Source organism: Vibrio sp. SALL6 (assembly GCF_002002385.1).
Classification (GTDB): domain Bacteria; phylum Pseudomonadota; class Gammaproteobacteria; order Enterobacterales; family Vibrionaceae; genus Vibrio; species Vibrio parahaemolyticus.
The window spans coordinates 1-49,893 of sequence record NZ_MQVK01000037.1 but is presented as its reverse complement, the minus strand read 5'-3'; the positions used below and the strand labels follow the sequence as shown (position 1 = coordinate 49,893).

The 49,893-nt window shown below is 46.6% G+C and carries 47 protein-coding genes and 4 tRNA genes; 39 read left to right on the top strand and 12 right to left on the bottom strand.

Annotation, left to right across the window (positions count from 1 at the left end):
• The first annotated feature begins 66 nt into the window (after positions 1–66).
• From BIW15_RS21485 to BIW15_RS21470, 4 genes are all read left to right on the top strand, one after another.
• Positions 67–142 (top strand) — tRNA-Gly (locus tag BIW15_RS21485).
• A gap of 35 nt (positions 143–177) precedes the next feature.
• A tRNA-Met gene (locus BIW15_RS21480) sits at positions 178–254 on the top strand.
• Between the two features lie 18 nt (positions 255–272).
• Positions 273–348 (top strand) — tRNA-Gly (locus tag BIW15_RS21475).
• A gap of 56 nt (positions 349–404) precedes the next feature.
• A tRNA-Met gene (locus BIW15_RS21470) sits at positions 405–481 on the top strand.
• Between the two features lie 620 nt (positions 482–1,101).
• Here BIW15_RS21470 and queG read toward each other — a convergent pair.
• Complete coding sequence (gene queG / locus BIW15_RS21465) at positions 1,102–2,229, bottom strand: tRNA epoxyqueuosine(34) reductase QueG (protein ID WP_025555124.1); 1,128 nt, start codon at positions 2,227–2,229, stop codon at positions 1,102–1,104.
• A 364-nt stretch (positions 2,230–2,593) separates the two neighbouring features.
• Between queG and tsaE the strand changes: the two genes are divergently transcribed.
• The 8 genes from tsaE (at position 2,594) to hflC (ending at position 11,744) form a co-directional block, all read left to right on the top strand.
• Positions 2,594–3,058, top strand: a complete 465-nt coding sequence (gene tsaE, locus BIW15_RS21460; RefSeq protein ID WP_005457080.1) for a tRNA (adenosine(37)-N6)-threonylcarbamoyltransferase complex ATPase subunit type 1 TsaE — start codon at positions 2,594–2,596, stop codon at positions 3,056–3,058.
• Positions 3,052–4,767, top strand: coding sequence for an N-acetylmuramoyl-L-alanine amidase (locus tag BIW15_RS21455; protein ID WP_077281589.1), 1,716 nt, complete (start codon positions 3,052–3,054; stop codon positions 4,765–4,767). The genes tsaE and BIW15_RS21455 overlap by 7 nt, the downstream gene beginning before the upstream one ends.
• A gap of 22 nt (positions 4,768–4,789) precedes the next feature.
• Positions 4,790–6,799: a DNA mismatch repair endonuclease MutL gene (gene mutL, locus BIW15_RS21450; RefSeq protein WP_077281588.1), complete on the top strand. Its 2,010-nt coding sequence runs from the start codon at positions 4,790–4,792 to the stop codon at positions 6,797–6,799.
• Positions 6,796–7,728, top strand: a complete 933-nt coding sequence (gene miaA, locus BIW15_RS21445; RefSeq protein ID WP_020839781.1) for a tRNA (adenosine(37)-N6)-dimethylallyltransferase MiaA — start codon at positions 6,796–6,798, stop codon at positions 7,726–7,728. Before mutL ends, miaA begins: the two co-directional genes overlap by 4 nt.
• A gap of 193 nt (positions 7,729–7,921) precedes the next feature.
• Positions 7,922–8,185: an RNA chaperone Hfq gene (gene hfq / locus BIW15_RS21440; protein ID WP_005438329.1), complete on the top strand. Its 264-nt coding sequence runs from the start codon at positions 7,922–7,924 to the stop codon at positions 8,183–8,185.
• 38 nt (positions 8,186–8,223) lie between these two features.
• A complete protein-coding gene (gene hflX, locus BIW15_RS21435) occupies positions 8,224–9,513 on the top strand; it encodes a ribosome rescue GTPase HflX (RefSeq protein WP_043854094.1) in 1,290 nt (429 codons plus the stop codon).
• Positions 9,514–9,558: 45 nt separating this feature from the next.
• The gene (hflK, locus tag BIW15_RS21430) at positions 9,559–10,761 is read left to right on the top strand and encodes an FtsH protease activity modulator HflK (protein ID WP_005460667.1); all 1,203 of its coding nucleotides are present in this window, start codon (positions 9,559–9,561) and stop codon (positions 10,759–10,761) included.
• A 2-nt stretch (positions 10,762–10,763) separates the two neighbouring features.
• Complete coding sequence (gene hflC / locus BIW15_RS21425; protein WP_005460668.1) at positions 10,764–11,744, top strand: protease modulator HflC; 981 nt, start codon at positions 10,764–10,766, stop codon at positions 11,742–11,744.
• Positions 11,745–11,828: 84 nt separating this feature from the next.
• Here hflC and BIW15_RS21420 read toward each other — a convergent pair whose 3' ends face one another.
• The gene (locus BIW15_RS21420) at positions 11,829–12,014 is read right to left on the bottom strand and encodes a DUF2065 domain-containing protein (protein ID WP_005480030.1); all 186 of its coding nucleotides are present in this window, start codon (positions 12,012–12,014) and stop codon (positions 11,829–11,831) included.
• Between the two features lie 173 nt (positions 12,015–12,187).
• Between BIW15_RS21420 and BIW15_RS21415 the strand changes: the two genes are divergently transcribed.
• The gene (locus tag BIW15_RS21415) at positions 12,188–13,504 is read left to right on the top strand and encodes an adenylosuccinate synthase (RefSeq protein WP_005460670.1); all 1,317 of its coding nucleotides are present in this window, start codon (positions 12,188–12,190) and stop codon (positions 13,502–13,504) included.
• A gap of 229 nt (positions 13,505–13,733) precedes the next feature.
• Positions 13,734–14,369, top strand: a complete 636-nt coding sequence (locus BIW15_RS21410; RefSeq protein WP_005496512.1) for a tetratricopeptide repeat protein — start codon at positions 13,734–13,736, stop codon at positions 14,367–14,369.
• 82 nt (positions 14,370–14,451) lie between these two features.
• Here the strand turns inward: BIW15_RS21410 and hmpA are convergent, their stop codons facing one another.
• Positions 14,452–15,636, bottom strand: a complete 1,185-nt coding sequence (hmpA, locus tag BIW15_RS21405; RefSeq protein WP_077281587.1) for an NO-inducible flavohemoprotein — start codon at positions 15,634–15,636, stop codon at positions 14,452–14,454.
• A 158-nt stretch (positions 15,637–15,794) separates the two neighbouring features.
• Here hmpA and nsrR point away from each other — a divergent pair, with 158 nt between their 5' ends.
• The 5 genes from nsrR to trpS all read left to right on the top strand — a co-directional run bounded on the left by nsrR (position 15,795) and on the right by trpS (position 21,570).
• Positions 15,795–16,220, top strand: a complete 426-nt coding sequence (gene nsrR, locus BIW15_RS21400; RefSeq protein WP_031846720.1) for a nitric oxide-sensing transcriptional repressor NsrR — start codon at positions 15,795–15,797, stop codon at positions 16,218–16,220.
• Between the two features lie 115 nt (positions 16,221–16,335).
• A complete protein-coding gene (rnr, locus tag BIW15_RS21395) occupies positions 16,336–18,843 on the top strand; it encodes a ribonuclease R (RefSeq protein WP_005480076.1) in 2,508 nt (835 codons plus the stop codon).
• A gap of 62 nt (positions 18,844–18,905) precedes the next feature.
• A complete protein-coding gene (rlmB, locus tag BIW15_RS21390; protein WP_005455666.1) occupies positions 18,906–19,649 on the top strand; it encodes a 23S rRNA (guanosine(2251)-2'-O)-methyltransferase RlmB in 744 nt (247 codons plus the stop codon).
• A gap of 102 nt (positions 19,650–19,751) precedes the next feature.
• Positions 19,752–20,438: a phosphoglycolate phosphatase gene (locus BIW15_RS21385; protein WP_077281586.1), complete on the top strand. Its 687-nt coding sequence runs from the start codon at positions 19,752–19,754 to the stop codon at positions 20,436–20,438.
• 115 nt (positions 20,439–20,553) lie between these two features.
• On the top strand, positions 20,554–21,570 hold the full coding sequence (gene trpS, locus BIW15_RS21380) for a tryptophan--tRNA ligase (RefSeq protein WP_005468382.1): 1,017 nt from the start codon (positions 20,554–20,556) through the stop codon (positions 21,568–21,570).
• Positions 21,571–21,634: 64 nt separating this feature from the next.
• Here trpS and BIW15_RS21375 read toward each other — a convergent pair whose 3' ends face one another.
• On the bottom strand, positions 21,635–22,009 hold the full coding sequence (locus BIW15_RS21375; protein ID WP_179115323.1) for a hypothetical protein: 375 nt from the start codon (positions 22,007–22,009) through the stop codon (positions 21,635–21,637).
• 536 nt (positions 22,010–22,545) lie between these two features.
• On the opposite strand from BIW15_RS21375, the gene BIW15_RS21370 reads away from it, so the two are divergent.
• The 6 genes from BIW15_RS21370 (at position 22,546) to BIW15_RS21345 (ending at position 31,487) form a co-directional block, all read left to right on the top strand.
• Positions 22,546–25,500, top strand: a complete 2,955-nt coding sequence (locus BIW15_RS21370; RefSeq protein WP_077281584.1) for an ExeM/NucH family extracellular endonuclease — start codon at positions 22,546–22,548, stop codon at positions 25,498–25,500.
• Between the two features lie 177 nt (positions 25,501–25,677).
• Positions 25,678–26,265 carry an aminodeoxychorismate/anthranilate synthase component II gene (locus tag BIW15_RS21365; protein WP_005458124.1) on the top strand — a complete coding sequence of 196 codons (588 nt, stop codon included), beginning with the start codon at positions 25,678–25,680 and terminating at the stop codon, positions 26,263–26,265.
• A gap of 361 nt (positions 26,266–26,626) precedes the next feature.
• Positions 26,627–27,838, top strand: a complete 1,212-nt coding sequence (locus BIW15_RS21360) for an aspartate aminotransferase family protein (RefSeq protein WP_005458126.1) — start codon at positions 26,627–26,629, stop codon at positions 27,836–27,838.
• Positions 27,839–27,947: 109 nt separating this feature from the next.
• Positions 27,948–28,967: an arginine N-succinyltransferase gene (astA, locus tag BIW15_RS21355; protein ID WP_005458129.1), complete on the top strand. Its 1,020-nt coding sequence runs from the start codon at positions 27,948–27,950 to the stop codon at positions 28,965–28,967.
• 28 nt (positions 28,968–28,995) lie between these two features.
• Positions 28,996–30,453 (top strand): succinylglutamate-semialdehyde dehydrogenase, encoded by a 1,458-nt coding sequence (gene astD / locus BIW15_RS21350; RefSeq protein WP_025528082.1) that lies wholly within the window; start codon positions 28,996–28,998, stop codon positions 30,451–30,453.
• A gap of 242 nt (positions 30,454–30,695) precedes the next feature.
• Entirely contained in the window at positions 30,696–31,487 is a 792-nt protein-coding gene (locus tag BIW15_RS21345; RefSeq protein ID WP_025501810.1) for a DUF1338 domain-containing protein, read from the top strand.
• Positions 31,488–31,643: 156 nt separating this feature from the next.
• On the opposite strand, the gene crp is transcribed toward BIW15_RS21345, so the two are convergent.
• The 6 genes from crp to BIW15_RS21315 all read right to left on the bottom strand — a co-directional run bounded on the left by crp (position 31,644) and on the right by BIW15_RS21315 (position 37,256).
• Positions 31,644–32,276: a cAMP-activated global transcriptional regulator CRP gene (gene crp / locus BIW15_RS21340; protein WP_005381432.1), complete on the bottom strand. Its 633-nt coding sequence runs from the start codon at positions 32,274–32,276 to the stop codon at positions 31,644–31,646.
• Between the two features lie 240 nt (positions 32,277–32,516).
• Positions 32,517–33,386, bottom strand: a complete 870-nt coding sequence (locus BIW15_RS21335) for a phosphoribulokinase (protein WP_077281583.1) — start codon at positions 33,384–33,386, stop codon at positions 32,517–32,519.
• Positions 33,387–33,511: 125 nt separating this feature from the next.
• Positions 33,512–33,724, bottom strand: a complete 213-nt coding sequence (locus tag BIW15_RS21330) for a YheU family protein (RefSeq protein WP_005458136.1) — start codon at positions 33,722–33,724, stop codon at positions 33,512–33,514.
• Positions 33,725–33,757: 33 nt separating this feature from the next.
• Positions 33,758–34,765, bottom strand: coding sequence for a hydrolase (locus BIW15_RS21325; RefSeq protein WP_077281582.1), 1,008 nt, complete (start codon positions 34,763–34,765; stop codon positions 33,758–33,760).
• An 86-nt stretch (positions 34,766–34,851) separates the two neighbouring features.
• The gene (locus BIW15_RS21320) at positions 34,852–35,340 is read right to left on the bottom strand and encodes a TIGR02444 family protein (RefSeq protein WP_077281581.1); all 489 of its coding nucleotides are present in this window, start codon (positions 35,338–35,340) and stop codon (positions 34,852–34,854) included.
• The gene (locus BIW15_RS21315; RefSeq protein WP_077281580.1) at positions 35,337–37,256 is read right to left on the bottom strand and encodes an ABC transporter ATP-binding protein; all 1,920 of its coding nucleotides are present in this window, start codon (positions 37,254–37,256) and stop codon (positions 35,337–35,339) included. Before BIW15_RS21315 ends, BIW15_RS21320 begins: the two co-directional genes overlap by 4 nt.
• Positions 37,257–37,423: 167 nt before the next feature.
• On the opposite strand from BIW15_RS21315, the gene kefG reads away from it, so the two are divergent.
• The 5 genes from kefG to BIW15_RS21285 all read left to right on the top strand — a co-directional run bounded on the left by kefG (position 37,424) and on the right by BIW15_RS21285 (position 41,774).
• Positions 37,424–38,017, top strand: a complete 594-nt coding sequence (kefG, locus tag BIW15_RS21310) for a glutathione-regulated potassium-efflux system ancillary protein KefG (RefSeq protein WP_005480062.1) — start codon at positions 37,424–37,426, stop codon at positions 38,015–38,017.
• Positions 38,001–39,797, top strand: coding sequence for a glutathione-regulated potassium-efflux system protein KefB (gene kefB, locus BIW15_RS21305; protein ID WP_005464769.1), 1,797 nt, complete (start codon positions 38,001–38,003; stop codon positions 39,795–39,797). The genes kefG and kefB overlap by 17 nt, the downstream gene beginning before the upstream one ends.
• Positions 39,798–39,830: 33 nt before the next feature.
• Complete coding sequence (locus BIW15_RS21300) at positions 39,831–40,031, top strand: YheV family putative zinc ribbon protein (RefSeq protein WP_005464767.1); 201 nt, start codon at positions 39,831–39,833, stop codon at positions 40,029–40,031.
• A gap of 88 nt (positions 40,032–40,119) precedes the next feature.
• Positions 40,120–40,701 (top strand): peptidylprolyl isomerase, encoded by a 582-nt coding sequence (slyD, locus tag BIW15_RS21295; protein ID WP_005485547.1) that lies wholly within the window; start codon positions 40,120–40,122, stop codon positions 40,699–40,701.
• Positions 40,702–40,832: 131 nt separating this feature from the next.
• A complete protein-coding gene (locus tag BIW15_RS21285) occupies positions 40,833–41,774 on the top strand; it encodes an isoaspartyl peptidase/L-asparaginase family protein (RefSeq protein WP_030000697.1) in 942 nt (313 codons plus the stop codon).
• A gap of 87 nt (positions 41,775–41,861) precedes the next feature.
• Here the strand turns inward: BIW15_RS21285 and BIW15_RS21280 are convergent, their stop codons facing one another.
• Entirely contained in the window at positions 41,862–42,089 is a 228-nt protein-coding gene (locus BIW15_RS21280; protein ID WP_005458294.1) for a SlyX family protein, read from the bottom strand.
• Positions 42,086–43,072, bottom strand: a complete 987-nt coding sequence (locus BIW15_RS21275; protein WP_021453043.1) for a WD40 repeat domain-containing protein — start codon at positions 43,070–43,072, stop codon at positions 42,086–42,088. The genes BIW15_RS21280 and BIW15_RS21275 overlap by 4 nt, the downstream gene beginning before the upstream one ends.
• A 128-nt stretch (positions 43,073–43,200) precedes the next feature.
• Here BIW15_RS21275 and fkpA point away from each other — a divergent pair, with 128 nt between their 5' ends.
• The 9 genes from fkpA to BIW15_RS21230 form a co-directional block, all read left to right on the top strand.
• Entirely contained in the window at positions 43,201–43,983 is a 783-nt protein-coding gene (gene fkpA, locus BIW15_RS21270; protein WP_005458290.1) for an FKBP-type peptidyl-prolyl cis-trans isomerase, read from the top strand.
• Between the two features lie 143 nt (positions 43,984–44,126).
• Positions 44,127–44,843, top strand: coding sequence for a transcriptional regulator (locus BIW15_RS21265; protein ID WP_005438378.1), 717 nt, complete (start codon positions 44,127–44,129; stop codon positions 44,841–44,843).
• 2 nt (positions 44,844–44,845) lie between these two features.
• Positions 44,846–45,241, top strand: coding sequence for a sulfurtransferase complex subunit TusD (gene tusD / locus BIW15_RS21260; RefSeq protein ID WP_005458288.1), 396 nt, complete (start codon positions 44,846–44,848; stop codon positions 45,239–45,241).
• Positions 45,238–45,594, top strand: coding sequence for a sulfurtransferase complex subunit TusC (gene tusC / locus BIW15_RS21255; protein ID WP_025624924.1), 357 nt, complete (start codon positions 45,238–45,240; stop codon positions 45,592–45,594). Before tusD ends, tusC begins: the two co-directional genes overlap by 4 nt.
• Before the next feature lie 7 nt (positions 45,595–45,601).
• Entirely contained in the window at positions 45,602–45,877 is a 276-nt protein-coding gene (gene tusB / locus BIW15_RS21250) for a sulfurtransferase complex subunit TusB (RefSeq protein WP_005481146.1), read from the top strand.
• 178 nt (positions 45,878–46,055) lie between these two features.
• Positions 46,056–46,430 (top strand): 30S ribosomal protein S12, encoded by a 375-nt coding sequence (gene rpsL, locus BIW15_RS21245; RefSeq protein WP_004399892.1) that lies wholly within the window; start codon positions 46,056–46,058, stop codon positions 46,428–46,430.
• A 101-nt stretch (positions 46,431–46,531) separates the two neighbouring features.
• Positions 46,532–47,002 (top strand): 30S ribosomal protein S7, encoded by a 471-nt coding sequence (gene rpsG, locus BIW15_RS21240; protein ID WP_005488949.1) that lies wholly within the window; start codon positions 46,532–46,534, stop codon positions 47,000–47,002.
• A 138-nt stretch (positions 47,003–47,140) separates the two neighbouring features.
• The gene (gene fusA / locus BIW15_RS21235; protein ID WP_005496543.1) at positions 47,141–49,240 is read left to right on the top strand and encodes an elongation factor G; all 2,100 of its coding nucleotides are present in this window, start codon (positions 47,141–47,143) and stop codon (positions 49,238–49,240) included.
• 153 nt (positions 49,241–49,393) lie between these two features.
• Positions 49,394–49,893 (top strand): GTP-binding protein (locus BIW15_RS21230; protein WP_025796244.1); only part of this gene is annotated, 500 nt, incomplete at its 3' end.

Below are 49,893 nucleotides of genomic sequence, written 5' to 3'. Positions count from 1 at the left end.
CTCGTGTGTCGCTCCACTTTTCTTTAAGTGAAAAGTAAAGCCTTCATTGTGCTTAACAGTGACATTGCGACACTAGCTCAGTTGGTAGAGCGCAACCTTGCCAAGGTTGAGGTCACGAGTTCGAACCTCGTGTGTCGCTCCAAATTTATATTATTGCACTACGCGATAATACATGGACGCGGGATGGAGCAGCTTGGTAGCTCGTCGGGCTCATAACCCGAAGGTCGTCGGTTCAAATCCGGCTCCCGCAACCAATTCTTTTAAGAGAATGTGCGACACTAGCTCAGTTGGTAGAGCGCAACCTTGCCAAGGTTGAGGTCACGAGTTCGAACCTCGTGTGTCGCTCCACTTTCTCTAATGAAAAAGCAAAGTTCTCATCGTACTTAACGGTGACGTAATACGGACGCGGGGTGGAGCAGCTTGGTAGCTCGTCGGGCTCATAACCCGAAGGTCGTCGGTTCAAATCCGGCCCCCGCAACCAATTTCAGACGATAGTTACAGTTTGAGTGGTTGGTATTTTCTAGCTCTCAGATCGTCACGGATGCGCCGCCCAGTTCACTTTGGCTTTCGCTCCATTCCATCGCTCTTTTCATAATGCTGCGAAGCATGAATCCCCTAAAAGCATATCTTAATCCGCATCAAATGATGTCGGACGGTTTCGTTTGTGTTTAAAACACGATATGAATCGGCTGGCGTAATCATTTCATGATGTTCGGAGCGTTTTACCTATGTTAATTAACAGAGTTATCCACATATAACGTTCTGTGGATAAGTTGGTTGATAAAGTGTTTTTAGCTTGAGGATTTTGATGGGTAAAGAAAGATCTTTTCTTTTTTAGGAAGTCTTGGTTGCTGGTGATTTGGCCTTAACTTATTGTTATTTAAGGTTAAATGTATTATTTCATCGGATCGAATACGTTAAAATACGATCATAACCTTGTCTTTTTTTGATCCTAGTCATTTACTCAGGTTGTGTTTAACTTTTTTTTGCAACCCATTTTTAATCAAATCTAGAATTTTTTTCCACATTACAGAATTGAGAACAGGGTCATGTATTGAGCATGCAAAAAGTGTTTTCAATCTCTTGCATATAGGCTACGCACTAGGCATCTCTAGGTAAGCCTTTCTCAACAATTCTAATTAAACGCTTTTTCTTCGTCTCAATCGGTTCTGCATCTACAGAAGGGATATGGTTGAGCTGCTGGGTAAGTGCCCATTCGATGTGCTCATCCAGTAATTTACTTTCACCAAGTCGCGCATTGAGTGCGTCTATCACCCGTTGGCTGTATTCTGCATTACCAAGTGCGACAGATATATTACGTAGCCATTGTTCGTGACCGATACGACGGATAGCAGAACCTTCCATATTTTTTAAGAACGTCGCCTCGTCCCATTGGAATAATTCAACTAAGTCTGGATTGTGAAAGCTTTCCCGGCGATGGAAATCTTCTTGTTCGGTTACGTCTGCATAGCGGTTCCATGGGCAGACGAGTTGGCAGTCATCACAGCCGTAGATGCGGTTACCCATCGGTCTGCGGAATTCTTCAGGGATGACACCATCAAACTCTATCGTGAGATAAGAGATACAGCGTCTCGCATCGACAACTTTATCTTCTACAATGGCTTGAGTCGGGCATGACGTAATACACGCTCGGCATTTTTCGCATTGGTCGACACTTGGAGTATCGACTGGTAAAGGTAGGTCAATCAGCAGTTCACCAAGGAAGAACCAAGAACCACACTCTTTATCTAAGATCAGTGAGTGTTTACCTGTCCAACCCAATCCGGCCTTTTGGGCTAAAGGGCGCTCAAGTATTGGCGCAGAGTCGACAAAAGGGCGATAACCAAACTGACCCACTTCTTCTTCTATGAGCTTACCCAACTTGTTGAGCTGCTTTCTGACCAGCTTATGGTAATCACGCCCTAGCGCATAGCGGCTAATATAAGCGTGATTTTTATTCGCGAGATTTGAAGCAAATTGCGCTTCTGGCGGTAGGTAGTCCATCCGGACGCTGATAACGCGAACGGTTCCCGGTAATAACTCATTGGGTCTGGCGCGCATCATTCCGTGACGAGCCATCCAATCCATTGAGCCGTGATAGCCAGCATCTAGCCATTTTTGTAGTGCGGCTTCATGTTCACTAAGATCAACGTCGCAGATGCCTACTTTTTGAAAGCCGAGCTCTTTTCCCCAAACTTTGATTTGTTGTGCGAGTTGTTCGTAGTTCATGTTTTATCACCGAGATAAAGGGGGCGGGATCTTAACGGATCTATTCTATTGGTGCTACCGTAAAGTTGAGGTTAGTACTCGGAAATTCGTTTCTCAAAGTTCAGGCTGAATGGCCGTTGGCGCGTTTTTATCAGCAAAATCATTATGCATGTATCACGGAACCTTTTGCTATATGCGGCGTTCTTATAACTGTGAGTTAAACTCTTTTCGATCAAAGTTAATACTCGGTAAATAAGTTACAGTTTTTGGCTACTTTTTTCGCACATATGACATTTGAAAGCTTGTCTCTCAAAACCAACACGGTTTACTATTCCTGTTCTTTTGATTTTTATATAGTCAACGATCATTAGTTAGAGAAGCATCAATGAGCACGAAACAATTTACTTTAAAAGATGAGCAAGAAACGGTAGCACTGGGCACCGAGCTGGCTCAACTTTGTTCTCAACAAACCACTATTTATCTGCATGGTGATTTAGGTGCAGGTAAAACAACCTTCAGTCGTGGTTTTGTCCGTGCTCTTGGGCATCAAGGAAACGTGAAAAGTCCGACTTATACGCTTGTCGAACCTTACCAATTAGATAAGTGGCAGGTTTACCACTTTGATCTTTACCGATTGGCAGATCCTGAAGAATTGGAATTCATGGGGATCCGAGATTACTTCACAGATGATGCGATCTGCTTGGTTGAATGGCCTGAAAAAGGGCAAGGATTGCTGCCACAACCAGATTTAGATGTAGAAATTCGTTATCAAGGTGAGCAACGCGTCGCTGAGATAACGGCGAACAATGATTACGGTGTGCAGTTACTCAGTCGATTGGAGCTATGTTGAGTCTTTCAAATTTTAGAGCAGTGGCGACGTTTGTCGCCACTTTTCTCCTTATCATCCCCAATTTAGCATTTGCTAACGTCGTTAAAAGTTTCCGAGTGTGGCCTTCCCCAGATGAGACTCGTGTTGTCATCGATTTAGGCTCGGAAGCGGACTATTCCTATTTTTCTCTATCAGGGCCGGACCGTCTTGTGGTGGATATGAAAGACACCACCATGCAAGCTAAATTGCCAGTGACCGTTTCTGATAGCCCAGTGCTTAAATTGGTGCGTAAAAGCTCGCCTCCAGAGAAAGGCACCTATCGCCTTGTTTTTGAATTAAAGAAAAACGTTCAGGCAGAGTTATTCAAACTCAGTCCAACGCCGGGCGGCCAATATGGGCATCGTTTGGTGATTGACCTGCCACACGGTAAGAAAACCGCGACAACAGCAGCGAAACCAAGCAAACCGGCGACAACCAGCAAAGACATGAGTACCGTACAGCGTGCTCAAGAAGTATTGATCGTGATCGATCCTGGTCATGGTGGTGAAGACCCTGGCTCAATTGGTCCATCTCGTCGCAAGTATGAAAAAGACGCGGTACTGAGCATTTCTCGTAAGCTTGCAGCGCAACTTGATGCGACGCCGGGAATCAAAACGCGCATGACGCGTACCGGTGACTACTTTGTTAACTTAAACCGCCGTGTTGCATTTGCCCGCGAAAATGACGCGCACCTGTTAATCTCAGTTCACGCGGATGCGTTCACATCACCACAACCTCGTGGGGGATCGGTATTCGTATTGAATACGCGTCGCGCAAACACTGAGATTGCTCGTTGGGTTGAGAACCACGAGAAACAGTCCGAGTTGCTCGGTGGTTCTGGCAATGCATTTGTCACGAACACGAAAGACCGCAACGTGAACCAAACTTTGCTCGATCTCCAGTTCAGCCATTCGCAAAAAGAAGGCTACAAGTTGGCGACCGAAATTTTGGGTGAAATGGGACGCGTCGCGCATCTACACAACACCAAACCAATCAACACCAGCTTGGCAGTATTGCGTTCGCCACAAATTCCATCGGTCCTTGTAGAGACTGGATTTATCTCTAACCCAACAGAAGAGAAACTGCTGTTCCAACGCGCGCACCAAGATAAGTTAGCGCAGGCTATCTCTAAAGCGGTGGTTAAATATCTAAAAGATAACCCACCTGAAGGCACGGTGTTCTCACCTTCCTCTAAACCAATGGTGCACATTGTTAAGCGTGGTGAATCGCTGTCTGTGATTGCGAATAAATACGCTACTAACTCGAAAGCGTTGATGGCTGAGAACAAGTTGAAATCGACCAGCTTAGCGGTTGGACAAAAACTGCGTATTCCGTCAGCTGGCAAGATCCAAGTGCCAAGCAAGCCTATTACAGTAGAGACTGAAACGATTACTCATACCGTTAAATCGGGTGAGTTCTTGGGTAAGATCGCAAGTCACTATAAAGTGAAGCTGTCGGATATTCGTCGTGAGAACAACTTAAAATCCGATACCTTATGGGTTGGTCAAAAACTTAAGATCACCGTAGCAGTGAAAGATAAACCGATTCGCAAGCACAAAGTCGCGCGAGGGGAATACCTTGGTAAGATTGCGTCCAAATATGGCGTGAGTGTTGCGAGTATTCGCCAAGCAAACAACTTGCGCTCGGACGAGCTTGCTGTTGGGCAAGTCCTGATCATTCCAAACAAATAAGTAAGTGAGCTTCTAACTCATTATGACGATAAAAATTTTGCCAGCTAGGCTCGCCAACCAAATTGCGGCAGGGGAAGTGGTCGAAAGACCTGCCTCTGTCATCAAAGAGTTGGTGGAAAATAGCCTCGACTCTGGCGCAACCCGAATCGATATCGATATCGAAAAAGGCGGTGCCAAGCTTATTCGTGTTCGTGACAACGGAAAAGGGATTGCGAAAGATGAGCTCGGGCTGGCACTCAGTCGTCATGCAACGTCTAAAATCCATACCTTAGATGATTTAGAAGCGATCATGAGCTTGGGCTTTCGTGGAGAGGCATTGGCGAGTATCAGTTCCGTTTCTCGTCTTACATTAACCTCTCGCCCTGCTGCACAAGAAGAAGCATGGAGTGCATATTCGGAAGGGCGTGATATGCAGGTCAAATTGCAGCCTGCTGCCCATCCCATTGGTACCACGGTTGAAGTGCTGGATTTGTTTTTCAATACTCCTGCACGCCGTAAGTTTCTGCGTACCGAAAAAACGGAATTTGCTCACATTGACGAGCTGTTAAAACGCATTGCACTGAGCCGCTTTGATGTCTCGATCAACGTGCGCCATAACGGCAAAGTTATCCGCCAGTACCGTGCGGCTAAGAATCAACTGCAAACCGAAAAGCGTATAGCGGCGGTGTGTGGTAATGCATTTGTGCGTAACATGCTTCGTATTGAGCTTGAGCATCAAGGCCTCAAGTTGCATGGTTGGATCACCACTCCGGATGGGGCTCGTCAGCAAAGCGATTTGCAGTATTGTTACGTGAATGGCCGCATGATGCGGGACAAACTGATCAATCATGCGATCCGTCAAAGTTACGAAATGAGCTTAAAGCCGGATCAATTTGCCGCTTATGTGTTGTTCATCGAGCTAGATCCGCATCAGGTGGACGTGAACGTTCATCCGGCGAAGCATGAAGTGCGTTTCCATCAAGCAAGATTGGTACATGACTTTATCTATCAAGCTTTGGCTGATGCACTGGCACAAAGCTCTGTGATTGATAAGCCGCAAGTCAATGAGTCCGCGTTCCATCGAGCAGAGCCTGAAGAGCGAGAAAGCCAACCGAAAACGACGCCTCAATACTCGCCACAACCAGTGAGCACCACTGTCCCGGAGCGTGTGTATCAAGCGATTGATAAAACGCCAACGTACCCTGGACGTACTGATTATGAGGTTGAGCCACGCGATCGTGCGCCGAGTGATTCATCTGTGCGTGAAGCACGCATTGCAGACTCCTTTAAGCGAATGGATTGGATTGAATCCAAACCTGCGCCTAAACCAAATGTAGGTAAAGAGCGTCATGCTGAACCTGCACCAAGCAAGCGAGAAGTCCACGCTTACCATGAACTGCTAAAAACACCCGACTTCGAATCTCAACAAGCTGAGCAACTGACATCGACAGGGGCCGTTCGAGAAGTGAGTTTGCCTCAAGTTACAGCGTTGGGGAAAGCGTTGGCCGCTGTGGATGAACAATTTGTTCTGATGAGCAGCGACAGTGGCGTAGCATTAGTTTCATTACCTCGAGCTGAGTTCTATCGCACCAAAGGTCAGTTGACGCCAAGTGAAGGAGCGTTAAAAGCGCAGCCTTTATTAGTACCGTTGTCGATGAAGTTGGACACTGACTTAGTGAAGTTGGCACAAGATTATCAACAAGACTTTGCTCAGTTGGGTATCCAATTAAAAGCCAGAAATGATAAAGCGCTAATGGTCATGGGCGTGCCAGCACCATTACGCCAACAAAACTTACAAAATTTAGTGCCAGATCTGTTATCTTACGCGCAAACGTGGATGAAGGGAGAAAAGGCGTCAACTCAGATGCTTCCTGCGCTGATCGATTGGCTTGCTGTGCAGGTCACAACGGTCAAGAGTCACTATACTCTCTCTGAAGCCATTCAAATTATTGCGGAACTTGAACAGTTAAGGCATGGTCAATTGCCACTAGACGATAAAACATTCGTATCTGCTGTTGATTTCTCTGCCACGATAGCCAAATTAAAACCATGACAGACAAACTACCTTTGGCTCTTTTCTTGATGGGGCCAACTGCATCAGGTAAAACCGAGCTAGCGATTCGCTTGCGTCAAAAGTTTCCGGTTGAGATCATCAGTGTGGATTCTGCATTGATCTACAAAGGAATGGATATCGGTACGGCAAAACCTGACGAAAGAGAGTTGAGCTTAGCGCCGCACCGCTTAATTGATATCCTAGATCCTAGCGAATCTTATTCGGCGGCGGACTTTCGCCGCGATGCTTTGCAAGCGATGGATGATATTGTTGCAGAAGGAAAAATTCCGCTCCTAGTGGGTGGTACAATGCTGTATTACAAGGCATTACTTGAAGGCTTATCACCTCTTCCTGCTGCAAATCCTGAAATTCGTCAGCAAATTGAACAAGAAGCATTGACTAAAGGTTGGTCAGTGTTGCACGATGAACTGAAAAAAATTGATCCTGTATCAGCTGCGAGAATACATCCAAATGATCCCCAGCGTTTATCTAGGGCGTTGGAAGTGTATCGTATTTCAGGTAAAACTCTTACTGAGTTGACTCAAACTAAAGGTGAAAGCCTGCCGTACCGAGTTAAACAGTTTGCAATAGCTCCCAAGGATAGGGCAGAACTTCACCGTCGCATTGAACTGCGTTTCGATAAAATGATGGAAGCGGGTTTTGAAGATGAAATGAAAGCGTTGTATGCGCGCAAAGATCTTCATCCGGATCTTCCTTCTATTCGTTGCGTTGGTTACCGACAGATGTGGGAGTATTTAGATGGGGAGTGCACACGTGATGAAGCAGTATTTCGTGGCGTATGTGCGACTCGTCAATTGGCCAAGCGTCAAATCACCTGGTTACGCAGCTGGGATGACTTAACTTGGTTGGATAGCGATAACATTGAGCAGGCACTCGAAACCATGTCAGAAGCAATAGCATCTGATTGAGATAGCTGTGTATAATGTGATCGTTTTTGCGTGAACGCACTCTCAAAGGATCTGTTGTTGGCAGTTTTTATACTATGCTGCTAATTACTTAGAGTGCATTTTTGATTCGTTTAGCTCAGATGCAAAAGCAGTACTTTTTGCATTGCACCACTAGCTAAATAATTACAACTACAAATTAAATAAGGAAAATAAAATGGCTAAGGGGCAATCTCTACAAGACCCATTTCTAAACGCGCTACGTCGTGAGCGTATTCCAGTGTCTATCTACCTTGTGAACGGTATCAAACTACAAGGTCAGATCGAATCATTCGATCAATTCGTGATCCTGCTGAAAAATACTGTAAACCAAATGGTGTACAAGCACGCGATTTCTACAGTTGTGCCGGCTCGTCCAGTGAGCCACCACAGCGGTGATCGTCCTCAAGGCGACCGTCCACAAGAGAAATCAGAAGATTAATTCTTCATCGAGTATTTTTAAAATAAGGAGTTGATTGCTTGTTTGACCGTTATGAATCCGGTGAGCGAGCCGTACTTGTTCATATCAACTTCACGCAAGAAGGTGAATGGGAAGATCTGGCTGAGTTCGAGATGCTGGTTTCTTCCGCTGGGGTTGAGACGCTGCAAGTTGTAACTGGTAGTCGTCAATCCCCACACCCGAAATACTATGTCGGAGAGGGTAAGGCCCAAGAAATTGCTACTACGGTACAGTTGACTGGTGCTGAAATTGTGATTTTTAATCACTCCCTCTCTCCTGCCCAAGAACGTAACCTCGAAGCACTGTGCAAATGTCGAGTTCTCGACCGCACTGGTCTCATCCTCGATATCTTTGCTCAACGAGCACGAACACACGAAGGTAAGCTACAGGTCGAGCTGGCCCAACTTCGACACATTTCTACTCGTTTAATTCGTGGTTGGACGCACCTTGAAAGGCAGAAAGGGGGGATCGGTTTACGTGGCCCGGGTGAAACCCAGCTGGAAACCGACCGTCGTTTATTGCGTGAACGAATCAAAGCCATCCTGCGCCGCCTAGAAAAGGTAGCCAAGCAGCGTGAACAAGGACGCCGTGCCCGAAATCGAGCTGAAATCCCAACAATTTCTCTCGTGGGTTACACCAACGCGGGTAAGTCGACACTCTTCAACCGAATAACCGAAGCTGGCGTGTATGCCGCTGACCAATTGTTTGCTACTTTGGATCCTACACTACGTAAGATGGAATTAGCGGATGTTGGCCCAGCCATACTGGCAGATACGGTTGGTTTTATTCGACATTTGCCTCACGACTTGGTTGCTGCCTTCAAAGCGACCTTGCAGGAAACGCAAGAAGCTGACATTTTGTTACATGTTGTTGATGCCAGTGATGAGCGTTTTCGTGAGAATATTCAAGCTGTTCATGAAGTATTAGAAGAGATCGACGCGCACGAAGTGCCGACGCTTGTCGTCATGAACAAAATCGACAATCTAGAGTCGCAGACACCACGTATAGAGCGTGATGAGGAAGGGGGTCCTCGTGCGGTCTGGGTATCTGCAATGGAAGGATTGGGCATTGAGCTCCTGTTTGATGCGCTGACGGAACGTCTGGCGTCGCAAATGGTCGAGCATCAGTTGCGAATTCCTCCACAGTATCAAGGAAGATTCCGTAGTACATTCTTCCAAATGAAGTGTATTCAACGTGAGGAATACGACCAGGATGGTAACTTGTTGATCGATATTCGAATGCAGCAAGTAGATTGGTCTAGACTTGAAAAAAGAGAAGGGGCAGTTTTGACTGACTTTATAGTCACTTAAAGGACTGCTACAGTATAACGTCATATCAAATGATGGAGCTTTCTAATGGCGTGGAATGAGCCTGGAAATAACAACGGCAACAATGGCCGCGATAATGACCCTTGGGGTAATAATAATCGTGGTGGCCAGCGTCCTGGTGGCCGAGATCAAGGTCCGCCAGATTTAGATGAAGTGTTCAACAAACTGAGTCAAAAGCTGGGTGGCAAGTTTGGTAAAAAAGGCGGCGGTGGTTCCTCTATCGGCGGTGGCGGTGGTGCAATTGGCTTTGGTGTCATTGCGATCATTGCAATTGCGGTGTGGATTTTCGCTGGTTTTTACACCATCGGTGAAGCAGAGCGTGGTGTTGTACTGCGTTTAGGTAAATACGATCGTATCGTAGACCCAGGCCTTAACTGGCGTCCTCGTTTTATTGATGAATACGAAGCGGTTAACGTACAAGCGATTCGCTCACTACGTGCATCTGGTCTAATGCTGACGAAAGATGAAAACGTAGTAACGGTTGCAATGGACGTTCAATACCGAGTTGCTGACCCATACAAATACCTATACCGCGTGACCAATGCAGATGATAGCTTGCGTCAAGCAACAGACTCTGCGCTACGTGCGGTAATTGGTGATTCACTGATGGATAGCATTCTAACCAGTGGTCGTCAGCAAATTCGTCAAAGCACTCAAGAAACACTAAACCAAATCATCGATAGCTATGATATGGGTCTGGTGATTGTTGACGTGAACTTCCAGTCTGCACGTCCGCCAGAGCAAGTAAAAGATGCTTTTGATGACGCGATTGCTGCGCGTGAGGATGAAGAGCGTTTCATCCGTGAAGCTGAAGCTTACAAAAACGAAATCTTGCCGAAGGCAACGGGTCGTGCTGAACGTTTGAAGAAAGAAGCTCAAGGTTACAACGAGCGTGTAACTAATGAAGCATTGGGTCAAGTAGCACAGTTTGAAAAACTACTACCTGAATACCAAGCGGCTCCTGGCGTAACACGTGACCGTTTGTACATTGACGCGATGGAAGAGGTTTACACCAACACATCTAAAGTGTTGATCGACTCTGAATCAAGCGGCAACCTTTTGTACCTACCAATCGATAAATTGGCAGGTCAAGAAGGTCAAACAGACACTAAACGTAAATCGAAATCTTCTTCAACCTACGATCACATTCAACTAGAGTCTGAGCGTACACAAGAAGAAACATCGAACACGCAGTCTCGTTCAACAGGTACACGTCAAGGGAGATACTAAGAATGCGTAAGTTAATGATCCCTGTACTGGTAATCGCACTAGCATTGATGCTGATGTCTCTGTTTGTGATTCCTGAAGGTGAGCGCGGTATTGTGGTTCGATTTGGTCGTGTTCTTAAAGACAATAACGACATCACTCGAATTTATGAGCCGGGTCTGCATTTCAAAATGCCACTGTTTGATCGCGTGAAGCAGTTAGATGCGCGTATTCAAACGATGGATGGACGTGCTGACCGTTTCGTAACGTCAGAGAAAAAAGACGTTATCATCGATTCGTACGTGAAATGGCGTATTGAAGACTTCGGCCGTTACTACCTAGCAACAGGCGGTGGTAACTCTCTGACAGCTGAAGCACTTCTTGAGCGTAAAGTCACAGACGTACTTCGTTCTGAAATCGGTGCTCGTGAAATCAAGCAAATCGTTTCTGGTCCACGTAATGATGACGTGCTACCAGAAGACGCAAGCAGTGATGAAGTGAACACAGAAGCGGCACGTGAAGCGTTAGAAATTGATGGTGAACGTGACCTAATCATGTCGGATGTACTGCGAGATACTCGTGAAAGTGCAATGAAAGACTTGGGTGTTCGTGTTGTCGATTTCCGTATGAAGAAAATCAACCTTCCTGATGAAATCAGTGAGTCGATTTACCGTCGTATGCGCGCTGAGCGTGAGTCGGTAGCTCGTAAGCACCGTTCTCAAGGTCGTGAGAAAGCAGAAATCATTCGTGCACAAGCGGAACTTGAAGTAGCAACCATTCTTGCAGAAGCGGATAAAACCGCTCGTGTTACACGCGGTGAAGCGGATGCAGAAGCAGCGAAGATCTATGCGAATGCATACAACAAAGATCCTGAGTTCTTCAGCTTCCTACGTTCTCTAAGAGCATACGAAAAATCATTCAGCTCTAAGAACGACATTCTTGTTCTGGATCCGAAGAGTGACTTCTTCCAGTACATGAATAACGCGAAAGGTGCGAAAGCTGAATAAGCGAACCATCTGAAATCTAAAAAGGCTCCGTAAGGAGCCTTTTTTGTATCGGTTGTACCGTTGGTTTTGGTATGCCACCAAACATTAGCTCATCATAAATGCGATGACGGCTCCCGCCACCACAAGGCAGCCACCAATGCGCCGTAGCTGGTTGTCCGGTTGTTCACTTAGCTGTGCCACCATGTTTCGCCAGCCGTTTGGCGCGATCAAAGGGCCTATGCCTTCGACAATTAAAACAAGTCCAATCGCTAGCCAAATAGAGTCAGACATAAAGATTTCCAGTCGAATTTAGAAAAGTAAATATTATCAGTGATGTATTGATTTCGAAATGTACAGCGTTGATGAGATTACATTCTGGTATCAACTCTGTGAACAAAAAATGACTGCAAGAATTGCGATTCGGTGCTAGAATCCATTTTTAACTAGCAATCAGACTTGGAAAGATGGGAAATAACGTAGTCGTTCTAGGCACCCAATGGGGTGACGAAGGTAAAGGTAAAATTGTAGACCTTTTAACTGAAGATGCAAAATACGTGGTGCGCTACCAAGGCGGTCACAACGCAGGTCACACTCTTGTAATTGACGGTGAAAAAACCGTTCTTCACTTAATTCCATCAGGTATCCTTCGCGATAACGTAAAATGTGTTATCGGTAACGGTGTTGTACTATCACCTGAAGCTCTACTTAAAGAAATGAAACCTCTTGAAGAGCGTGGTATTCCAGTACGCGAACGTCTTTTCATTTCTGAAGCATGTCCTCTAATTCTTCCTTACCACGTTGCAATGGACCAAGCTCGCGAAATCGCTCGCGGTAAAAAAGCTATCGGTACAACTGGCCGTGGTATCGGTCCTGCATACGAAGATAAAGTTGCTCGTCGCGGTCTACGCGTTGGCGACCTATTCGATATGGAAGCTTTCGCAGAGAAACTTAAAGAAGTTATGGAATACCACAACTTCCAACTAGTTAATTTCTACAAAGCTGAGCCAGTAAGCTACGAAGCTGTGCTTGAAGAAGCAAAAGGCTACGCAGAGCTACTAACTTCAATGGTTATCGACGTAACTGACGAACTAGACGCAGCACGCAAGCGCGGCGACAAGATCATGTTCGAAGGTGCGCAAGGTACACTACTTGATATCGACCACGGTACTTACCCATACGTAACTTCTTCTAACACGACTGCTGGTGGTGTTGCTGCAGGTTCTGGTTTCGGTCCTCGTCACATCGGTTACATTCTAGGTATTGCGAAAGCATACTGTACTCGTGTTGGTGCTGGTCCATTCCCAACAGAATTGTACGATGGTCTAGAGAAGCAAGACCCAGTAGGTAAGCACCTAGGTACTGTAGGTCACGAGTTCGGCGCAACCACTGGTCGTCTACGTCGTACTGGTTGGTTCGATGCTGTAGCTATGCGTCGTGCAATCCAAATCAACTCTGTATCTGGTTTCTGCCTAACTAAGCTAGACGTACTAGATGGCCTAGAAGAGCTAAAAATCTGTACTGGCTACAAGATGGAAGATGGCTCTGTACTAGAAGTTTCGCCAATGGCTGCTGAAGCATTCGAAAAAGCGACGCCAATCTACGAAACAATGCCAGGTTGGTCTGAGAACACATTTGGTGCTAAGTCACTAGATGCTCTACCACAAGCAGCTCTAAACTACATCAAACGTATCGAAGAGCTAACGGGCGTACCAGTAGATATCATCTCAACTGGTCCAGACCGTAACGAAACTATCATTAAGGTTCACCCATTCGAAGCTTAATAAGTACTCGTTAGAGATTTTAAAAGCCGACCTCAAGGTCGGCTTTTTTGTATCTGAGATAAAAATACCCACAGAGATAAACAATCTGCATATGGCAAGTTATTGCCGTTAAGCTTAAGGAAGAGGCAAAAATTGTCTAAAGCTTAGCTTCTGATTGCCGATAAGTTTATCAAGCAGAGGAGATCCTTGGCTGATCTTTGGTTTCTCAGATACCTTGAAGAGTACGTTTATGAAGTTACGAACAGTGGCTGCTTCACTGTTACTGATGCTGTCTGCCACAACAGTGCGAGCGAGTGCTGCTGACGTTGGCGCGCCAGTCCCCATCTACACCGAAGCAGAACTGATAAAGCTTATTGAGCAGAATAAGCATTTACAACGCGTGCGCGCTGATAACTGCCAGCTGGTGGAAGATATCGTAGCTCGTGCGACTCGAATTAACTTGCCTGCTTACGAGTTCCTATATGGCGACATGTTGGCGTGGGGCGTATGTGTCGAGCAAGATGTCGAGCTGGGGCTCTACTACATGGAAAATGCCGCACAGCAAGGCTTACCTGCGGCATTAGAGCAGATTGGGCGTTACTATTCGCGCGGTACTTTGGTGCAACAAGACAAAGAGCGTGCGATTCCGTATTTGCGTGAAGCCGCTTCTATGGGTAATTTAAACGCGCGTATTCATCTGGCTGAATTGCTGCTACGCGATTACGGTAGTCCGTTGGACTATGAAGATGCTTACCGCTGGTTGTACAACTCGGTGACCGCCGATCAGCGTCAACACAAACGCATTGCCGTATTAAGGCGTGGGCTAGAACAGCGTATGCCACAAAACATCATTGCACGCGCAAAAAGGCGTGACATGTTCTGGTAGATCTCCAGAACATTCTCGGTAACTTCATACAACAAAGCCCACACTTCGTGGGCTTTGTTGTTTTCCCGATAGGTGAACGCGCTTAAACCACCTTATGTGGGCCAAAGCACTCGTAATGGAATTGTTCTTGAGGGACGCCAAGTTCTTGTAGCTGTTTCGCGACGTGCTGCATAAAGCCCACCGGACCACAGAAGTACACTTGTACGTTGTCTTGTTTGAGTGCGGCTTCGATTTCATGCAGGTTTACAAAGCCGGTAAAGTGGAAGTCTTCACCTATCTTGTCTTCTGCCGCTGGTTGGTTATACCAAATGAGCGCGTTCATGTTTTCTTTCGCCGTGACTAGCTGGTTTACGTGCTCTTTAAAGGCGTGGTGTTTGCTGTTTTCTGTTGCATGTACCCAAGTCACTGGCGCGTGATGTTCCGTCAAGCTTTCTAGCATTGACAGTGTTGGCGTAAGGCCGACACCTGCAGAAATCAGCACCACTGGTGTATTGGTGTCTACATCCATAAAGAAATCACCTGCCGGAGCGACCAGTTTTACTGTATCACCTATGCTCAGCTTATCATGCAGGTAGTTGGATACTTTACCGCCTTGTTCACGTTTTACGGAGATGCGGTAAGTGTTCTCTTGAACCGAAGAAGATAGGCTGTATTGACGGATCTCTTGGTTTTCAAACTTATCGCTGTTGATGTAGATGCCGAGGTACTGCCCAGGCTTGTACTTCGTCACTTTACTGCCATCCGTCGGTTTGAAAACAAAACTGCAAATGTGTTCACTTTCCAATTGTTTACCGACCAACTCAAACTCACGTAGCCCTCGCCAACCACCTTCTTGCGATGCATTCGCTTGATAGATTTGCTCTTCGCGCTGGATAAATACATTAGCCAATACGCCATAAGCTTCAGCCCACGCATCTAAAACTTCTTGGCCCGGATTGAATAACTCATCAATCGTAGCGATCAAATGTTTACCTACGATTTGATACTGATCTTTCGTGATCAAAAAGCTGGTGTGTTTATGCGCAATTTTCTCCACTGCGCCAAGTAGAGCAGGCAAGTTTTCAATGTTAGCAGCGTATGCACAGATGGCATTGAATAGCGCTTCACGCTGATCGCCATTACGCTGGTTGCTCATGTTGAAAATGTCTTTTAACTCAGGGTTGTGAGTAAACATGCGGTCATAGAAGTGAGCGGTCAGTTTTGGTCCTGTTTCTGCGATTAGTGGCGCGGTCGCTTTCACGATCTCAATGGTTTGATTGCTGAGCATAAGAACTTCCTATTTTTAAGTTGTATTTGTAATGCATGTTTAAAGTTGTATCTCAAATGTATCTTTCGATCAAGAAAAGATTTACACTTTTGTCGATAGCGTAAGTTAGTTGTTTCGTCACTGACATTGAGCTATTAAGTCGCACTCTGGGAGAGAACATGCAGTTAACGAGCTTTACTGATTATGCGCTGAGAACCTTGATTTACTTAGCATCATTGCCAAAAAATGAGCTGACCAATATCACCGAAGTGACGGATTTGTTTGGTGTGTCTCGTAATCATATGGTCAAAGTAATCAACCGTTTAGGGCAGCTAGGCTACGTGCATACCGTGCGCGGTAAAAACGGTGGTATTCGCTTGATGAAGCCAGCGTCTGAGATCACCGTTGGTGGTGTCGTGCGAGATTTGGAGCCGTTAGATTTGGTCAATTGTGGGGTGGAGTTTTGCCACATTACTCCTGCATGCCGCCTCAAAGATAAGCTTGCCAAAGCAAAAAGTGCCTTCCTCGCCGAGTTGGATGAGTGCACCATTGAATCCTTACTGAGCGATAACTCTGAGCTTTTGATCCTGCTTGCTCGCCCTTAGTTTATTTGCAGTTCCAGAGTCGATCTCGATCATTCTTTTTTCAAAGCAATTCTGTAGGTTATCGAGAGACTCAGATATACTAGCTCTATACCTTCCTTGCTAGATAGGCGTGCCTATGTCAGACAATATTCCAAACGATCCATTCGCAGATCGTGAATCCCAAAATTACGAAAATCCAATTCCAAGCCGAGAGTTCATCCTCGAGTTCCTTGAGCAAGCGGGCGTACCAATGAATCGCAATGACTTGTTCGAAGCTTTAAAGTTAGCGGGCGAAGAGCAATACGAAGGGTTGCGCCGCCGTTTACGTGCCATGGAACGAGATGGTCAACTGGTGTTTACCCGCCGTCAGTGCTACGCATTGCCTGAAAAACTTGAAATGGTGAAAGGTTACGTGATTGGCCACAAAGATGGTCACGGTTGGGTACGTCCAGAAGGCAGCGTCGGCAAGGACGATGATATTTTGCTGCCACATCACCAAATGAAGAACATCATTCATGGTGATTTCGTGCTGGTGCAACCAACAGACAACAGCAAGCGTGGTCGTCGTGAAGGTCGCTTAGTTCGCGTACTTGAAGAGCGCAATAGCCAGATTGTTGGCCGCTTCTTCCTTGAGTACGGCTACTCATATGTTGTGCCGGATGATTCGCGCATCAGCCAAGATATTCTGATCCCGAACGAGCACAAAGCTGGCGCTCGTATGGGTAACGTCGTGGTGATTGAAATTACCGATCGTGGTTCTCGCTCGCGTGGCATGATGGGTAAAGTGGTTGAAGTTCTTGGCGAAAATATGGCGCCAGGTATGGAAACACAAATCGCAATTCGCACCCATCAAATCCCTTATGAGTGGCCAGAAGCGGTCGAAAAACAAATCGTAAACTTGGGCGAAGAAGTCCCTGAAGAAGCGAAAGTTGGTCGTGTTGACTTGCGTGAATTGCCGCTCGTTACCATTGATGGTGAAGATGCGCGAGACTTCGATGACGCCGTTTTCTGTGAGAAGAAAAAAGATGGTGGTTGGCGTCTTTGGGTCGCAATCGCAGACGTAAGCTACTACGTGCGCCCAGATTCAGCGTTAGACAAAGAAGCCATCAACCGTGGTAACTCTGTGTACTTCCCATCGCAAGTTGTCCCAATGTTGCCTGAAGTGCTTTCAAACGGTTTGTGTTCGCTTAACCCGCAAGTGGATCGCTTGTGTATGGTGTGTGAGATGACCATTTCTGAAAGCGGTAAGCTCTCAAGCTACAAGCACTACGAAGCGGTAATGAATTCCCACGCTCGTCTCACATACAGCAAAGTGAGCGCGATTCTTGAAGGTGATGAAGAACTGCGTGAACGCTACCAGCCACTCGTGTCGCATCTTGAAGAGTTGCACGCGATGTACAAAGTGTTGAAAGAAGCGCGTGATCAACGTGGTGCGATTGAGTTTGAGACCGTCGAAACCAAATTCATTTTTAATGCTGAGCGCAAGATTGAAAGCATTGAGCCAGTGATTCGTAATGATGCGCATAAGATCATCGAAGAATGTATGATCTTAGCTAACATTGCCTCGGCATCATTGGTAGAAAAAGCCAAAGAGCCTGCACTGTATCGTATTCACGAATCTCCGGGTGAGCTGCGCTTGCAAGGCTTCCGCGATTTCCTTAGTGAGCTAGGTTTAGAGTTGAAAGGTGGTTTAGAGCCTTCTCCAACAGACTACGCCGATCTCGCGCGTCAAATTGCAGGTCGTCAAGACCAAGAGCTTATCCAAACTATGCTGCTGCGCTCCATGAAGCAAGCGGTGTACAACGCGGACAACGCAGGCCACTTCGGTTTGGCGCTTAAGCGTTACGCGCACTTTACGTCACCAATTCGTCGTTACCCAGACTTGTTGCTGCACCGTGCTATCAAGTATTTGATCGCTAAAGAAGAAGGCCGCAACCAAGACCGTTGGACGCCAACGGGTGGTTACCATTACTCATTCGATGACATGGACTTCTACGGCGAACAATGTTCAATGACAGAGCGCCGCGCTGATGATGCAACGCGTGAAGTTGCGGATTGGTTGAAGTGTGAATACATGCAAGATCACGTCGGCGATGAGCTGGAAGGTGTGATTGCTAACGTCACCAGTTTTGGCTTCTTCGTGCGTTTGACCGATCTGCATATCGATGGTTTGGTGCACATTTCAACGCTTGCGAACGACTACTACCAGTTTGACCCTATTGGTCAAAGACTTATCGGTGAAAGCTTCGGTAACATCTACCGTCTGGGTGATGCGGTCAAAGTAAAAGTGCTGGCTGTTAACCTAGATGACAAGCAAATTGACTTTGAATTGGTCGAAACAAGTCGTAAGCTACGCGGCGAAGGTAAGACAGCTAAGAAACGAGCTGCGGAAGCGAAACGCAAAGCCAAAGAGAAAAAACGTGCGGCGACACGTTCTTCATCAAAAGAAAGTGCTACAGCGCGCGCTGTTCCTGCTATTGAGCCAACTAAGCGCCCAGAACAAACGGATTCTGGCCGTAAACGCAAAGGGCCAAAACGTGGGGATGACGACAGCGCAAAGAAGCCAAAGGTGAAGAAAGCCCACAAGAAAAAGCCACACAGTAAGCCAAAGAAAACCAAGCGCACTAAGCAAGACGCGCAGTAGGCTGAAGCGCCAATCTGTTACCGCAGATTGGCGGTGAGCGAAGCACAGAAACAGGTTAAGTAATGAGTAACGAATTTATTTACGGCATTCATGCCGTGAAAGCGGTATTGGAACGAGAACCAGAACGTTTTATTGAAGCGTACGTTCTAAAAGGACGCCAAGACGATCGCCTAATGCCAATCTTGAACGATTTGCAGGTGTGTGGTGTTTCTATCCAACAAATGACGCGTAAAACCTTGGATGACAAAGCACATGGTGCAAACCACCAAGGCATCATCGCGCGCGTAAAACCAGCAAAACAGCTGAACGAAAACGACATCGACGACATCCTAGCGCAGCATGAGACACCGTTGCTATTGGTTTTGGATGGCGTGACTGACCCTCACAACCTTGGTGCCTGTTTACGTAACGCCGATGCTGCTGGTGTTGCTGCGATTATCGTTCCTAAAGATCGATCAGCACCAATGAATGCAACAGTAAGCAAAGTAGCCTGTGGCGCTGCAGAAGTGGTGCCTTTGATTCGTGTAACCAACCTAGCGCGCACAATGCGTACTCTGCAAGAGCAGGGCATCTGGTTCGTGGGTACGGCGGGTGAAGCGACACACGACATTTATCAAGCAAAACTGACTGGTCCTCTGGCAATTGTCATGGGCGCAGAAGGTGATGGCATGCGCCGCCTAACGCGAGAAACTTGCGATGATTTGATTAAAATCCCAATGGCAGGTAGCGTATCAAGTTTGAATGTGTCGGTTGCATCAGGCATCTGTTTATTCGAAGCAGTTCGTCAGCGCTTGGCTGCGAAGTAAGCGAATGAGACCATATGTCACTGAGCCCAAAGGCTTAGTGGCTTGAAGAATCAAACACATAGGATGGGAAACCATCCTTTGTTATTTTTAGCTAGGGAAATTATGACTCAACAAGATATTAAACTGATTGCGTTCGATCTGGATGGCACATTGTTGGACAGCGTACCTGATTTGGCCGTTGCTGCAGACCAAGCGGTACAAGCTTTGGGTTACCCTGCAGTATCGGAAGAGCAAGTACGTGATTACGTAGGTAACGGTGCTGACGTCCTGATTGGCCGCGCACTAAGCCAAAGCATGACCATCAGTATCGATCTTAGTGAAGACCTGTGTGCAAAAGGACGCGAGCTGTTTGATGACTTTTACGCGCAAAGCGGTCATCAGCTGAGCCATCTTTACCCAACAGTAAAAGAGACGCTAGAAGAGCTACATCAGGCAGGCTTTACGATGGCACTTGTAACGAACAAACCATCGAAGTTTGTGCCAGAAATTCTAGAGCAACATGGCATCGCAAAATACTTTGTGGACGTATTGGGGGGTGATGCATTCCCTGAGAAAAAACCAAACCCAGTCGCACTGAACTGGTTGATGGAAAAACATCAGGTGAAAGCGAGCGAAATGCTGATGGTTGGCGACTCGAAGAATGACATCCTTGCGGCGAAAAACGCAGGTTGTGCTTCGTTTGGTTTAACATACGGTTACAACCATGGTGAGCCTATTTCAGCTTCAAACCCAGATTTTGTCGCAGACAGTTTATCTGAATTATTGGAAGTAGTAGCCGTTTCTGCATAACGGCAACAAAAGAGCTTCCAAAATACTTGTTAATGAGTACACTGAGTAAACCGTGCGCTAAAAGCCGCACGGTTTTTCATTTTAATTAGATTAAGAAGTCAAAGGAATCATTCTAATGAGCAAACCCATCGTATTGAGTGGTGTTCAACCGTCAGGTGAACTAAGTATCGGTAACTACTTGGGTGCTCTACGTCAATGGCAGCAGATGCAAGACGATTATGATTGCCAATACTGTGTTGTAGACCTTCACGCGGTTACGGTTCGCCAAGATCCTAAAGCCCTACATGAAGCGACTCTAGACGCATTGGCGATCTGTCTGGCAGTTGGTGTTGATCCGAAGAAGAGCACGCTATTTGTTCAGTCACACGTACCAGAGCATGCTCAACTTGGTTGGCTTCTTAACTGTTACACTCAAATGGGTGAACTGAGCCGTATGACTCAGTTTAAAGACAAGTCTGCACGTTACGCGAACGACGTAAACGTGGGTCTGTTTGATTACCCAGTGCTAATGGCAGCAGACATCCTGCTTTACGGCGCACACCAAGTGCCAGTAGGTAGCGACCAGAAGCAGCACCTAGAATTAGCGCGTGATATCGCAACGCGTTTCAACAACATTTACTCGCCAGAAAGCCCAATCTTTACGGTGCCTGAGCCATATATTCCAACGGTTAACGCGCGCGTAATGAGCCTTCAAGATGCGACGAAGAAAATGTCGAAGTCTGATGATAACCGTAAGAACGTTATCACGCTGCTTGAAGAGCCGAAATCGATCATCAAGAAGATCAACAAAGCGCAAACGGATACCGAAACGCCACCAAGCATTCGCCATGATGTTGAAAACAAAGCGGGTATTGCTAACCTAATGGGTCTTTACTCTGCAGCGACAGGCATGAGCTTTGAAGAGATTGAAGCGAAATACAAAGGCGTTGAAATGTACGGCCCATTCAAGAAAGACGTGGGTGAAGCGGTTGTTGCGATGCTTGAGCCAATTCAAGAAGAATACCGTCGTATTCGCGCAGATCGCGCGTTTATGGATGAAGTGATGAAGCAAGGCGCGGAGAAAGCATCGGCTCGCGCGGCGGAAACACTGAAGAAAGCATACGAAGCTGTCGGTTTTGTTGCTCGTCCGTAATCTCAAGTAATCCAATACCCAAAAAGCTCCACTTCGGTGGAGCTTTTTTTATGTGCTGAGAAAATTACTCAAAGGGCGTGTTGTCCATACAGCGCTCCATATCATAGTACTCAACGCGGCCACGAGCGCCTAAAAACGACGATTTTACTACCATCCCACGATCCACATAATAAGTAAGGAAAACACAGGATATCTCGTAACTTAACTGTTTGATTTTATATGGCTCCCAGTAATAGTCTGGTCCAGGCAGGTGGGCACGAAAAGAAATGACACCATCGTCACTGACTTCAAACTCTTCCATTCCCTTGAACTCATTTTTTGCTGATTGGATAGTTTTTTGATTAGCGGTTGGGTAAAGCGGTTCAGAAGATGTTAGCTGACAACCTGTCATAAGCCCAAACGCGGAGAGAGCCAGCCCAATACGTTGAATTGTTTTCATTGATTTTTCCACGATAGATGATGGATGAGATCTTATTGTCTCGCGTTGGTTTTATAACGCTTGTGTATGTTTTTCTCCACTGTGTTGTCGGAATTTATCATTTTTGATTGATAAAAATTTGAAGTGTAAATGGCGAGTGCGCAAAGCGGGGGAGTAAATAACAAGCGAGAGCCTGAAAGAAACCAAAGTAGCAATATTACTAAATTAGTAATTAATTATATTTAATGAAGCATGAAAGCGCTCGAAATAATAACTTGGTGTACCAAGGAAGTATTGATGTATTCCATAACATGGAATGAAAAAATAAACTGAGCAATTAGTCTAATTTTGCTTTCCTGCTGCACTACTGGACTGTATTTATTACAAAATATGTTTGAATACGCTGTTTTGGCATATTTTTATAGATTCACATGTGATTTATTTCACGGCTTTTACTGCTCTTTCTTATTTATTTCATAAATAAACCTGATAGTAGACGCAAATGGTAGGCTCTGATCGGAGCTTAGTTTGCATTTAAATAAATATCAGGTACGACAATGGACACGTTAATCAAACCCTCAATACTTGCATTAACCATCGCCAGTGCGCTTAGCGCTAACGCGAATGCAGAAATTATCATTTCCCAGTACGTAGAAGGTGGCTCGTATAATAAAGCGGTCGAGATCGCGAATACCGGTGATGCCGCAGTCACGCTAACAGGTTATGAGCTAGCGAAATCATCTAATGGTGGTGGAACTTGGGGCAGCAAGATCGATTTGAGCCAAGTGACGTTGCAAGCGAAGCAGGTGTTTGTTCTGGCCCATGGCGATGCCAGCGATGCGATTAAAGCAGTGGCTGACCAGACCGATAAAAACGTGGCGAACTTTAATGGTGACGATCCTCTCGCACTATTAAAAGATGGTGAAGTTCACGACATGGTCGGCGTGATGGGTGGTGTAGCATTTGGCAAAGACGCCACTTTGGTACGTAACGGTGACGCACTGACGCCTTCTGCGACTTTCCAATCTTCTCAATGGACAACGTTAGCGAAAGACAACATTGATGGCTTGGGCGAGCTGAATGCAGCTGAGCCACCTGCAGCATTTGTGTGTGAAGTGGATGGACACGCGCCAACGTTCACATCCATTCAAGACATTCAAGGTGAAGGTGCTTCTTCGCCATTTATCGATGGTTACCCATACATTACGACAGAAGAGCATTTTGTTACTGGTGTCGTGAGCGCTGTTACTAGCGGTTTGACGAAAGGCTTCTACCTGCAAGCTATCGAGAACGATAACAACGATAAGACGTCAGAAGGTCTATTTATTCATACGAACGCCGCAGATACCGAGCTAAAGCCTGGTGACGTAGTTTGTGTGAAAGGTAAGGTTCAGGAGTACTACAGCAATACTCAGCTTTCTTCTGACGCAACCAGCTATGTAAAAACTGGCACGTCAGACATTTCATTGGTGACGCCGCTTGTGATCAAAGAAGGCGAAACTCTGCGTGATGCATTAGAGCGCCATGAAGGGATGCAAGTGACGCTGAACTCAGCCAGTGATTTGTTTGTTACTCGTAACTTCTCTTACGATTACGATTCAAAACGTAACAACATGATGTTGTCGCACCAAGCTCCGCTCTTTAAGCCAACTCAGCTTCACGCAGCAAACAGTGCAGAAGCCGTCGCGCTAGCAAAACAAAATGCAGAGAATCGAGTTTTCCTAGAATCTGATGCCAAAGCACCGAACGGCAAAATTCCTTACTACCCTGAGTTTGGTCAAGATTTGGATCAAGACGGTTCATCTGAACAGCACATTCGCTTAGGTTCGCGCGTTGAAGGTTTACAGGGCGTAGTGAATTACAGCTACAACGAATACCGTCTGATCGCGACGAACGATGTAAACAACACTAACTTTGTGGCAACGGGTGATGGTTTTGATGTAGAGCGTAAAGCGGCGCCAGCTATCGTAGAGTCGGATTTACGCGTTGCAAGCTTTAACGTGCTTAACTACTTCACTTCGGTTGCAGACAGCGGAAACAACAACCCGATAGGCCAAAACCGTGGCGCGACGAATCACGATGAGTTCTTGATCCAACAAGCGAAGATCGTGTCTGCGATGAACAAGATGGATGCTGACATCATTGGTTTGATGGAAGTGGAGAATAACGGCTTCGGTGATGGCAGTGCTGTGCAAAACTTGGTGGATGCATTGAATGCGGAAATCGATGACGCAGATGATCATTACACTTACGTTGAAATCGCAGATAAAGACAAGTACCAAGAAGAGTACTTCGGAAGCGATGCGATCATGGTTGCTATCTTGTACCGCGCGAAAGTGGTCACGCCAAAAGAAGCGGCGAAAGTGATCTTCACGCCAGAGCAGCACATTGCCGAAAACACCATTACTCGTAAAGATGGTGCTGAGAGCAACCCTGCGTACGACAAATACCAACGTCACAGCTTGTTGCAAACCTTCACGGTACAAGAGAGCGGTGAAGATCTTTCTATCGTCGTTAACCACTTTAAATCGAAAGGTTCTGAATGTATTGAAGAGTGGATCGCTGGCGTAGAAGACTCGGAGCCTGCGGATCTGCAAGGCAACTGTAACAACTTCCGTGTTTCTGCTGCGCATGCAGTGGGTGAAGCGTTGAAAGACGTGAAAGGCGATGTGTTGCTGATGGGGGATCTCAATGCGTATGGTATGGAAGATCCACTACTGACACTGACCGACTACTCGAAAGAGAAATACGGACGTGATATCTACACAGCGGGTTACACCACAATCAACGGTGGTGAGTTGCAAGTTGAGCAAACGCAAATCAAACAAGGTTACGGCCTGAACAACCTTAATACCTTGCTGCATGGCACAGACACGTTCTCGTACACCTATTCTGGTGAGCTGGGCAATTTAGACCACGCCTTGGCAAGCAACAGCTTGGCGCAAAAAGTGGTAGCGATTGAAGATTGGCACATTAACTCACTAGAAAGTAACTTGTTTGAGTACGGCAGCAAATACACAGGTGATATGCCGAAATACAAAGACGCGTTCTCGGCATCTGACCACGATCCTGTGATCATCGCGATTGATTTACCTGATACGGATATCGATTTACCGAAAGCGGGTGAAAACTTAGCGGTAGATGTACGTTTGCCACCAAACGCGGTTGCAGGTGACATCGTGACTGTTAGCTTAACCGTCGCGACTCAAGCTACCGCTGTAAGTAGTGACGCGAAAGCTTACTCAGCGAGCAAGACTTTAGATCAAACGGACATTAAAGCGCGCAGCGTGAATGTTGAGTTTGAACAGGCGCCAGAGCAAGGTAACTACCAACTGGAAGAGAAAGTGACAGACTCGACTGGCAACGTCGTTAAGTTTAGCTCTGCTCGTGCAGTCTCTATGACTCAACCTGAAACGGGCACCACAGATTCGAAAGACTCTGATGGTGGTTCGTTTGGGTTTGGTGCACTGCTAGCAATGCTTGGACTTGGTTTGTTCCGCCGCCGCCGTTAAGCCACTCCTTTCCTAAAAACATAGCTGTAAAACTCAAAGGCCAGCCGATGCTGGCCTTTTTATTGCGCAAAGACTTGCCTTTCTAATTGGGTGTTGCAAAATACCGCCCTCAATTGTGGTAAACCAGACAATTGATCCTTAAGCCTTGCCAAAACGGATTGGAGCAGCCGACACGTTATGTTGTTGATCATCGATAACTACGATTCTTTCACTTATAACCTTTACCAATACTTTTGCGAGCTTGGTGCTCAGGTAAAGGTCGTGCGCAATGACGAAATCGACATTCAAGGTATCGAAGCCCTCAATCCAACCCATTTGGTGATTTCCCCTGGGCCTTGTACGCCAAACGAAGCGGGTATTTCCCTGCAAGCGATAGAGCATTTTGCCGGTAAGCTTCCTATTTTGGGGGTGTGCCTTGGCCATCAAGCCATTGCGCAAGTGTTCGGTGGTGAAGTTGTGCGTGCGAGACAAGTCATGCATGGTAAAACATCGCCTATTCGCCACACGGGTCGCAGTGTGTTTAAAAATCTAAATAACCCACTTACGGTAACCCGCTACCACTCTCTTGTGGTGAAAAATGGCACGTTACCCGATGTGTTTGAATTGACCGCTTGGACGGAGCTGCCTGATGGAAGCATGGACGAAATAATGGGATATCAGCACAAAACCCTGCCTATTGATGCTGTGCAGTTTCATCCAGAATCAATCAAAACTGAGCAAGGACATGAGCTGTTAGCCAACTTTCTTGCACGCAGAGCGATCTGATCTCGATCACTTTTCTTAACAAATTGTTCATCTTTTTGACGGTGTAAGTGGAATGCAAAACTATGCGTTTCATGGTTGATGGTCTGCTTATGCACGCCATTTTGACTTGTCTAACCCCTGTATTACATAACTTTTATAAAAATTCACTTCTCTATTTTACTTTCTTGATGCATAAATACTCATAAGTAGTGATTAATGGCAGTTGCGCAGCAATACGAAAAGAATAAATCACTATTGAAATGGTTAATTAAATGTAAATACAATGCCGCAATAGCTTAAATGCAAAACATTATTTGCTGGCAACGATGGCCGGTTAAATTCGCTTATCTGCTACGCATGCGGTATCAAGAAGGAATGTGCAATGACAACGGAAATTAAAGTAGAGCGCGGTTTATTCGATGAGGTGATGGTACCTTGCTATAACCCGATGGAAATGATCCCTGTAAGAGGCAAAGGCTCACGTATTTGGGATCAGGACGATAACGAGTACATCGACTTTGCTGGTGGTATTGCAGTGAGCTGCTTGGGTCATTGTCATCCAGTAATGGTTGATGCGTTGACTGAGCAAGGCAACAAGCTGTGGCATCTAAGTAACGTGATGACGAACGAGCCGGCACTTCGCCTTGCGAAAAAGCTAACTGAAGTGAGCTTTGCTGAGCGCGTATTCTTTGCTAACTCGGGCGCAGAAGCCAACGAAGCGGCACTGAAATTAGCACGCCGTTACGCGGCAGATGTTCATGGCCCTGAAAAATCAGAAATCATCGCATTTAAACAAGGTTTCCACGGTCGTACATTCTTTACTGTGACGGTTGGCGGTCAAGCGGCTTACTCAGACGGTTTTGGTCCTAAGCCAGGCGATGTTACGCACTTACCATACAACGACATCGAAGCACTTCAAGCACACATGTCAGATCGCACATGTGCAGTTATGATGGAGCCGCTACAAGGTGAAGGCGGTATCGTGCCACCAACTCCGGAATTTGCCCAAGCAGTACGTGAACTGTGTGACAAGCACAACGCGCTACTTATCTTTGATGAAGTTCAAACGGGTAACGGACGTACTGGTCATTTCTATGCTTACCAAGGTCTAGGCATCACGCCAGACATTCTAAGCACAGCAAAATCACTGGGTGGTGGTTTCCCTATCGGCGCAATGCTAACAACAGCAAAACTGGCTGAGCATCTGAAAGTGGGCACTCACGGTTCAACATACGGTGGTAACCCATTGGCATGTGCAGTGGCAGAAGCGGTCGTTAACGAAGTGACAAAACCAGAAGTGCTTGCTGGTGTTTTAGAGCGCGAAGCGCTGTTCCGCGCAGGTCTAGAAAAGATCAATGCGAAGTACAACCTATTCTCTGAAGTTCGTGGCAAAGGTCTATTGCTAGGCGCTGCGCTGAATGAAGAGTGGCAAGGCCGTGCACGTGATGTGCTGGTTGCTGCAGGTAAACAAGGTCTATTGGTATTGGTTGCGGGTGCCAATGTCGTGCGTTTCACACCATCACTTGTTATCACACAACAAGAAATTGAAGAAGGCTTGGCGAAACTGGATAAAGCTATCGCGACTTTAGTTTAAGCGCGATATCAGTTTAAACGTCAACGCAGACACCCCCGTCAAGGATCTCTGATGGGGGAATTGTTCCTACAATATAGTTAGGATCTTCTTGCATCTGGAGGGAGTATTGATGCTAGTAGTTCGCCCTATCGCGATGTCGGATTACGACGCGCTGCACACCTGTGCGGTGGAGTCTGGTCACGGATTTACATCTCTACCGGTTAACGAAGAACTGTTAACCAATCGAATCAAACACTCGGAGTACAGCTTTGGTAAGCCCGACGTGACCGAACCCGGTGACGAAGGCTACCTAATGGTGGGTTTTGACTCTGAATCGGGTGAGGTTGCGGGTACCACCGGAATCGAAGCATCTATTGGCTGGGACGTACCGTTCTACTCATATCACATCAGTAAAGTGGTTCACTCTTCGCCAAAACTCGGCGTAAATAACGTCGTTAAGCTATTGACATTTGGCAACAACTACACGGGGAACAGTGAGATTTGTACGCTGTTCCTACGCGAAAAATATCGCCAGGGCTTAAATGGCCGTCTGATGTCTAAGTGCCGTTTTCTTATGATGGCGGAGCACCCAGAGCGTTTCTCTAAAACCATCTTTGCCGAGATGCGTGGCGTCTCTGATGCGAATGGTAATTCTCCATTCTGGCAATGGTTACAAGAGCATTTCTTCTCTATTGATTTCACACTTGCAGATTATCTTACCGGCATCGGCAAGAAAGGCTTTATCGCTGACTTAATGCCAAAGCTGCCAATTTACATCAACCTATTGAGCCCAGAAGCCCAAGCGGTGATTGGTCAAGTGCATGACAACACGCGCCCAGCGCTGAAGCTGCTAGAGCGTGAAGGATTTACCAACCGTGGCTACGTCGACATCTTCGATGGCGGTCCAACGGTTGAATGTGACTTACGCAATATCGAATCGGTACGTCATTCATTCCGTGCTCAAGTCAAAATCTCAGCGCATACCAGCACTCAAGACTTCTTGATGTGTAACTCGTCATTCGAGAACTTCCGTGCCGCTGCAGCAAAAGCCGCTTACGACGCAGAAACGCAAAGCGTTGTGCTGGCGCCTGAATTAGCTGATGCGCTCTTGGTGAAGGAAGGGGATTTCGTTCGCCTTCTACCGCAGTAACAGACGACAGAATTTAAGGATAGTAACAATGACACATTGGATTGCAGGTGAATGGGTACAAGGTCAGGGTGAAGAGTTTGTGTCTCTGTCGCCGTACAACCAAGAAGTAATTTGGCGCGGTAACGGTGCAACGGCGGAACAAGTAGACCAAGCCGTTGCTGCAGCGCGTGCTGCGTTCGTCGAATGGAAAAAACGTCCATTCGCTGAACGCGAAGCAATTGTGTTGGCTTTTGCTGAAAAAGTGAAAGAAAACAGTGAAAAAATTGCCGAAGTTATCGCGAAAGAAACGGGTAAACCAATTTGGGAAACGCGCACAGAAGCGGCTGCAATGGCTGGAAAAATCGCTATTTCTATTCGTGCCTACCATGACCGTACTGGTGAAGCGACTCGCGAAGCTGCGGGCAACCAGATTGTATTGCGACATCGCCCTCTTGGCGTAATGGCGGTGTTTGGGCCATATAACTTCCCTGGTCACTTACCGAATGGCCACATCGTTCCTGCCTTGCTAGCGGGGAACACAGTTGTGTTCAAACCATCTGAGCAAACGCCTTGGACTGGCGAGCTAGCTATGAAATTGTGGGAAGACGCGGGTTTGCCAAAAGGCGTGATCAACCTTGTTCAAGGTGCGAAGGAAACCGGTATTGCGTTGGCTGATGCGAAAGGTATTGATGGCATTCTGTTTACGGGCAGTGCGAACACGGGTCACATTCTGCATCGTCAGTTTGCAGGTCAACCAGGCAAGATGTTAGCGCTAGAAATGGGCGGCAACAACCCGATGGTCATCTCTGATAACTACGGTGATTTGGATGCAACGGTGTACACCATCATCCAATCGGCATTCATCAGTGCTGGTCAACGTTGTACTTGTGCTCGTCGTCTATACGTGCCGTTTGGTGAGAAAGGGGATGCTCTGATCACTAAGCTGGTGGAAGCGACGAAAAACATTCGCATGGATCAACCATTCGCAGAACCTGCGCCATTTATGGGCCCACAAATCTCTGTGGCTGCGGCGAAGTTCATTCTTGATGCGCAAGCAAACCTGCAATCTCTAGGCGGTGAAAGCTTAATTGAAGCGAAAGCAGGAGAGGCGGCGTTTGTTTCTCCAGGCATCATCGATGTGACTAACATTGCCGAGTTGCCAGATGAAGAATACTTCGGACCACTGCTGCAAGTCGTGCGCTATGAAGGTTTGGATAAAGCCGTAGAGCTGGCGAATGACACGCGCTTTGGCCTGTCGGCAGGTCTTGTATCAACAGACGATCAAGAATGGGAATACTTTGTTGACCACATTCGCGCAGGCATCGTAAACCGCAACCGTCAATTGACGGGCGCAAGTGGTGACGCCCCATTTGGTGGCCCTGGAGCATCAGGCAACCTTCGTCCAAGCGCGTACTACGCGGCGGATTACTGTGCTTATCCTATGGCATCTATGGAAGGGCAGGCGACGGAATTACCTGCGACATTGAGCCCAGGCGTGACGCTTTAAGTTTCAATAACAGGGTCACGACCATGCATCGTGGCCCAATGTGCTGACGCATCATTTAGGTTTGGGTAGTACGCGTTGGCATTACACGGCAAGTGAGCACAGACTCAGAAAGCGTGTTTGACTGACTGACATTTACCGTCACAGGTTGATGGTTGCTCGTTCATTATTCTGGACAGCTTTTGGGCTGTGAACGAGCGGCCACACTCTTATCTTAATCCTACATCTCGTAACAAGGAGTCGTTATGACGCCCGATGTGTTATTTGAATCGCTATGGCAAGACTACATCCAACGTCTTTGTCCTTCTGCTGCTAAGGTGCATCAGCTTCTACAAGAAGATGAGGCTCTGATTAATGATCATATTGCTTTACGCACTTTCAATGTTGAGCCGTTAGGTATCGAGACATTGGCGAAACCGTTTTTAGCTGCTGGCTATAAAGCGTGTGGGGACTACATATTTGAGAGCAAAAAACTGGTCGCAAAACACTATGAGCACCCAGATCCGAAGCAGCCTAAAGTCTTCATCAGTGAGCTGAAAGTCGAAGAGTGTTCGCCAGAGCTGCAGGCTATTGTGGCGAAACTGGTTGCGCAAGTGGATGCTGACAAACTGTCGGGCAGTGCATTTCTGCATGGCGGTCGCTTATGGGATCTAAGCTTTGCTGATTACCAAACGTTGGCTAAAGAGAGCGAGTATGCGTCTTGGCTGGCCGCGCACGGTTATGGTGCTAATCACTTTACGGTGAGTGTGAATCAGCTGAATCAACACGATGAAGTCAAACAGGTTAACGACCATCTTCGTCAGTCAGGGTTTGTGATCAATGAGTCGGGCGGTGAGGTGAAGGGCTCGCCGGAAGTGCTGCTTGAGCAATCGTCGACGATGGCAGACAAAGTGCCAGTGACCTTCGAAGAAGGTTCGGAAATTATTCCAGGTGGCTTTTACGAGTTTGCTAAACGTTACCCAATGGAGAATGGCGAGTTGTATCCAGGATTTGTTGCAGCATCAGCAGACAAAATTTTTGAAAGTACTAATGGCTAAACGCCATGGAATACCTTGGGTTAACGTTGCTGTTTGTTAGCCTCTTGCGACCTAGGGTTTGACTGAGTTGCAAGTTAAATAACAAGGTAAATAAAAAGCCACCAATGTCGCCATTGGTGGCTTTTATAATTTTGTTCGTGTCACTCTAAATTGAGATTAACGAGTACCGTAAACAACGATAGTTTTACCGTGCGCAGAGATTAGGTTCTGCTCTTCTAGCATCTTCAAGATACGACCTACTGTCTCACGAGAACAGCCAACGATTTGACCGATTTCTTGACGAGTGATCTTGATTTGCATGCCGTCTGGGTGAGTCATCGCATCTGGTTGTTTAGCAAGGTTCAGAAGCGTCTGAGCGATACGACCAGTTACGTCTAGGAACGCTAGGTCACCCACTTTTTGGCTAGTTACTTGAAGACGACGAGCCATCTGCGCAGAAAGACGCATTAGGATGTCTGGGTTTACTTGGATAAGCTGACGGAACTTCTTGAAAGAAATTTCAGCAACTTCACAAGGAGATTTAGCGCGAACCCAAGCTGTACGCTCTTGGTCTTCTTCGAATAGACCAAGTTCACCAATAAAGTCTCCTTGGTTTAGGTAAGAAAGAATCATTTCCTTACCTTCTTCGTCCTTGATAAGAACCGCAACAGAGCCTTTAACGATGTAGTACAACGTTTCAGCTTTTTCACCTGCGTGAATTAGCGTGCTCTTTGATGGGTACTTATGAATATGACAGTGTGAAAGAAACCACTCTAATGTTGGGTCGGTTTGAGGTTTACCTAGAACCATAATATCTCACTTCCTCTGCAGGGTACGCTTGCGCTATCCATATTTTAGCTAAGCCTGAATTAGGCTTACTAGAATAAGAGCACTTTTTATATGCTGCAAGCTCTCTTGTGTTTCGGTAAGAAATAGTATCCTTTTTCGAAAACGATTTCTTGATTTTAATCGTGCCATGATTGAGATTTTGTAAGCAAAACTGTGCACATGATCACGGTATGAAAAGTAAACATCTAGCCCGCTACGTTTTTAGCCAATTTTTCCTGTTTCAATCAGCTGTTGTAGGATAGGCCTAACTATGAGCTCCATTGCAAAGCTCATTTTGCCGCCTGGCACAACAATGGTGTTGTGGCGCGACATAAATGAGCCATCAATCATGGCCAGCAGATATGGGAAGTCGACATTCTTAATGCCGCGCAGACGAATCACCACAAAACTTTCATCTAAACTCGGAATGCCTTTGGCGTTAAGCGGGTTGGAGGTATCGACGGTTGGGACGCGTTGAAAGTTGATGTGAGTACGAGAAAACTGCGGAGTGATGTAATTGAGGTAATCGTCCATTGAGCGCACGATTGAGTCCATCACCGCTTCACGCGAATGGCCGCGATCGCGAGTGTCGCGCACGAATTTTTGGATCCACTCTAAGTTCACAATTGGCACCATGCCAATCAAGAAATCCACATGCTGAGCAACATTAACATCGCCATCAACCACACCACCATGCAGCCCTTCATAAAACAGCACGTCGCTGTTTTCAGGTAAGTCTTGCCACGGTGTAAATGTGCCTGGCATTTGATTGTAGGGAACCGCTTCGTCAAACGTATGCAGATAACGGCGCACGCTGCCAGTGCCGTCATTACCGAACTTACGGAAAAACTCTTCTAATCCCGGGAAGTCATTCGCTTGCGGACCAAAGTAACTGATGTGTCGGCCTTGCTCGCGGGCTTTGCGAATTTCGATGTCCATTTCAGGGCGAGTAAAGCGATGGAAGCTGTCTCCTTCCACCCATGCCGGCCTGATGTTCATCATATTGAACATCTTGCGGAATGCTTCAGACGTTGTGGTTGTGCCGGCACCGGATGAACCAGTAACCGCAATGATTGGGTGTTTAGCTGACATGACAAACCTTGTCGAAAATTACGTACCTGTAAAGTGCAGCAGCGAACCGCTGCACGGTCGATAACCCACTATAGCATGTAACAACGACTTGTCATCGAGTGGGATACGGTAAAAATGTGAACGTGCTAAAACTTTGCTTTGAGTTGAATATCAACCGTTTCATGCAGTTCTGAGAACACGATGACGGCTTCACCTTTTTCTAGTTGCGTCTTCACTTGATCGATTTTGTTTTGCAGTGAAATTTCAACCGCGCCATAGTCGGTGCCTTCGCGTAGTACGAACTCACGGATTAGATTTTCCAGTGTTTCTGGCGCGATGTCTTGCCAAGGAATGATCATAAATACCTCAAACTTTTATGATGAAAGGCTAGTTTACTGTGTTCGCGGTTTGGATACAGCTGAAAGGTACTCTGCCGCGACACTTTCGTAGTACGCGGGCAGGGCTTCCTCTAACCAGAACTTTGGTTTTAATGCAGTACCAGTCAGAAAGCCAACGTGTCCGCCGTGCTCAAACAGACGGTAATCAATGTTATCTGGCAGAACAAATTTGGGGATCACTTCATCGGTCATGAACGGGTCGTCTTTGGCGTGAATGATCAAAGTTGGCAAGGTGATCTGCTGTAACTTGCTCAATCCTGAGCATTGATCGTAATAATCTTGTGCATCCTTGAAACCATGCAGAGGTGCAGTGATCAAGTCATCAAATTCGTACAGACGAGTGACGCGCTTGATGGAGTTGTACGACAGCGCCAATTCTCCATGTAGTAAATGATGTTTTTGTAGAGCATTCCTTTTGAGCGAAGAGAGTAGGTAACGGCGATACACTTTGGAAAAGCCCTGCTCAATTCGATTGGCACAAGCCGCCAAATCCAGTGGTGCAGAGACGATGGTGGCCGCTTTTAAAATCGGGTCATCTTTGTATTGTGCTAAGTAGTTCGCCAGCATATTGCCACCAAGGGAGATGCCGACGGCGACTTTGGGATTGTTTGGAAAGCGCAAGTGAAGGTGTTCCAAAAAGAAGCGAGCGTCCGTTACTTCTCCTGAATGGTATGCGCGAGCTTTTTTGTTCGGTTTGCCGCTACAGCCACGAAAATGCATCATCACCGATAACCAACCAGATTTCGCAAACGCATTCATCAGGCCGTTTGCATACGGGCTGTAGAAGCATCCTTCCAAGCCATGAAACAAAACGAAGATGGGTTTGTTCTGGGCAGCTTCTTTGGTGGGATCTTCACTCCAAGCGAGATCGAGGAAGTCGCCATCGTCGGTATCCAGCGTCTGCCAAATAGGCGTAAACAGCGCTTTTTTACGAATAAAGCGCGGTAAAAGGGTCTGAAGGTGCGGGTTCTTGATCCCGGCGGCTGCGAAAAATTGTGTCATACCTAACTGCTCTTATATGATCCTTCATGTCAGTTGAAGAACTTATTAATATAATCCTTTATAAAGATTATAGGTATTCTACAGCGTTATGAGTGTTGTGGTGGGTGAATGTTTGGCACAGGGATAGCAAAGGCTTGTTGCAAATGCTCTCCACCAAGCTGACGACAGTATCTGAGCGTGAGTGGATCGCCATCGTTTTTAATCAGTGTAAGTGAGTTAATACAGTCGACCAAATCGGCTTGTTGTTGCTTTTCGAGTTGCAGTTCAAACTGCAGGCTTTCTCGATATAACGCATCGTTCACTTGGGATTTTAGATGACGTCGCAGGTCGCGAAAAGAGTGTAGCAGCGTTTCACTACGGCCAAGGCAGCTTTGAACCAAATGCCAATCTTTCTCTTGGAAGATAAGCTGCTGCTCGTCGAGCCAACGGAGCAGCAGTAATAGATTCACGTTACCGTGGTAATTGTTTTGCAATGATAAACACGCTTCTTTTACTTCTCGCACGCCATAAAACTGCAGGCTGAACTGCCAAAGGTGTTCTAGGGTAAGAGTGTATTCCGCGTGTTTGTTTGTCATTGGTTAAACTCTAGCTCCATCTGCTCCAGTTCTTCCTGAGCAGACATCCATTCCATTTCCACTTCTTCAAGTTCTGATTTGCTCGAAGCTTGAAGGGCCAGCACTTCATTTAGTTTAGCTTTATTTTCGGCTTCATACAGTGAGTTATCCGCCAATTGTTCTTCAGCCTCTGCCAGTGCTACACCTAACTTATCCATTTTATTTTCTAATTGTGTCAGGGTTTTGCGAATTGGCGCCGTCAGTTTACGAAATTCCGCTTCGCGACGTTTTTGCTCTTTCTTCGCAGCGGCACTGTTTGCGGTATCTTTAACTGGTTGCGACGCTTGTGCTTCTTTTCGCTCGGCTTTTTGTTGTTCAGTCAGCCACTTGTAGTAGTCGTTTAGGTCACCATCGAATGGCGCAACTTGGCGATCATGCACTAAGTACAAGTCATCGGTGGTTGCGCGCAGTAAGTAACGGTCGTGTGAAATAATCACCATCGCACCTTCGAACGTTTGCAGAGCCATGGTTAACGCTTGGCGCATGTCTAAGTCTAGGTGGTTGGTTGGTTCGTCGAGTAGCAATAGGTTTGGTTTTTGCCACACGATCAATGCCAGCACCAAGCGTGCCTTTTCACCACCAGAGAACGGTGCTACTTTTTCTAGCGCTTTGTCGCCTTGGAAACCAAAACTACCTAGGTAATCGCGCAGTTGCTGCTCTGTTTGATCCGGTGCAATCTGCATCATGTGCTGCAGTGGCGTTTCTTCTGGGTGCAACGTTTCCAACTGGTGCTGAGCAAAGTAGCCGATCTTTACGCCTTGCGAATAGGTGAGATCGCCGCCTTGCGCTTTAAGTTCACCTGAAAGTAGTTTGATTAAGGTCGATTTACCTGCGCCGTTGCGGCCAAGCAAACCAATACGGCTGCCCGGTACTAAGTTCAGACGAATCTTTTCTAAAATTAGGTTGTCGCCGTAACCTGCCGATACGTCGTCCATCATCATGATTGGATTTGGCAGCGCAGCTGGTTGACGGAATTCAAAGCTGAATGGGTTATCGAACTGCGCGGGCAAGACTTTTTCCATGCGTTCTAGCGCTTTGATTCGGCTTTGCGCTTGGCGCGCTTTCGACGCTTTGTAGCGGAAGCGGTCGATGTAGCTTTGCATGTGCGACATTTGCTTTTGTTGTTTCTCGAACATCGCTTGTTGCAGCATCATTTTTTGCGCACGTTGATTTTCGAATGACGAGTAGTTGCCCGTGTATTCGTTCAGCTGTTGGTTTTCGATATGGATGATGCGACCAACGATCGGATCTAGGAAATCTCGGTCGTGTGAGATCAAGATCAGCGTGCCAGGGTAGTTTTGCAGCCAGCGTTCTAGCCACATTACGGCGTCCAAATCCAAGTGGTTGGTTGGTTCGTCGAGCAGTAGTAGATCGGAACGACACAATAGTGCTTGAGCCAAGTTAAGGCGCATACGCCAACCACCAGAGAACTGAGTTAAGTTCCAGCTCATCTGTTCTTGGCTAAAGCCAAGGCCGTCAAGCAATTCTGCCGCACGGGCACGGATGCTGTAACCGCCAATGGTTTCGATCTTGCCGTGAATTTCTGCTACCAGCGTACCGTTGTCTTTTTCTTCGGCAACCGCTAGCTGTTGCTCAAGACCGCGGTATTCGCGATCACCATCAATGACGTATTCCAGTGCGCTGCGTTCTAAAGCAGGTGTTTCCTGCGCTACCCACGCCAATTCCCAATGTTGAGGTTGGCTAAACGAGCCCGCGTCAATCGACAGTTCATCTTTCAGTAGAGCAAATAAGGTCGATTTACCACAGCCGTTTTTGCCAACCAGACCCACTTTGTCACCTGGGTGAATGGTTGCCGATGCTTGGTCTAAAAGAGGTTTACCGCCACGCAGTAACTGAATATCAGAGAAGGTAATCATAGGGTTTTTGTTCACTTTGCGCAGCGCGCGTTTCTTGGTCGTTGATCTCGCGATGAATAGTAGGGCTATTGACGGGAAAAGTCGATCACTGAGCTTTAATTGCATTATGCTATACAAAAAAGTATAACAATTTGATAACGGATAAAAATCACCACAAGGACGACCATTTGGCTGTAGCAGCGTCTATTCTCCCAAGAGTTCTGGTCATTTATGCTCACCCAGAGCCTCACAACTCCATTGCCAATCAAGTGATGATAAAGCGAGTGCAATCACTTGAGCACGTGACGGTGCACGATCTTTATGGCGCTTATCCTGATTTCTTTATCGATGTGAATCACGAACATGATCTACTGATGAATCATGATGTGATTGTCTTTCATCATCCTCTTTATATGTATTCATGTCCGGCGTTGTTGAAAGAGTGGTTAGACCGAGTACTCGGCAAGGGCTTTGCGTTTGGCGACGGTTCTGCACTAGAAGGCAAATATTGGCGCAGTGTGATCACCACGGGTGGTAAAGAAGAAGCCTTCAGTGCTAGGGGGTATAACAAGTATCCGTTAGAGCAGATTCTGCAACCGTTCGAATTGACGGCTGCACTATGTCAGATGCATTGGATGGAGCCTCTGGTGCTGTATTGGTCGCGCAATGTTTCTGATATTGAACGCTATGAACACGCGGAGCAGTATCGTCGATGGCTGAGTAATCCTCTTGATGAGTGGGAAGCGTTGCACCAAGGAGGTCAGCATGGCGATAACCAGTGAGTTTCTACAAAGCAGTGTTGTGTTTCTGTCGGCGGCGGTGATTGCTGTTCCTTTGGCGCAGCGATTTGGCTTAGGTTCAGTGCTTGGCTATTTGTTGGCAGGGGTATTGATTGGCCCATGGGGATTACGCCTGATTAGCGATGTCGATGCGATTCTGCATTTTGCTGAGCTCGGGGTGGTGTTGCTGCTGTTCTTAATTGGCTTGGAATTGAACCCGAAAAAATTATGGCAAATGCGAGGGCCGATTTTAGGTCTTGGCGGCGCGCAAGTTGTGGTGACGACGGCGGTTATTGGTAGCATTGTCAGTTTGTTTGGCTTGAGCATGCAGGTGAGTTTGGTCATCGGCATGGGGCTCGCCCTTTCCTCTACGGCCATTGCACTCAAAGTGATTGAAGAGCAAGGCCTCAATGGCACCGAAACGGGCCAGTCTGGTTTTGCTGTGCTGCTTTTTCAAGATATCGCCGTCATACCGATGTTGGCTATGTTACCGCTTTTGGCTGGTGAACAGAATGTAGGTAGTTGGTTCGATGCTTTTACCGTTTTAGGCAGTGTCGTAGCCTTGTTGATTGGTGGTCACTTTTTATTGCGTCCTCTGTTTCGTTTTGTCGTGATGAGTGGGGTTCGCGAGCTATTTACCGTGGCTTCACTCTTGGTGGTGCTAGGCATTTCTGTGGTGATGCAAAAACTGGGCTTGTCCATGGCGCTAGGAACTTTCTTAGCTGGAGTGTTGCTGGCCGAAAGTGAATATCGCCATGAGTTAGAAATCGCTATCGAGCCGTTTAAAGGCTTGCTGCTTGGTCTGTTTTTTATTGCGGTTGGCATGGCGGTAAACTTGGGCTTACTGGCGTTGCATCCTCTTGAAATTCTTGGTGCGGTGGTAGCTTTGGTTGTGGTGAAAGGTTTGGTGTTGTACGCCCTAGCCAGAGCGGGTCGAGTGCGAGAAAAAGCACGTAGCCGTATGGCCGCCATCTTAAGCCAAGGTGGTGAGTTTGCTTTTGTGATTTTCACCGCAGCAAGCCAAGAAGGCATTTTATCCAAAGAACAAGTGGCGTTTTTGTTGGTTGTGGTGAGCCTATCGATGGTGACCACACCACTCTTGTTGATGGGACAAAAGAAGTGGTTCGCTCATACGCTTAATCAGGAAGAAGAGAGCGTCACCAGTCACGTGGTTGATCGTCGTCCTCGTGTCATCATTGCGGGTTTTGGTCGTTTTGGGCAAATCGTTGGGCGCTTAATGTACGCCAATAAAATCAAAGTTACGGTATTGGAAAGTGACGCCAGCCAAATTCACTTACTGCGTAAGTACGGTTACAAAGTTTTTTATGGCGATGCCACGCAAATCGATTTGTTGCGCGCCGCTGGCGCAGACAAAGCGGAAGCGTTAGTGATTTGTACAGACTCGCCGGATGAAGTGATGGCGATTGTCGATATCTGCCGTACGCATTTTCCGAATCTCAAATTGCTCGCTCGTGCTCGAAGCCGAGTTGAGGCCTATCAGTTGATGAGCCATGGTGTGCAAAACTATTCGCGTGAGACTTTTTTAGGCGCACTGGATCTTGGTCGTCAAACTCTGGTTGAGTTAGGCATGCACCCATATCAAGCAAAGCGGGCAGAAGCACATTTTCGTAAGCTCGATAATGCTATGCTTAAAGACTTGCTGCCTCAGCATAATGAAGATAAGAAGCTCGCCCAAAGAGCCAAAGAAGCTCGTAAAGAGCTAGAAGAAATTTTTGGTCGTGAGATGGAAAGCGATCACCAGTCGCCTAATCATTGGAAGTAGTACCCGCAGACTTAAGCGGGAAAAGGAACAAAAGTGAAAGCCAAGAAACGTTTTATCGCGGGGGCAACTTGCCCACAGTGCAGCCAGCAAGATACCCTACGCTGGTGGATAGAAAACAATATTGAGTTAGTCGAGTGCGTTGAGTGTGACTACACCGAGCAGCGTAAACCGCAATCTGTAGAGAAAAATAAACACTCCGCACAGGAAATGATTGGGATTTTTAAGCCTGAGTAATTGAACTTCGATAATTGATCCCCATAATACTACCATCGCAGTACTTAACCCCATTCTGGTTAAGTCAATTAATCTCTCTGGAGTTAGTATGAAAATTGAAAAGAACGTTGTTGCAAGCCTTGCATACAAAGTAATGATGGAAGACGGTGTAGTAGTTGACCAATCAACTGCAGACGCGCCTCTAGATTACCTTCACGGTCATAACAACCTAATCACAGGTCTTGAAAAAGAGCTTGAAGGTAAAGTGGCTGGCGACAAGTTCTCAGTAACTGTAGCTCCTGAAGATGCATACGGTGAGCACAACGACGCTCTAGTTCAGCGCGTTCCTGCTGACGTATTCCAAGGTGTTGAGCAAATCGAAGTTGGCATGCGTTTCCTAGCAGACACTGACCAAGGTCCAATCCCTGTAGAAGTGACTGAAGTGGACGGCGACGAAGTGGTTGTTGATGGTAACCACATGCTAGCAGGTCAAACGCTAACATTCGAAGTTGAAGTAATGGCAACTCGTGAAGCAACAGCAGAAGAGATCGAACACGGTCACATTCACCAAGCTGGTGGTTGTTGTGGTGGCCATGACCACGATCACGACCATGAAGGCGGTTGCTGTGGTGGCGAAGAGAAAGGCGACGACCACGAATGTTGTGGCGGCGGCGGTTGCGGTTCTCACTAATCGCATGCTCTTCACTAGATAAACGCATCTAGTAAAGCTTTAAAAAAGCGCAAGTTGAGGTTTCAACTTGCGCTTTTTGTTTATCTGCGGTGTAGTGCAAATCATACAAGGAATAACAGTTGGACAAAGCGATGACGAAACCGTTCTCAATTGCCATTCACGGCGGAGCAGGCACCATTTTGCGTGAACAAATGAGTGATGAACTTCAGCAATCCATCTTGGCAGACTTAGAAGCTGCGGTAAAAGCAGGACACCAAATCCTCGAACAAGGCGGAGAAGCGCTTGATGCGGTGGTCGCTGCGGTAAAAGTACTGGAAGACTCTCCCAACTTTAATGCGGGTAAAGGCTCGGTTCTTACTCACAACGAAATGGTAGAAATGGATGCCTCTGTGATGGATGGTCGCAACCTTGCCGCAGGTGCTGTCGCGGGCGTTAGACACATTAAAAACCCGATCGAGTTGGCTCGGGATGTGATGCTTCGCAGCAACCATGTGTTGTTGGTTGGTGAAGGCGCTGAGAAGTTTGCTTTTGAACAAGGCCATCAATACACCGAACAAGATTACTTCTTCACAGATCGCCGTTATGAACAGCTGCTCTCAATGCGTGAGAAAGGTTTGTTTGCGTTATCTGAGTCTCGTTACCCGGATGATCGTAAACACGGCACCGTAGGCGCAGTGGCGTTAGACCAGCAAGGCAACTTAGCTGCGGCGACCAGTACGGGTGGGGTAACCAATAAGCAATATGGCCGTGTTGGAGATTCTGCACTGATAGGTTGTGGCACGGTGGCTGAGAATGGCGTGGTGGCAGTTTCAACTACGGGTGTTGGTGAGTTCTTTATTCGTAAACGTGTTGCGGAAGATGTAGCAGCACGCATGCGTTATTTGCAAGAGGACGTACATACCGCGTGTGAAGCCATTATTCAGGGAGATCTCAAAACCATGGGCGGAGAAGGTGGCCTGATTGCCATTGATGCGAATGGGGAGTTGCATTTCGCTATGAACAGTATGGGTATGTATCGTGCGGGTATCAATACTCGTGGTGAGTTGTGTGTGAAAATCTACGCTAACGACTAACCGTTCGATCATTTCACGATGAGCCACCGTGCAATTACAACAAAGCCCAGCATAAGTCTGGGCTTTGTTTTGTCTTTCGCGTATTGATCAGTAATGCGGCGGCGGTGGCTCGTTGGCTGGATCTTCCATATTCGAAGAATCCATATTTTTCACTTTGCCTACTACGTACTTCATTTGATCTTGCATCTTCGTGATCTGCAATTGTTGTTGTGACAATGCACTGTTTAGATCTTCGATTGTTTGCTCTTGGAACGCCACCTGACACTCTAAGTCGTTGATGCGTGCTTCCAATTGCTCAATGAGTTTTTCTGTCATGACCCGTTCTCTAGTTGCCAAGCTTGGGCGATGCCCGCCGATGTGGCAGTAATTACACGTTGCTTAGAATCAAAGGCAGCATCATACACGACCGCGCGAGGAGGGCGAGTATCTTTTTTCGGCTCGACTTCAAATCCGTCAATGCGCTTTCCGCTCTGCGTATCCCAAATCGAGACGCGGCCTGAAGGTGTTCCCGTCACCAGTTGAGAGCCATCATCAGAAAAACGCGCGGTAGAGAAAATCAGCTGGCGCGACCAACTGCTGAGTTGCGAAACCTTTTGACCTGTTTCTAAATTCCAAATGATCGCTTGATTGCCACCGTCTGACGTCATGGCGAGTTTGCCATCTCGTTGCAGTGCCACGCGCACAACACGTTGTTCATGTTCAAAAGTTCGTAATACCTGACCAGATTCAGTATCCCAGAGGTAAGCTTTGTAGTCGTTACCGCCTGTCAATGCGAATCGACCATTAGGAGAGATGGCGACAGAGTTGACTTTTTCTCGGTGAGCGAGGAACTCCAAGCGACGACCGGTGACTAAGTTGACGTAAATGGCTTTACCGTTTGAGAGCCCGAGTAGCACTTGTTCACCGTTGCTGGTGATGTCGATGTCGCGAATTAACGCGTCAGAAATGGACCACAGCCCTTGTGCTTGCGTCCAGCCAAGGTCCCAAACGGCAAAGTTCATTTGACCTGCGGTTACAGCAAAACGGCCGTTGTCTGAAATACGAATATGAGATACCGCGTTGCCATCGGCATCAAGCTCTCCAAGCGTTGCGAGTTTTTTGTTTTGCTCTAGGTCCCACAAAACCAAGTGGTGTTCTTCAGAGTAGAGCAAGGCAAATCGACCATCTCGGCTGAGTCCAAAGCTCGTTGAGCCCTGCGGTTCGAGTGGCCAACGTTGAACTTCATGCTCGGTAAAAAAGCAACCATTTAACGTGGTGATGACAATTAAATATAGGAATAAATGAGAAATTCTTTGCATCACATCTAATAATCCGGTTTGTGTCTTAAGACATATAGCTAGTATATTGGTATAACGATTGTCTTCACCAGTCTCATATAAGATTTGTGCACAATAACCAATGGCGAAGCCATTATTGGGAGAATTTAATGAAATCAGTTTTAAAAGTGTCGCTACTTGCTGCAACAGTAATGCTAGCGGTAGGTTGTCAGAAAGAAGAAACAAAACCAGAAGCAGCACCTCAAGCAGAACAAGTTCAAGCAGAAACAGGTAAAGCGGTTCACTTTAAAACCGACGACGACAAAGCGGCATACGCAATCGGTGTTTCATTTGCTAACTACCTAAGCACTAGCATCGAAAAACCAAGCGAAATCGGTATCAACCTAAACAAAGACCTTGTTCTTAAAGGTATCGAAGATGTCTTTAAAGGCAACGCAGAGCTAAACGAAGAAGAAACACGTGCTGCTCTAGAGTCTCTAGACAAGCGTGTTGCTGAGAAGATGCAAGCACAAGCAGCAGAAAAAGCAGCGGCAGCGAAAAAAGCTGGCGATGATTTCCGTGCGGAATTTGAAAAGCAAGAAGGCGTAGTGAAAACAGACACAGGTCTTCTATACCAAGTAATCACACCTGCTGAAGGCGAGAAGCCAAAAGACACTGACACTGTACAAGTACACTACAAAGGTACGTTGATTGACGGTACTCAGTTCGACAGCTCTTACGATCGTGGTGAGCCAGCAACGTTCCCTCTAAACCGTGTTATCCCAGGTTGGACAGAAGGTGTTCAGCTAATGCCAGTGGGTTCTAAATTCAAATTTGTTATCCCGCCAGAGCTTGCATACGGTGACCAAGACACACCAAGCATTCCAGCAAACTCAACACTTGTATTTGAAGTTGAGCTACTAAAAGTTGAGAATGACAAAGCTGAGCAATAAGAACGAGCTGAGCTAAGTTATTGAAAAAGGTCCGTTTAACGGGCCTTTTTTGTTCTAGGTCACTAGTTGGTGAGTTTGCTAGGTTGCGTTTCAAATTTTCTGATAAACTTACACCAATTTGTTGATTTTTCGCTCGAAGGCTTATGACAACTACAGAAACAATAAATGCGGAGATGTTGCTCGAAATGGAATCGGTTAACGTGATGCCATTTACTGAGCACGACAAAATCATCTTGAGATCTTACGAAGCGGTCGTGGACGGTATCGCGAGCCTGATCGGTCCGTTTTGTGAAATCGTTCTTCACTCTCTGGAAGACTTAAATACCTCTGCAATCAAAATCGCCAATGGCGAAAACACCGGCCGCCAAGTAGGTTCGCCTATTACTGACTTAGCGCTAAAAATGCTGAAAGACATTGAAGGCTCTGAGCGTAATTTCTCACGTTCTTACTTTACACGTGCCAAAGGCGGCGTACTAATGAAGTCAATCACTGTTGCTATCCGCAACGGTGAAAATCGCGTAATTGGTTTGCTGTGTATCAACGTCAACCTTGATGCGCCATTCTCGCAAGTGTTGCAATCTTTTATGCCAACGCAAGAAGCGAAAGAAGCCGCTTCATCGGTGAACTTCGCGAGTGACGTAGAAGAGCTGGTGGACCAAACCGTTGAACGTACGATTGAAGAAATCAATGCGGATAAATCGGTATCGAACAACACTAAGAATCGTCAGATCGTGATGGAGTTGTACGATAAAGGCATCTTCGACATCAAAGATGCCATCAACCGTGTTGCCGATCGTCTTAACATTTCAAAACACACCGTGTATTTATACATTCGTCAACGTAAAACCGAGGACGAATAAGCGTGGGTGGATTAACTTACACGCTGGTGGTAAATGGCTCTGTTTACGGCAGCCAATCGGCACGCAGCGCATACCAATTCGCACAAGCAGTCATTGAACAAGGGCATACTCTGGTGAGTGTGTTCTTTTATCAAGATGGTGTGACCAACGGTACAGCGTTAAGTGTGCCAGCTAATGATGAGTTTGATTTGACTAAAGCATGGCAAGGTCTCGCTAAAGAACATGATGTGCGTTTGGAAACGTGTGTCGCTGCAGCGCTGCGTCGTGGCATCATTAGTGAGGATGAAGCCACTCAACATGGTTTAACACAAAACAATCTTGCAGAAGGTTTTGTACAAGCGGGTTTGGGCAGTCTAGCCGAAGCGATGTTAACCCAAGACAGAGTGGTACAGTTTTGAGTCTGTTAACTTATCTATTTCGAAGCGCACCGCATGGCAGCGCAGCAGGTCGCGAAGGCGTTGATGCGCTTTTAGCGGCTTCCGCGTATTGCGAAGATATCACCGTGATCTTTATCGGAGATGGTGTGTATCAACTTCTGTTAGGGCAAGAACCTAGTGGTATCTTAAGCAAAGATTACGCGCCGATGCTCAAGTTATTCGATCTATACGACATCGAACAGGTGTTTGTGTGTTCAGAATCGTTAGCGCAGAGAGGATTGGCTCAAGCTGATCTCGTTATAGATGCTCAAGCACTCAGCCTTGAGCAAGTAAAAGAAAAACTGCAGCAAGCTGGCAAGTTACTGTCATTCTGAGGACGCTATGTTACACATCATCAAAACCGTTTCAGCCTTAGAAGATGCATTCGCATTGTATAGCGAACAAGATGCTGCCTTGCTGATTGAAGATGCCGTCTACGCCGCAAATCCACAGCACAAGGCGTTTAGCCATGTAAAACACGCTACTGTGTTCGCATTAGAAAGCGATATTCAAGCGCGTGGAATGGCAAATCGTATCAGTCCATCAGTGACTGTCGTAGACTACGTTGGCTTTGTCGAATTGACGGCAAAACACGATAAATCTCTCACCTGGGATTAATACACCTTTCCTGTCGATAAAGCTTTACGGATGAATTGCTCTAATTGAACAAAAAAGATCCGTATATTTCTTGACACACCTCTCACTGCTGCATAGAATTTTGCGTCCCTAACTGCCAATGGTGGCTAGGGATAGATTTTTCACAAAGCTTACTTTCAAGTAAATCAGGAGCTAGTTAATGGCAACTATTAACCAGTTGGTACGTAAGCCACGTGCAAAGCAAGTTGTTAAAAGCAACGTGCCTGCACTAGAAGCGTGCCCACAAAAACGTGGTGTATGTACTCGTGTTTACACTACTACACCTAAAAAACCTAACTCAGCACTTCGTAAAGTTTGTCGTGTACGTCTGACAAACGGCTTCGAAGTTACTTCGTACATCGGCGGTGAAGGTCACAACCTTCAAGAGCACTCAGTTGTTCTAATCCGTGGTGGTCGTGTTAAAGACCTTCCAGGTGTGCGTTACCACACTGTTCGCGGCGCACTAGACTGTGCTGGCGTAAATGACCGTAAACAAGGTCGTTCTAAGTACGGTGTGAAGCGTCCTAAGTCTTAATGGATTCCGTTAAGTAAGGCCAAACACTAAATTATTTTTAATTTTTTGAAAAAACTGAAAAGTTTTGGATAAAACCTGAAGAAGACAACGGAGATAAATCCATGCCACGTCGTCGCGTCATTGGTCAGCGTAAGATCCTTCCAGATCCAAAATTCAAATCTGAATTGCTGGCAAAATTCGTTAACATCCTAATGGTTGACGGTAAAAAATCTACTGCAGAGAAAATCGTTTACACTGCACTAGATTCTATGGCTGAAAAGTCTGGTAAAGACCACTTAGCTATTTTTGAAGAAGCTCTTGAAAACGTTCGCCCAGCGGTAGAGGTTAAATCTCGCCGTGTTGGTGGTTCAACTTACCAAGTTCCTGTAGAAGTACGTCCGGTTCGCCGTAACGCACTTGCTATGCGTTGGTTGGTTGAAGCTGCGCGTAAGCGTGGTGAAAAATCTATGGCTCAACGCCTAGCTGCTGAAATGCTAGACGCGTCTGAGAACAAAGGTACTGCTGTTAAGAAACGTGAAGACGTTCACCGTATGGCAGAAGCGAACAAAGCGTTTGCACATTACCGTTGGTAATACCTTTTCAGTGCTGCAAGGTTCCTTGCAGCACTTCTTTAGTTCCTATGCCTATGCTAGGAACTATTGCTATATCTAGGGGATAGCATTTTTTAGCTATAGCAATAGTCCCTATCTCTAAGTTAAGAGGATTCAATCGTGGCTCGCAAAACTCCTATTGAGCACTACCGTAATATCGGTATCTGTGCTCACGTAGATGCAGGTAAAACAACCACTACTGAACGTATTCTGTTCTACACTGGTCTGTCTCATAAAATCGGTGAAGTTCACGATGGTGCAGCAACCATGGACTGGATGGAGCAGGAGCAGGAACGTGGTATCACTATCACTTCAGCTGCGACGACTACTTTCTGGCGTGGTATGGAAGCACAGTTCCCTGAGCATCGCGTAAACATCATTGATACTCCAGGACACGTTGACTTTACGATCGAAGTAGAGCGTTCTCTTCGTGTACTTGATGGTGCAGTGGTTGTGTTCTGTGGCTCGTCTGGTGTTGAACCTCAGTCTGAAACAGTATGGCGTCAAGCTGACAAATACCACGTTCCTCGCATGGTGTTTGTAAACAAGATGGACCGTGCAGGTGCAGACTTCCTACGCGTTGTGGATCAAATTAAAAACCGTCTTGGTGCGAACCCTGTTCCAATCCAACTAAACGTTGGTGCTGAAGAGGACTTCCGTGGTGTTATCGACCTTATCAAGATGAAGATGATCAACTGGAATGATGCCGACCAAGGCATGTCGTTCACTTACGAAGACATTCCAGCAGACATGATCGAGCTTGCTGAAGAGTGGCGCAATCACATGATTGAGTCAGCAGCAGAAGCAAGTGAAGAGCTAATGGACAAGTATCTTGAAGAAGGTGAATTGACCGAAGCTGAGATCAAACAAGCTCTACGTACTCGCACACTAAACAACGAAATCGTACTGGCTACTTGTGGTAGTGCGTTCAAAAACAAAGGTGTTCAAGCGGTACTGGATGCAGTAATCGAATTTTTGCCATCGCCATCTGACGTACCTGCAATTAAAGGTGTTGACGAGAAAGATAACGAAATTGAACGTCACGCAGACGACAATGAACCGTTCTCAGCACTGGCGTTCAAGATCGCGACAGACCCATTCGTGGGTACGCTTACTTTCATGCGTGTTTATTCTGGTGTTGTTAACTCAGGTGACGCGGTTTACAACTCTGTAAAAGAGAAGAAAGAGCGTTTTGGTCGTATCGTTCAGATGCATGCAAACAAGCGTGAAGAAATCAAAGAAGTTCGCGCTGGTGATATTGCTGCTGCTATCGGTCTGAAAGATGTAACGACAGGTGACACACTGTGTGACCAGAACCACAAAGTGATTCTGGAGCGCATGGAATTCCCTGAACCAGTTATTCAGATCGCTGTAGAACCTCGTTCTAAAGCAGACCAAGAGAAAATGGGTATCGCGCTAGGTAAACTGGCTGCGGAAGATCCATCATTCCGCGTAGAAACGGACGACGAAACAGGTCAGACTCTGATCTCTGGTATGGGTGAACTTCACCTAGATATCATCGTTGATCGTATGAAGCGTGAATTCAGCGTTGATTGTAACGTTGGTAAACCTCAGGTTGCTTACCGTGAAACCATTCGTGGTAAAGCGGAAGTGGAAGGTAAGTTCGTTCGTCAATCTGGCGGTCGCGGTCAATACGGTCACGTATGGGTCAAACTTGAGCCTTCAGAACCTGGTGAAGGTTTCGTATTCGTAGACGAAATCGTGGGCGGTGTGATTCCTAAGGAATACATTAGTTCGGTAGCGAAAGGTATCGAAGAGCAAATGAATAGTGGTGTTCTAGCGGGTTACCCTGTCCTAGATATTAAAGCTACACTATTTGATGGCTCTTACCACGATGTAGACTCAAGCGAGATGGCGTTTAAGATCGCTGGCTCGATGGCATTCAAGAAAGGTGCACTAGAAGCACAACCTGTGATTCTAGAACCAATGATGAATGTCGAAGTAACCACTCCGGAAGATTGGATGGGTGACGTTGTTGGTGACCTAAACCGTCGTCGCGGTATGATCGAAGGTATGGATGAAGGTGTGGCTGGTCTTAAGATCATCCGTGCTCAAGTTCCACTATCTGAGATGTTTGGTTACGCAACTGACCTACGTTCTGCAACTCAAGGCCGTGCGTCTTACTCTATGGAGTTTAACGAGTACGCTGAAGTGCCGAAAAACTTCGCAGATAAAATTATTGCAGAGCGTGGTTACTAATTGACGATTGAACTACAAAAAGTTTACGACTTTTTGCGAGATCAAGCCGTCCAAATATTGCGCTAACGGGCGTTGGCGCATAAAATAACAATTTCTGGCGCGTCGTAGATCAATAATGATCACGGCGAATCATAACTAGGAAGGAACACGATCGTGTCTAAAGAAAAATTTGAACGTACGAAACCGCACGTTAACGTTGGTACAATCGGCCACGTTGACCACGGTAAAACAACTCTAACTGCTGCTATCTGTACTACTCTAGCTAAAGTGTACGGCGGTGAAGCGAAAGACTTCGCATCTATCGATAACGCTCCAGAAGAGCGTGAGCGCGGTATCACAATCGCAACTTCTCACGTAGAGTACGACACTCCAAGCCGTCACTACGCGCACGTTGACTGTCCAGGACACGCTGACTACGTTAAAAACATGATCACTGGTGCTGCACAGATGGACGGTGGTATCCTAGTTGTTGCTGCGACAGATGGCCCAATGCCACAAACTCGTGAGCACATCCTACTAGGCCGTCAGGTTGGTATCCCATACATCATCGTATTCATGAACAAATGTGACATGGTTGACGATGAAGAGCTACTAGAACTAGTAGAAATGGAAGTTCGTGAACTTCTATCTGAGTACGATTTCCCAGGTGATGA

Coding starts and splice junctions, on each gene's coding strand:
- rpsG (WP_005488949.1), top strand. CDS start 46,532: ATGCCACGTCGTCGCGTCATTGGTCAGCGTAAGATCCTTCCAGATCCA.
- fkpA (WP_005458290.1), top strand. CDS start 43,201: ATGAAATCAGTTTTAAAAGTGTCGCTACTTGCTGCAACAGTAATGCTA.
- crp (WP_005381432.1), bottom strand. CDS start 32,276: ATGGTTCTAGGTAAACCTCAAACCGACCCAACATTAGAGTGGTTTCTT.
- BIW15_RS21265 (WP_005438378.1), top strand. CDS start 44,127: ATGACAACTACAGAAACAATAAATGCGGAGATGTTGCTCGAAATGGAA.
- BIW15_RS21420 (WP_005480030.1), bottom strand. CDS start 12,014: ATGTCTGACTCTATTTGGCTAGCGATTGGACTTGTTTTAATTGTCGAA.
- BIW15_RS21360 (WP_005458126.1), top strand. CDS start 26,627: ATGACAACGGAAATTAAAGTAGAGCGCGGTTTATTCGATGAGGTGATG.
- tsaE (WP_005457080.1), top strand. CDS start 2,594: ATGAGCACGAAACAATTTACTTTAAAAGATGAGCAAGAAACGGTAGCA.
- BIW15_RS21415 (WP_005460670.1), top strand. CDS start 12,188: ATGGGAAATAACGTAGTCGTTCTAGGCACCCAATGGGGTGACGAAGGT.
- BIW15_RS21275 (WP_021453043.1), bottom strand. CDS start 43,072: ATGCAAAGAATTTCTCATTTATTCCTATATTTAATTGTCATCACCACG.
- BIW15_RS21315 (WP_077281580.1), bottom strand. CDS start 37,256: ATGATTACCTTCTCTGATATTCAGTTACTGCGTGGCGGTAAACCTCTT.
- BIW15_RS21410 (WP_005496512.1), top strand. CDS start 13,734: ATGAAGTTACGAACAGTGGCTGCTTCACTGTTACTGATGCTGTCTGCC.
- astA (WP_005458129.1), top strand. CDS start 27,948: ATGCTAGTAGTTCGCCCTATCGCGATGTCGGATTACGACGCGCTGCAC.
- astD (WP_025528082.1), top strand. CDS start 28,996: ATGACACATTGGATTGCAGGTGAATGGGTACAAGGTCAGGGTGAAGAG.
- mutL (WP_077281588.1), top strand. CDS start 4,790: ATGACGATAAAAATTTTGCCAGCTAGGCTCGCCAACCAAATTGCGGCA.
- BIW15_RS21370 (WP_077281584.1), top strand. CDS start 22,546: ATGGACACGTTAATCAAACCCTCAATACTTGCATTAACCATCGCCAGT.
- miaA (WP_020839781.1), top strand. CDS start 6,796: ATGACAGACAAACTACCTTTGGCTCTTTTCTTGATGGGGCCAACTGCA.
- rnr (WP_005480076.1), top strand. CDS start 16,336: ATGTCAGACAATATTCCAAACGATCCATTCGCAGATCGTGAATCCCAA.
- BIW15_RS21320 (WP_077281581.1), bottom strand. CDS start 35,340: ATGACAAACAAACACGCGGAATACACTCTTACCCTAGAACACCTTTGG.
- BIW15_RS21345 (WP_025501810.1), top strand. CDS start 30,696: ATGACGCCCGATGTGTTATTTGAATCGCTATGGCAAGACTACATCCAA.
- BIW15_RS21330 (WP_005458136.1), bottom strand. CDS start 33,724: ATGATCATTCCTTGGCAAGACATCGCGCCAGAAACACTGGAAAATCTA.
- BIW15_RS21365 (WP_005458124.1), top strand. CDS start 25,678: ATGTTGTTGATCATCGATAACTACGATTCTTTCACTTATAACCTTTAC.
- trpS (WP_005468382.1), top strand. CDS start 20,554: ATGAGCAAACCCATCGTATTGAGTGGTGTTCAACCGTCAGGTGAACTA.
- queG (WP_025555124.1), bottom strand. CDS start 2,229: ATGAACTACGAACAACTCGCACAACAAATCAAAGTTTGGGGAAAAGAG.
- slyD (WP_005485547.1), top strand. CDS start 40,120: ATGAAAATTGAAAAGAACGTTGTTGCAAGCCTTGCATACAAAGTAATG.
- BIW15_RS21455 (WP_077281589.1), top strand. CDS start 3,052: ATGTTGAGTCTTTCAAATTTTAGAGCAGTGGCGACGTTTGTCGCCACT.
- BIW15_RS21285 (WP_030000697.1), top strand. CDS start 40,833: ATGACGAAACCGTTCTCAATTGCCATTCACGGCGGAGCAGGCACCATT.
- BIW15_RS21375 (WP_179115323.1), bottom strand. CDS start 22,009: ATGAAAACAATTCAACGTATTGGGCTGGCTCTCTCCGCGTTTGGGCTT.
- BIW15_RS21325 (WP_077281582.1), bottom strand. CDS start 34,765: ATGACACAATTTTTCGCAGCCGCCGGGATCAAGAACCCGCACCTTCAG.
- BIW15_RS21385 (WP_077281586.1), top strand. CDS start 19,752: ATGACTCAACAAGATATTAAACTGATTGCGTTCGATCTGGATGGCACA.
- hmpA (WP_077281587.1), bottom strand. CDS start 15,636: ATGCTCAGCAATCAAACCATTGAGATCGTGAAAGCGACCGCGCCACTA.
- BIW15_RS21280 (WP_005458294.1), bottom strand. CDS start 42,089: ATGACAGAAAAACTCATTGAGCAATTGGAAGCACGCATCAACGACTTA.
- rpsL (WP_004399892.1), top strand. CDS start 46,056: ATGGCAACTATTAACCAGTTGGTACGTAAGCCACGTGCAAAGCAAGTT.
- tusB (WP_005481146.1), top strand. CDS start 45,602: ATGTTACACATCATCAAAACCGTTTCAGCCTTAGAAGATGCATTCGCA.
- rlmB (WP_005455666.1), top strand. CDS start 18,906: ATGAGTAACGAATTTATTTACGGCATTCATGCCGTGAAAGCGGTATTG.
- hflK (WP_005460667.1), top strand. CDS start 9,559: ATGGCGTGGAATGAGCCTGGAAATAACAACGGCAACAATGGCCGCGAT.
- nsrR (WP_031846720.1), top strand. CDS start 15,795: ATGCAGTTAACGAGCTTTACTGATTATGCGCTGAGAACCTTGATTTAC.
- hfq (WP_005438329.1), top strand. CDS start 7,922: ATGGCTAAGGGGCAATCTCTACAAGACCCATTTCTAAACGCGCTACGT.
- BIW15_RS21335 (WP_077281583.1), bottom strand. CDS start 33,386: ATGTCAGCTAAACACCCAATCATTGCGGTTACTGGTTCATCCGGTGCC.
- kefB (WP_005464769.1), top strand. CDS start 38,001: ATGGCGATAACCAGTGAGTTTCTACAAAGCAGTGTTGTGTTTCTGTCG.
- hflC (WP_005460668.1), top strand. CDS start 10,764: ATGCGTAAGTTAATGATCCCTGTACTGGTAATCGCACTAGCATTGATG.